Source organism: Enterobacter cloacae complex sp. HYC033_NIDB (assembly GCF_056673335.1).
Genome location: NZ_CP115123.1, coordinates 1 through 57,671, shown reverse-complemented (window position 1 = coordinate 57,671; position 57,671 = coordinate 1). Strand labels below are relative to the sequence as shown.

The 57,671-nt window shown below is 54.3% G+C and carries 48 protein-coding genes and 5 pseudogenes (1 of these 53 running past the window's edge); 31 read left to right on the top strand and 22 right to left on the bottom strand.

What is annotated here, in order from left to right; genetic code table 11:
• The 5 genes from O1721_RS00265 to zupT all read right to left on the bottom strand — a co-directional run.
• On the bottom strand, nucleotides 1-69 hold the 5' end (the start) of the coding sequence (locus O1721_RS00265) for a fimbrial protein (RefSeq protein WP_479953481.1). 993 nt of this gene lie to the left of the window's left edge; only the first 69 of its 1,062 coding nucleotides appear in the window; the start codon lies at nucleotides 67-69; the stop codon falls past the left edge of the window.
• On the bottom strand, nucleotides 53-814 hold the full coding sequence (locus O1721_RS00260; RefSeq protein ID WP_032649573.1) for a fimbrial biogenesis chaperone: 762 nt from the start codon (nucleotides 812-814) through the stop codon (nucleotides 53-55). Before O1721_RS00260 ends, O1721_RS00265 begins: the two co-directional genes overlap by 17 nt.
• Nucleotides 815-823: 9 nt before the next feature.
• Entirely contained in the window at nucleotides 824-3,268 is a 2,445-nt protein-coding gene (locus tag O1721_RS00255; RefSeq protein ID WP_032668624.1) for a fimbria/pilus outer membrane usher protein, read from the bottom strand.
• A 76-nt stretch (nucleotides 3,269-3,344) separates the two neighbouring features.
• Nucleotides 3,345-3,905, bottom strand: a complete 561-nt coding sequence (locus tag O1721_RS00250) for a fimbrial protein (RefSeq protein ID WP_015571893.1) — start codon at nucleotides 3,903-3,905, stop codon at nucleotides 3,345-3,347.
• Between the two features lie 266 nt (nucleotides 3,906-4,171).
• A complete protein-coding gene (gene zupT, locus O1721_RS00245; RefSeq protein WP_015571892.1) occupies nucleotides 4,172-4,945 on the bottom strand; it encodes a zinc transporter ZupT in 774 nt (257 codons plus the stop codon).
• Nucleotides 4,946-5,075: 130 nt separating this feature from the next.
• On the opposite strand from zupT, the gene ygiD reads away from it, so the two are divergent.
• Nucleotides 5,076-5,864, top strand: a complete 789-nt coding sequence (gene ygiD / locus O1721_RS00240; RefSeq protein ID WP_032649568.1) for a 4,5-DOPA-extradiol-dioxygenase — start codon at nucleotides 5,076-5,078, stop codon at nucleotides 5,862-5,864.
• 82 nt (nucleotides 5,865-5,946) lie between these two features.
• Here ygiD and O1721_RS00235 read toward each other — a convergent pair whose 3' ends face one another.
• From O1721_RS00235 to tolC, 3 genes are all read right to left on the bottom strand, one after another.
• Complete coding sequence (locus tag O1721_RS00235) at nucleotides 5,947-7,107, bottom strand: glutathionylspermidine synthase family protein (protein WP_017384039.1); 1,161 nt, start codon at nucleotides 7,105-7,107, stop codon at nucleotides 5,947-5,949.
• A gap of 2 nt (nucleotides 7,108-7,109) precedes the next feature.
• Complete coding sequence (locus O1721_RS00230; protein ID WP_032649565.1) at nucleotides 7,110-7,775, bottom strand: DUF1190 family protein; 666 nt, start codon at nucleotides 7,773-7,775, stop codon at nucleotides 7,110-7,112.
• A 194-nt stretch (nucleotides 7,776-7,969) separates the two neighbouring features.
• Nucleotides 7,970-9,448 (bottom strand): outer membrane channel protein TolC, encoded by a 1,479-nt coding sequence (gene tolC, locus O1721_RS00225; protein WP_023295455.1) that lies wholly within the window; start codon nucleotides 9,446-9,448, stop codon nucleotides 7,970-7,972.
• 203 nt (nucleotides 9,449-9,651) lie between these two features.
• Here tolC and nudF point away from each other — a divergent pair, with 203 nt between their 5' ends.
• The 5 genes from nudF to parE are packed head-to-tail and all read left to right on the top strand — an operon-like array spanning nucleotide 9,652 to nucleotide 14,060.
• Entirely contained in the window at nucleotides 9,652-10,284 is a 633-nt protein-coding gene (gene nudF / locus O1721_RS00220; protein WP_045324815.1) for an ADP-ribose diphosphatase, read from the top strand.
• Nucleotides 10,281-10,703, top strand: a complete 423-nt coding sequence (locus O1721_RS00215) for a DUF1249 family protein (RefSeq protein ID WP_003862516.1) — start codon at nucleotides 10,281-10,283, stop codon at nucleotides 10,701-10,703. The genes nudF and O1721_RS00215 overlap by 4 nt, the downstream gene beginning before the upstream one ends.
• Before the next feature lie 27 nt (nucleotides 10,704-10,730).
• Nucleotides 10,731-11,558 (top strand): 3',5'-cyclic-AMP phosphodiesterase, encoded by an 828-nt coding sequence (gene cpdA / locus O1721_RS00210; RefSeq protein ID WP_017384043.1) that lies wholly within the window; start codon nucleotides 10,731-10,733, stop codon nucleotides 11,556-11,558.
• Nucleotides 11,558-12,139 (top strand): esterase YqiA, encoded by a 582-nt coding sequence (gene yqiA / locus O1721_RS00205; protein WP_015571888.1) that lies wholly within the window; start codon nucleotides 11,558-11,560, stop codon nucleotides 12,137-12,139. The genes cpdA and yqiA overlap by 1 nt, the downstream gene beginning before the upstream one ends.
• A gap of 28 nt (nucleotides 12,140-12,167) precedes the next feature.
• Nucleotides 12,168-14,060 (top strand): DNA topoisomerase IV subunit B, encoded by a 1,893-nt coding sequence (gene parE, locus O1721_RS00200; protein ID WP_017384044.1) that lies wholly within the window; start codon nucleotides 12,168-12,170, stop codon nucleotides 14,058-14,060.
• Nucleotides 14,061-14,145: 85 nt separating this feature from the next.
• On the opposite strand, the gene O1721_RS00195 is transcribed toward parE, so the two are convergent.
• Nucleotides 14,146-16,275, bottom strand: a complete 2,130-nt coding sequence (locus tag O1721_RS00195; protein ID WP_032649563.1) for a TonB-dependent siderophore receptor — start codon at nucleotides 16,273-16,275, stop codon at nucleotides 14,146-14,148.
• A 384-nt stretch (nucleotides 16,276-16,659) separates the two neighbouring features.
• Here O1721_RS00195 and O1721_RS00190 point away from each other — a divergent pair, with 384 nt between their 5' ends.
• The 5 genes from O1721_RS00190 to O1721_RS00170 are packed head-to-tail and all read left to right on the top strand — an operon-like array spanning nucleotide 16,660 to nucleotide 21,321.
• Nucleotides 16,660-17,472, top strand: a complete 813-nt coding sequence (locus O1721_RS00190) for an ABC transporter ATP-binding protein (protein ID WP_017384046.1) — start codon at nucleotides 16,660-16,662, stop codon at nucleotides 17,470-17,472.
• Nucleotides 17,469-18,452, top strand: a complete 984-nt coding sequence (locus tag O1721_RS00185) for a FecCD family ABC transporter permease (RefSeq protein ID WP_032649559.1) — start codon at nucleotides 17,469-17,471, stop codon at nucleotides 18,450-18,452. The genes O1721_RS00190 and O1721_RS00185 overlap by 4 nt, the downstream gene beginning before the upstream one ends.
• On the top strand, nucleotides 18,449-19,489 hold the full coding sequence (locus O1721_RS00180) for a FecCD family ABC transporter permease (protein WP_017692658.1): 1,041 nt from the start codon (nucleotides 18,449-18,451) through the stop codon (nucleotides 19,487-19,489). Before O1721_RS00185 ends, O1721_RS00180 begins: the two co-directional genes overlap by 4 nt.
• Nucleotides 19,490-19,498: 9 nt before the next feature.
• Nucleotides 19,499-20,449: an iron-siderophore ABC transporter substrate-binding protein gene (locus tag O1721_RS00175; RefSeq protein ID WP_032649558.1), complete on the top strand. Its 951-nt coding sequence runs from the start codon at nucleotides 19,499-19,501 to the stop codon at nucleotides 20,447-20,449.
• Nucleotides 20,446-21,321, top strand: coding sequence for a MurR/RpiR family transcriptional regulator (locus O1721_RS00170; protein ID WP_032649556.1), 876 nt, complete (start codon nucleotides 20,446-20,448; stop codon nucleotides 21,319-21,321). The genes O1721_RS00175 and O1721_RS00170 overlap by 4 nt, the downstream gene beginning before the upstream one ends.
• A gap of 41 nt (nucleotides 21,322-21,362) precedes the next feature.
• Here O1721_RS00170 and O1721_RS00165 read toward each other — a convergent pair whose 3' ends face one another.
• Nucleotides 21,363-22,202, bottom strand: coding sequence for an AraC family transcriptional regulator (locus tag O1721_RS00165; RefSeq protein ID WP_032649553.1), 840 nt, complete (start codon nucleotides 22,200-22,202; stop codon nucleotides 21,363-21,365).
• 166 nt (nucleotides 22,203-22,368) lie between these two features.
• On the opposite strand from O1721_RS00165, the gene O1721_RS00160 reads away from it, so the two are divergent.
• From O1721_RS00160 to O1721_RS00150, 3 genes are read left to right on the top strand one after another with little or no spacing between them, the layout of a single operon-like run.
• Nucleotides 22,369-24,183: a DUF2264 domain-containing protein gene (locus O1721_RS00160; protein ID WP_032649551.1), complete on the top strand. Its 1,815-nt coding sequence runs from the start codon at nucleotides 22,369-22,371 to the stop codon at nucleotides 24,181-24,183.
• A 31-nt stretch (nucleotides 24,184-24,214) separates the two neighbouring features.
• On the top strand, nucleotides 24,215-25,480 hold the full coding sequence (locus O1721_RS00155; protein WP_015571880.1) for an oligosaccharide MFS transporter: 1,266 nt from the start codon (nucleotides 24,215-24,217) through the stop codon (nucleotides 25,478-25,480).
• Nucleotides 25,481-25,508: 28 nt separating this feature from the next.
• Nucleotides 25,509-26,696 carry a glycoside hydrolase family 88 protein gene (locus O1721_RS00150; protein ID WP_032649549.1) on the top strand — a complete coding sequence of 396 codons (1,188 nt, stop codon included), beginning with the start codon at nucleotides 25,509-25,511 and terminating at the stop codon, nucleotides 26,694-26,696.
• A gap of 32 nt (nucleotides 26,697-26,728) precedes the next feature.
• On the opposite strand, the gene lysM is transcribed toward O1721_RS00150, so the two are convergent.
• The 5 genes from lysM to qseB all read right to left on the bottom strand — a co-directional run bounded on the left by lysM (nucleotide 26,729) and on the right by qseB (nucleotide 30,357).
• Nucleotides 26,729-27,169 carry a peptidoglycan-binding protein LysM gene (lysM, locus tag O1721_RS00145; protein WP_014885249.1) on the bottom strand — a complete coding sequence of 147 codons (441 nt, stop codon included), beginning with the start codon at nucleotides 27,167-27,169 and terminating at the stop codon, nucleotides 26,729-26,731.
• 151 nt (nucleotides 27,170-27,320) lie between these two features.
• Nucleotides 27,321-27,635: a putative quinol monooxygenase gene (locus tag O1721_RS00140; RefSeq protein WP_003862506.1), complete on the bottom strand. Its 315-nt coding sequence runs from the start codon at nucleotides 27,633-27,635 to the stop codon at nucleotides 27,321-27,323.
• A gap of 30 nt (nucleotides 27,636-27,665) precedes the next feature.
• A complete protein-coding gene (locus O1721_RS00135; protein WP_015571876.1) occupies nucleotides 27,666-28,247 on the bottom strand; it encodes an NAD(P)H-dependent oxidoreductase in 582 nt (193 codons plus the stop codon).
• 104 nt (nucleotides 28,248-28,351) lie between these two features.
• On the bottom strand, nucleotides 28,352-29,701 hold the full coding sequence (qseC, locus tag O1721_RS00130) for a quorum sensing histidine kinase QseC (protein WP_017692661.1): 1,350 nt from the start codon (nucleotides 29,699-29,701) through the stop codon (nucleotides 28,352-28,354).
• On the bottom strand, nucleotides 29,698-30,357 hold the full coding sequence (qseB, locus tag O1721_RS00125; protein ID WP_023295445.1) for a quorum sensing response regulator transcription factor QseB: 660 nt from the start codon (nucleotides 30,355-30,357) through the stop codon (nucleotides 29,698-29,700). The genes qseC and qseB overlap by 4 nt, the downstream gene beginning before the upstream one ends.
• 139 nt (nucleotides 30,358-30,496) lie before the next feature.
• Here qseB and O1721_RS00120 point away from each other — a divergent pair, with 139 nt between their 5' ends.
• The 5 genes and pseudogenes from O1721_RS00120 to O1721_RS00100 form a co-directional block, all read left to right on the top strand.
• Nucleotides 30,497-30,898 (top strand): YgiW/YdeI family stress tolerance OB fold protein, encoded by a 402-nt coding sequence (locus tag O1721_RS00120; RefSeq protein WP_032649546.1) that lies wholly within the window; start codon nucleotides 30,497-30,499, stop codon nucleotides 30,896-30,898.
• Nucleotides 30,899-31,016: 118 nt separating this feature from the next.
• Nucleotides 31,017-33,275: a DNA topoisomerase IV subunit A gene (gene parC / locus O1721_RS00115; protein WP_032649544.1), complete on the top strand. Its 2,259-nt coding sequence runs from the start codon at nucleotides 31,017-31,019 to the stop codon at nucleotides 33,273-33,275.
• A gap of 163 nt (nucleotides 33,276-33,438) precedes the next feature.
• Nucleotides 33,439-34,176, top strand: a complete 738-nt coding sequence (plsC, locus tag O1721_RS00110; RefSeq protein WP_003862497.1) for a 1-acylglycerol-3-phosphate O-acyltransferase — start codon at nucleotides 33,439-33,441, stop codon at nucleotides 34,174-34,176.
• Nucleotides 34,177-34,237: 61 nt separating this feature from the next.
• On the top strand, nucleotides 34,238-35,650 hold the full coding sequence (gene ftsP / locus O1721_RS00105) for a cell division protein FtsP (protein ID WP_017384056.1): 1,413 nt from the start codon (nucleotides 34,238-34,240) through the stop codon (nucleotides 35,648-35,650).
• 130 nt (nucleotides 35,651-35,780) lie between these two features.
• A pseudogene (locus tag O1721_RS00100) lies at nucleotides 35,781-36,956 on the top strand (YgiQ family radical SAM protein); the annotation flags it as partial.
• A 135-nt stretch (nucleotides 36,957-37,091) separates the two neighbouring features.
• Here the strand turns inward: O1721_RS00100 and O1721_RS00095 are convergent.
• On the bottom strand, nucleotides 37,092-37,727 hold the full coding sequence (locus tag O1721_RS00095) for a hypothetical protein (RefSeq protein WP_023279901.1): 636 nt from the start codon (nucleotides 37,725-37,727) through the stop codon (nucleotides 37,092-37,094).
• Between the two features lie 613 nt (nucleotides 37,728-38,340).
• Here O1721_RS00095 and O1721_RS00090 point away from each other — a divergent pair.
• The 5 genes and pseudogenes from O1721_RS00090 to O1721_RS00070 form a co-directional block, all read left to right on the top strand.
• The gene (locus O1721_RS00090; protein ID WP_007897923.1) at nucleotides 38,341-39,588 is read left to right on the top strand and encodes a tyrosine-type recombinase/integrase; all 1,248 of its coding nucleotides are present in this window, start codon (nucleotides 38,341-38,343) and stop codon (nucleotides 39,586-39,588) included.
• Complete coding sequence (locus tag O1721_RS00085) at nucleotides 39,575-41,341, top strand: hypothetical protein (RefSeq protein ID WP_032607906.1); 1,767 nt, start codon at nucleotides 39,575-39,577, stop codon at nucleotides 41,339-41,341. The genes O1721_RS00090 and O1721_RS00085 overlap by 14 nt, the downstream gene beginning before the upstream one ends.
• Entirely contained in the window at nucleotides 41,329-43,446 is a 2,118-nt protein-coding gene (locus tag O1721_RS00080) for a hypothetical protein (RefSeq protein WP_017384059.1), read from the top strand. The genes O1721_RS00085 and O1721_RS00080 overlap by 13 nt, the downstream gene beginning before the upstream one ends.
• A 3-nt stretch (nucleotides 43,447-43,449) precedes the next feature.
• Nucleotides 43,450-43,881: a hypothetical protein gene (locus tag O1721_RS00075; RefSeq protein WP_063413681.1), complete on the top strand. Its 432-nt coding sequence runs from the start codon at nucleotides 43,450-43,452 to the stop codon at nucleotides 43,879-43,881.
• Nucleotides 43,882-43,971: 90 nt separating this feature from the next.
• Nucleotides 43,972-44,660 (top strand): annotated as a pseudogene (locus tag O1721_RS00070) (IS3 family transposase); the annotation flags it as partial.
• Between the two features lie 382 nt (nucleotides 44,661-45,042).
• Here O1721_RS00070 and O1721_RS00065 read toward each other — a convergent pair.
• From O1721_RS00065 to O1721_RS00055, 3 genes are all read right to left on the bottom strand, one after another.
• Nucleotides 45,043-46,271, bottom strand: a protein-coding gene (locus O1721_RS00065) for an IS3-like element ISEc27 family transposase (protein WP_148116659.1) whose coding sequence is annotated in 2 segments (ribosomal slippage) — nucleotides 45,043-45,956 and nucleotides 45,956-46,271 — 1,230 coding nt in all. Because the reading frame shifts where the segments join, the coding sequence is not laid out codon by codon here.
• Nucleotides 46,272-46,542: 271 nt separating this feature from the next.
• Nucleotides 46,543-46,851, bottom strand: a complete 309-nt coding sequence (locus tag O1721_RS00060; protein ID WP_032415288.1) for an ArsR/SmtB family transcription factor — start codon at nucleotides 46,849-46,851, stop codon at nucleotides 46,543-46,545.
• 95 nt (nucleotides 46,852-46,946) lie between these two features.
• Complete coding sequence (locus tag O1721_RS00055) at nucleotides 46,947-48,071, bottom strand: alkene reductase (RefSeq protein WP_023279877.1); 1,125 nt, start codon at nucleotides 48,069-48,071, stop codon at nucleotides 46,947-46,949.
• Nucleotides 48,072-48,331: 260 nt separating this feature from the next.
• On the opposite strand from O1721_RS00055, the gene O1721_RS00050 reads away from it, so the two are divergent.
• From O1721_RS00050 to O1721_RS00030, 5 genes are all read left to right on the top strand, one after another.
• Nucleotides 48,332-49,264 (top strand): LysR family transcriptional regulator, encoded by a 933-nt coding sequence (locus tag O1721_RS00050; protein WP_158002126.1) that lies wholly within the window; start codon nucleotides 48,332-48,334, stop codon nucleotides 49,262-49,264.
• Nucleotides 49,265-49,346: 82 nt separating this feature from the next.
• A complete protein-coding gene (locus O1721_RS00045) occupies nucleotides 49,347-50,222 on the top strand; it encodes an MBL fold metallo-hydrolase (protein WP_017384065.1) in 876 nt (291 codons plus the stop codon).
• A gap of 106 nt (nucleotides 50,223-50,328) precedes the next feature.
• The gene (locus O1721_RS00040; protein WP_023279882.1) at nucleotides 50,329-51,180 is read left to right on the top strand and encodes a DMT family transporter; all 852 of its coding nucleotides are present in this window, start codon (nucleotides 50,329-50,331) and stop codon (nucleotides 51,178-51,180) included.
• Nucleotides 51,181-51,255: 75 nt separating this feature from the next.
• Nucleotides 51,256-52,092 (top strand): helix-turn-helix transcriptional regulator, encoded by an 837-nt coding sequence (locus O1721_RS00035; RefSeq protein WP_023279881.1) that lies wholly within the window; start codon nucleotides 51,256-51,258, stop codon nucleotides 52,090-52,092.
• Between the two features lie 294 nt (nucleotides 52,093-52,386).
• Complete coding sequence (locus tag O1721_RS00030) at nucleotides 52,387-53,046, top strand: SDR family oxidoreductase (protein ID WP_007897903.1); 660 nt, start codon at nucleotides 52,387-52,389, stop codon at nucleotides 53,044-53,046.
• A gap of 41 nt (nucleotides 53,047-53,087) precedes the next feature.
• Here O1721_RS00030 and O1721_RS00025 read toward each other — a convergent pair.
• Both O1721_RS00025 and O1721_RS00020 read right to left on the bottom strand, forming a co-directional pair.
• Nucleotides 53,088-53,684, bottom strand: a pseudogene (locus O1721_RS00025) (LysR substrate-binding domain-containing protein); the annotation flags it as partial.
• Between the two features lie 447 nt (nucleotides 53,685-54,131).
• Nucleotides 54,132-54,458 (bottom strand): four-helix bundle copper-binding protein, encoded by a 327-nt coding sequence (locus O1721_RS00020; protein ID WP_022649401.1) that lies wholly within the window; start codon nucleotides 54,456-54,458, stop codon nucleotides 54,132-54,134.
• A gap of 431 nt (nucleotides 54,459-54,889) precedes the next feature.
• On the opposite strand from O1721_RS00020, the gene O1721_RS00015 reads away from it, so the two are divergent.
• Together O1721_RS00015 and O1721_RS00010 are read left to right on the top strand one after the other, a co-directional pair.
• Nucleotides 54,890-56,023, top strand: coding sequence for a glutathione-independent formaldehyde dehydrogenase (locus O1721_RS00015; protein WP_022651297.1), 1,134 nt, complete (start codon nucleotides 54,890-54,892; stop codon nucleotides 56,021-56,023).
• Nucleotides 56,024-56,592: 569 nt separating this feature from the next.
• Nucleotides 56,593-56,892: pseudogene (locus tag O1721_RS00010) on the top strand (IS66 family transposase); the annotation flags it as partial.
• Nucleotides 56,893-56,963: 71 nt separating this feature from the next.
• Here O1721_RS00010 and O1721_RS00005 read toward each other — a convergent pair.
• A pseudogene (locus O1721_RS00005) lies at nucleotides 56,964-57,671 on the bottom strand (excinuclease ABC subunit A); the annotation flags it as partial.

The window sequence follows — 57,671 nt, the reverse complement described above, 5'->3', positions numbered from 1 at the left end:
CGCCAGCGCATCTTTCAAAGGCAGCGCTGAAAGCAGCAGTGTAAACAGGAAACTAGCGAGCTTTTGCATCTTTATCGATTTTCCGTTCGGTAGGTTTACATAGCGCCGTTCCGGTGCACTGCACGTCGACTTTTTTTAGGGCGCCGTAATCGTCGATATAGCCGATGCTGTAATAACTACCGTGGTAATCACCGGTAGAGGCGGTTGCCGTGGCGAAAGGCGCAATCATCAGACTGTCAAAACCCGGCAGCATGGTTTTGGCATTTTTGCTCAGCCACGCCAGCGTGATGTAGTACGGCGTAGGGTTGTGGACCGTGAGTCCTTTCGCGCTGGCGGTAATTTCCATGCGCATTTCAGCCAGTTCGCCGGATTTTTTGCTAATCGCTTCCGGACGCCAGAACAGCTTGATTCGGCTCTGCATGGCAACCTGCATCACGCTGCGCTCCTCGCTGGCGCTGATGCTTTTTGGCGGTACTTCACGCAGGTTGAAATAAAACAGCGATTCCCTGTCTTTTGGCAACTGGCGGGTGGCGGCTTGTTTAACAATTCTTACCTGCGACGAGGCGCCCGCTTCGATACGTTGAATGGGGGGAAGCGCCATAAAGTGCGCATCTTCTTTATGCCCCTTTTCATCTTCAATCCAGGAGAGCGCCAGATAAGGCAGCGCCTTGCTCTGGTTGTCCACTTTCAGGCTGCTGGCCTTGTCGCTTTCTGGAAAAACAATGCGCGTGCGGTCCAGATTAATGGCCGCATGGGTGGTAAATGCTGTGCTGATTAGCATCAGGCACAGGCTTTTAATCGGCGTTAATTTCATGATGATTTCTTACTGACACGGCAGTATCAACTGCATACTGATTTCTAAGTGAGAAGGTAACGAGAAGCGACACTGTTGGTTGTCGCCCCATGTCACGCGAAACTGCTGTTCTGGCTCAACGGCGCCGAGCCAGACGTGGCCTTCATCGGCCACCATCCCAACCTGCAAATCGTTTGCTTCCAGGCGAACAATCGCCCCGAGCGGTGGCGTTCCTGATGACATCCGCAGAACACCTGCCACGTCCCGACCTGCACGCGTGGCAATCTGACGAAAACCAATGGCCCCCTCAGTCCAGGTTGAGGTCACGACGCGGTTGTCCACGTCCACGCCATCCGGAAGGTTGTTCATATTGATCTGCACGCTGGAGGGGGAATAGCTGGAGAATGACGGTAAAACGCCGATGCCAAAACGGTTGGTCTCATCTCGCGACATGTTCAGCGGGATATTGCCTACCCCGTCGGTGCTGACCATTACGCGGGGTTCATTACCGTAGCTGCGCCGGTGCAGCGCGGCGCCTTTCACCGTTGAGGTGAAGGAACCGCTCCAGCTTGCGCTGAGGGAGTTATATTCGTCAGCTTTATAGCTGCCGGAGAGATTAAGATCGCCGTACGCAGAATAATGCTGATAATTCCCGCTGAACTGCGCCCCGGAGTCTGGCTTCCCGCTCTCCGCGCCCGCGGAAACGCCCCAGGTGTTATTGCGATCCGACGTGTCGTACCACGACACGTTATGGCTCAGCGTGTCGCGGTTACGCAGGTCATAGTTAAGTCGATGATCGGGATCGAGCGGTACGCTGAGCGAGAGATAGAACTGAGTATCGTCACTTTCGTCTTTCTCATCGTAATGCGTTTTACTCCAGGACAGGGTTACGCCAAGGTTCTTCCAGCGGCCCATATCAAAGTTGTAGCCCGCCGTGATACTGCCGGTCGTGGAGGGTGAATCATTCCACCATGTCTGACGCAGCATATTGACGTACAGGTTCAGGGATAACGCCGAAATGTACTGGCTTGCCGTCACGCTCAGGGTTTGTTTTTCCGACTGGCGGTCACCGTCGTCATAATCAAGGTAGCGGGCGTAGCTCAAAAACTGTGGATCTGAGTAGCGGTAGCTGGCGAGCGTAAGCTGACTGCCGGTGGTATCGAAACGCTTGCTGTAGTTAATGCGATAGCTGTAACCCGTCTGGCTGCGCTGGTGTGGCAGCTGGCTGGTGGCCTGCGTGACGTCAAAAGAGAGCGCCCCCAGCCAGGCCATATTCTGGCCGATCCCGGCAGCGAGGGAAAGATAGCGGTCGCCATCGGCCAGCGTACCGCCATACAGGGAGGTGTGCGACAGCATGCCCCAGGAAAATTCGCCGCTCATGAAGGCGTTATCTTCAACGTCATGGGAGGCGCCCTGGCGCGCTTTACCCGCCGCGAGCTTGTAGCGCACCTGACCCTTGCGCGTTAAAAATGGTACGGATTCGGCCGAGACCTGGAAGGTGCTGACGCGTCCATCCTCTTCCGTGACTTTGACGTCCAGCGTGCCCTGAACCGACTGGTTAAGATCCTGAATAACAAAAGGGCCTGGCGGCACTTTACTCTGGTAAATCACGCGATCGGCAAGGCTTACGGTTACCGTGGCGTTGGTTTGCGCTATCCCGGTAATCTGCGGGGCATAGCCGCGCAGCGACCATGGCAGCATACGTTCATCGCTGATTAGCGATGCGCCGGTGTAGGTAAAGGCGTCAAAAATTGCGGACTGGAAATCCGTTTCACCCAACGTCAGTTTCGCACCGATCGAGGGCAGAGGGCGGAACATATACACGCGTGAAAAACGTCCATTATGCTCCGAGCCTGCGTCAGTATGGCTTTGCGTGTACTGGTAATCGCTGCGTAGCCGCCACGCGCCCATGTTCGCACCGGCGGTGCCATAGGTATTGGCGTTGTCATTGTTGCTGCCGCTATTGGGCTGATAATGGCTGGCAAAAAGATTGTAATCCAGCAGTACGCCCGGCACGCCGATGTCCCAGGTGGATGGCGGCATCCAGTCAACCGCACGGTATTGCAGCCACGCCTGGGGGATGGTCACTTTCAGGGTCTGGCTGCCTTGCTCAAAAGTAAATCGGATGTCGGGTCTGGCGGAGAAATCAACGCATCCCTCTTTCTCAGGCAAAGCGTGGCGAACGTCATCCTGCAACGCAAAGGTATCGACCAGCTCGGGGGGAATACAGACCTGAACGGCATTATTTATTTCTCGCCAGCGAAGCTGCCAGCCATTTGCCAGCGGAATATCATTGACGGCAACCGTAACGAAATAGCTTCCCGGCGTAACCGATATTTGATCTTTAAACAGTGATAAATCGACGCTGCCGCGCTGATCTTTATCGATGGCGTTTATATTAAACTCGGTGGCAGAGGCAACTTTCGTCATTAACAGGGACGCAATGATGATTATCCATTGTAATTTGTATGTCATCATCCTGTTACTCGAGTAAATAGAGAGTGCCGACCGGTATGAATTACCAGTCGGCTGGTGCCGTGACGTAACAGAATTATTTGTACATCAGGACGTAGTTAGCCGTGGCTTCAACCTGGCCTGCCGTCGCAGTTTTACCTGTAGGGACTTCCATAACCGCTTTGAAATGCAGCGTCTGGGTGGTTGAACCCGCCAGCAACTCAACCTCGTTGGCCTCTCCCAGCGTGATAGCAGACTCCGCGTTATCCAGCAGACGCACCCCCACGTTCTGCGCACCGCTTGCATAGGTGTTGCTCATCAGGCTGGTATCCGCCGCGTCTGTCGCTGCGCTGGTAAAGGTCACATCCACTTTGGTAATTGGCGTGTCGGTCTCGTCTGCCGGATCGTCAAGCTGGCAGTTTTCCAGATTGATATCGACCGGTACCGGGGTAGATTTTTTGTTGGCGTTGATAACAGCCGTGGTCACTTCACCCAGATCGACTTCTTTATCAACGCTGTCTGGTGCGATACTGCACGGTGCGTCAATAACAATACCTTTGAATGTGATTTTTCCTGAGCCTTGATCATCTGCAAAAGCAGCACCCGATACAATGACTGCCATAGCCGTCGCTAACAGTAGTTTTTTACCCATATACATGAAAATATCCTTTTTCAGAGTGATTCATAATGTGAATATTAATTTCAGAATACTCGCGAAGTATACGAATTGGGGTGGGGAGACGCGATTAACATGACTTAAATATATTTTTAGATGGTTTTAATTAATATTTGCAGGCTATCTTAAGAGGCGTGGTTTTTCGGGATTTTAACAGGTCTATATTTTTCAGGTTATTATAGGTGAAATATATAGGATTGTTTTTTTGAATAATATATAGCCTCCGTATAAAACGGAGGCATAAATTCTTAGCCAATACCGGCCGTTTGCAGCAGTACCAGACTCATCCCCATCACTGACATTCCACACAGTACGCCGTAGCTGGGGTTATTGTTGGGATCGATCTCTTTCGCCAGCGGCATCAGCTCATCGACAGAGAGCGCGACCATAATCCCGGCCACGGCAGCCATAATCGCAGCCATCACAATCGGGGAGACGAGGCTACCGAGGATCAGCCACGCCAGCACGCCGCCGAGAATTTCAGCCATCCCGGAGATACCCGCCCAAAAGACCGCCGTACGTTTTGAACCCGTGGCGGCATAAACGGGCCCGGCAACGGCAAGTCCTTCAGGAATATTGTGCAAAGCCACGGCCAGCGCCACACCAAAACCCATTTCCAGGTTGCTGCTGGCCGTGACATAGGTGGCGATACCTTCCGGAAAGTTATGCAGGCTGATACCCAGCGTCAGCAGAATGGCCGTGCGTTTGATATTGCCCGGGATGGGGGTAACGCTTTTTTGCATTAAATCCTGCGGGTGCGCGTGAGGAAGAATACGGTCAAGCGCAAAATAACCCAGCAGTCCAATGATAAACATGCCATAGCCCAGAACAGGCGACATACCTTCGGTGTGAAGCGCGGCGGGCAGCATCTCCATCAGCGAGATAAGCAGCATGATCCCGGCGGCGAAACCCAGCGAGAAGGCCAGAAGGCGATTAGAGGGTTTTTGCCCGAGTACCCCGAGGAACGCACCGATAAAGGTTGCGGCGCCCGCGAGTAAGGTCAAAATCAACGGTACTGACATGCATTCTCCTTAAGCGATATCTGACATTCAAATTTCCTGATGATGATCTTCACGGTTATCTGCGTTCATCTTCACCTGAATGCGCGTAATGTAGGCCCATCACATTGCCACCTCCTCTAAGGATATCACCATGTCTTCTTCTCGTATGCCAGCACTGTTTTTAGGCCATGGCAGCCCAATGAACGTCCTGGAAGATAACGTCTATACCCGCGCCTGGCGTCAACTGGGTGAGACGTTACCGCGTCCGAAGGCAATTGTGGTGGTCTCTGCGCACTGGTTTACCCGGGGTACCGGCGTGACGGCCATGGAAACGCCAAAAACGATTCATGATTTTGGCGGCTTTCCGCAGGCGCTGTATGACACGCATTATCCTGCTCCGGGCTCCCCCGAGCTGGCGCAGCGGCTGGTTGATCTGCTTGCCCCTGTTCCGGTTGCGCTGGACAAAGAAGCCTGGGGCTTTGACCACGGCTCATGGGGGGTGTTGATCAAAATGTATCCGGATGCCGATATTCCGATGGTGCAACTGAGTATCGACAGCACCAAACCGGCTGCATGGCACATGGAGATGGGGCGTAAGCTGGCTTCGCTTCGTGATGAGGGCATCATGCTGATTGCCAGTGGCAACGTGGTACACAATCTGCGTACGGTACGCTGGCACGGTGAAAATACGCCGTACCCTTGGGCAACAGCCTTTAATGACTATGTAAAAGACAACCTGACCTGGCAAGGGCCGGCCGAACGACACCCTTTGGTGAACTATCTGGATCACGACGGCGGTTCGCTCTCTAACCCGACGCCGGAACACTTCTTGCCATTGCTGTATGTATTAGGCGCATGGGATGGTCAGGAGGTTATTACAATCCCGGTCGACGGTATTGAGATGGGGAGCTTGAGTATGCTGTCGGTGCAGGTGGGGTAAAAACATGTCGGGTGGCGGCTTCGCCTTACCCGACCTACATATTGAGCGTAGGCCCGGTAAGCGTAGCGCCACCGGGCAAGTCTTACTCGACGAAAATATGCGGGTAGAAACGCGACAGATCCTGCGTAATCAGCGCGCGATCTTCGCGAATGCCAATCCCGGCAGGCTGATCGTTAATAAGCCAACTGCCGATCAACGTATAGCTGTCGCCAAACTTCGGCAGTTGATAAAACGCCTGGACGATCATCCCTTCTTCACCGTACGGCCCTTCAACCGCTTCCAGCGTTTTACCGTTTTCGATAATCGAGACGTTTGCCCCTTCACGGGAGAAGATTGGCTTAACGACGTATTTCTCCATCGGTGGGAAATCATCTTCAGCAAAGTAAGCAGGCAGCAGGTTCGGGTGATTCGGGAACATCTCCCACAGCATCGGCAGCAGGGCTTTATTGGAGATAATGCTCTTCCAGGCCGGTTCCAGCCAGCGCACGCCGGCGTCTTCCAGTTTGGTAGAGAACATTTCCCGCAGCATGTATTCCCACGGATAGAGCTTGAACAGGTTGCTGATGACCTGATCCTGCATGTCCGTAAACTGACCTTTTTCACCTAAACCGATATCTTCGATATAGAGGAATTCCGTCGCCACTTCCGCTTCGGCTGCGCAGTCCTGCAAATACTGAACCGTACCGCGATCTTCTTCGGTATCGCGGCAGCAGGCGAGGTGCAACAGGTTGAAACCGTGCTGTTCACGCAGTTCGACGAAACGCTCAATCAACTTTTCCTGAAGGCTGTTGAACTGGTCGCTGCCTTCGGGCAAGTTTCCGGCATTTGCCTGATCTTCCAGCCAGATCCACTGGAAGAACGCGGCTTCGTACAGAGAGGTTGGTGTATCCGCGTTGTTTTCTAAAAGCTTCGGTTCACCCACGCCATCCCATGCCAGATCGAGGCGAGAGTAGAGCGAAGGCTGGTTCGTTTTCCAGGACTGACGAACAAAACTCCAGGTGTGCTTCGGAATGCGGAATTTGGTCATCAGCTCATCGCTGTCGATGACTTTTTCTACTACCTTCAGGCACATCTGGTGCAGCTCTGCGGTTACCTCTTCAAGCTTTTCGACCTGAGCGAGCGTGAGCTTATAGTAAGCATCTTCACACCAGTACGGCTCGCCGTACATGGTGTGAAAGTTGAAACCGTATTCGGTGGCTTTTTCGCGCCAGTCCGGGCGCTCAACAATACTGACTCGTTCCATGATCAGCCGCCCATTGAGCGGGTTGAGGAGCCGTTCGCACTACGCTGCATGGTGGTTTGTTTGGCAACAGACTCACCAAAGCCGCCACGGGTAATGGTGCTGGTGGTGGCTGGTTTCGGCGCCATTGCGGTTTTCGGTACGGTCATCGTACGGCCTGGCGTTGCAGCACCGTAACCCTTGCCGGTGGCATCGGTGTATTTACCGTAGGCCGGGCTGTTCGGGTTTTTGGAGCTAAACAGCGGCTGCTGCTGGTAGCCCGCACCGCCGCTCATCAAACGGCCCATCATATAACCCGCCATCAGCGGCATCCAGAAGCTGCCGCTGGACTGTGCCTGCGCCTGGTTTTCCGGTGCCATACCCGCCTGAGCAGGTGCCTGCTGGCACTGGCCTTCACCGAATTCGGCTACACAGTCTTCGCGAGAGGCATATTTCGGCGCGGTACGTTCCGCTTCTTTGAGGGCGTTGTTATAGGCCGTCGTACACTCAGCGGCTTTACCGGTTGCGCTCGCGCAGTCGTCGGCGTTTTGATACAGCGAAACCGTTTCGTCGTTTTGCTCACAGCCTGCCAGCATAAAGACGGCGGTGACCGCCAGCGCGACAGGTGTCAGGTGGCGTGCGTTCCAGCTTTTGCGGAACGACGCGTGATTCATCGTTTTTGTCCGTTTCATATTTGTCTTCCAGGACCCAGTGGTAATAACGCTCAGGATAGAGGATGAGTGGTTGAAAATGAAGCGAAGAGGGGCGAAATGCGGGGGATCTTTACGTTGGCTTACGTTCAGGTGTGATTTTGCGCCGGGTGGCGCTGTGCTTACCCGGCCTACGGTTAAGTAGGCCCGATAAGCTCAGCGCCATCGGGCAAGGCTTAATGACGGAACGGATTCGTACCGCTGCTGGCAGGTGCGGTGCTACGCGCTGCCGCTGGCTGCGCAAGCGGGGCGCTGCTGTTAGGGGTTAAATTATCAACGGCGGCATCCTGCTGTGGATTTTCCGGCGCGACGCTGTCAGGCGACGTAGGGACCGGTTTGCCCAGCGTGCTGTTCAGCATTTGCAGATCCTGCTCGTTCAGCGTACCCAGCGCCTGCTTTATGTTCAGCTGGTTAATCAGATACTGATAACGTGCGCTGGAGAGCTGCTGTTTCGCGTTATACAGCGTGGTCGTTGCGTCTAACACGTCCACGATGGTACGCGTACCTACGGAGTAACCCGCTTCGTTCGCATCCAGTGAGCTCTGGGCAGAGACGACGGCCTGTTTATAGGCGTTGATGCTGCTGATAGAGGCATTTACGTTGTTGTAGGAAGAACGCACGGTCTGCACCACGTTGCGGTGTGCGCTTTCCAGCTGCTCGCTGGCACCCACAAAGTTGTACTGCGCCTGTTTAACCTGAGAGTTAACCATCCCGCCCTGGTACAGCGGCAGAGAGAAGCTCAGACCCACTTTGTTCTGGCCAACGTTGCTGTCGTCATAGGCCTGAGAGGTCGTTTTAGACCCGCTGTAGCTGGTGTCCGATACGCCGGTAGAGGCGCTCAGGCTCAGAGTTGGCAGGTGACCATCCTGTGCAAGACGGATCTGTTCGCGCGCCAGATCCTGGCTCAGGCGTGCCTGCAACAAGGTCAGGTTGCGGTTTTCCGCTTCTTTCAGCAGGGCGTTAACCGCCTGCGGTTTGTCCGTTTTGAAACTGTCCACGTTCAGAGAGGCCAGCTCAGGATAGTAGTTACCGGTGACCTGACGCAGTGCTTCCAGGGCGTTGTCGAGGTTGTTACGTGCGGTCACTTCGTTAGCCAGTACGGTATCGTACTGTGAACGGGCGTTCTGCACGTCAGTAATGGCGACCAGGCCCACGTTAAAACGCTGGGTGGTTTGATCTAACTGACGGTAAACCGCCTGTTTCTGCGCTTCGGTGTAGGAGAGGGCGTCAATCGCGCTCAGAACCTGGAAATAGGCGGTCGCGGTATTCAGGATCAGCGTCTGCTGATCGGTCTGATAGGTGACATCCTGAATGCCGGCGCTCTTTTCCTGCAAGCTCAGTTCCCGCCATTTGGACATGTCGAACAGGGTTTGTGTAAGCTGTAAAGAGGCGCTGGTGGCATTCGAATCGATGCCATTGTTATCGCGAAAACCGTTAGTGTAGGTATAATCTGCACCTAAGCCTAACTGCGGCAGCAGTGGACTACGTGCTTCGTTAATCTTTTCAAACGCAGCATCACGATCGGCCGCTGATTTACGTAAATCAGGGTTGCCCAGACGTGCCTGCTGGTAGACCTGTAACAGGTTTTCTGCCTGGCTCATTGCACTGAAGCCCGTCAGGCTCAGGCCGATAAGGATGGGGAGCAATTTCTTCATTTGCATTCCTTGTTGTGAAGCAGTATTAGCGCTGATCTAATTAAAAATAATTGCCGATTCTAACAGAATCATCCACACCAAAAGGTTGGCGTAACGTGCCATCTGGCGGTAATTTGCTCCAATCTACCATATAGCCATACAAACGGCAGCCAAACAGCCTTGAAATTCACAATTTCATCACCATTGCTACCAGGACTCGACCGATGCAAAAACCAGAAAACGTGCCTGTCACCTTCGCCAAAAACGATGTAGAAATTATTGCACGAGAAACGCTTTATAGCGGTTTTTTTTCAATGGAACTTTACCGTTTCAGGCATCGTCTGTTTAACGGTGAGATGAGCGGTGAAATCAAACGCGAAATTTTTGAGCGCGGGCATGCGGCTGTGTTGCTACCCTATGACCCTGTGCGTGATGAAGTGGTGCTGGTCGAACAGGTGCGTATTGCGGCTTATGATACCAGCGATACGCCATGGTTGCTGGAGATGGTGGCAGGGATGATCGAAGAAGGTGAGTCGGTCGAAGACGTCGCTCGCCGTGAGGCGGTGGAAGAGGCGGGCCTGGCGATCGGCCGGACGAAACCGGTGTTGAGCTACCTGGCAAGCCCGGGTGGGACAACGGAACGTTCATCTATTATGGTGGGCGAAGTGGACGCCAAGACAGCGGAAGGGATCCACGGTCTGGCAGATGAAAACGAAGATATTCGGGTTCATGTGGTGAGTCGGGAGCAGGCTTACCAGTGGGTAGAAGAGGGGAAAATCGACAACGCAGCGTCTGTCATCGCCCTGCAATGGCTACAGCTGCATTATCAGACATTACGACACGAGTGGAAAAAATGAAGCGTTATACACCTGACTTCCCAGAAATGATGCGCCTGTGCGAAACCAATTTCGCCCAGCTGCGCCGCCTGCTGCCGCGAAACGACGCGCCCGGCGAAACGGTGAGCTATCAGGTGAGCAACGCGCAGTATCGGTTAACGATAACAGAATCAACGCGCTACACTACGCTGGTGGAGATTGAGCAAACGGCGCCGAGCATCAGCTACTGGAGCCTGCCGTCGATGACGGTACGTCTTTATCATGACGCGATGGTCGCTGAAGTGTGTTCAAGCCAGCAGATCTTTCGCTTTAAAGCGCGGTATGATTACCCGAATAAAAAGTTGCATCAACGCGACGAAAAGCATCAAATTAACCAGTTTTTAGCCGACTGGCTAAGATATTGTTTAGCACATGGAGCAATGGCGATTCCGGTTTGTTAGCGTCATAAACCTACCTAAGGACACCATTTGGAAAGCCTGTTGAACCTGACTGTTGCTGGTGGGGCGCCAGTCAGGATATTACAAATCACCGACACCCACCTTTTTGCCGAAAAGCATGAGACGCTTCTGGGCGTGAACACCTGGGAGAGTTATCAGGCGGTTCTTGACGCGATCCATGCTGAAAAGCGGCCATGCGATCTGATCGTCGCGACGGGCGATCTGGCGCAGGATCAATCCTCCGCAGCCTATCAGCATTTTGCTGAAGGGATTGCGAGCTTTAGCGTGCCTTGCGTCTGGCTACCGGGCAATCACGATTTTCAACCCGCTATGTACAGTTCGCTTCAGGATGCGGGGATTTCACCGGCAAAATGTGTCTTTGCGGGGGACCAGTGGCAAATTCTGCTCCTCGACAGTCAGGTGTTTGGCGTTCCCCACGGTGAGTTGAGCGACTATCAGCTTGACTGGCTGGAGACAAAACTGGCCGCCGAACCGAATCGCAATACGCTGCTGTTGCTGCATCATCACCCGCTGCCGGCGGGCTGTAGCTGGCTCGATCAGCACAGCTTACGCAACTCTGCGGCGCTGGACGGCGTACTGGCGAAATTTCCGCGCGTAAAAAATTTGCTGTGCGGGCACATTCACCAGGAACAGGATCTCGACTGGAATGGTCGCCGCCTGCTCGCGACGCCCTCTACCTGCGTGCAGTTTAAGCCGCACTGCGCCAACTTTACGCTGGATACCATCGCACCGGGCTGGCGCTGGCTGGAGCTGCATGCCGATGGCTCGCTGACCACCGAAGTTTGCCGTCTGACCGGGGCTCAATTCCGCCCGGATACCGCTTCGGAAGGCTATTGATGTCGACGCTTCTCTATCTGCATGGGTTTAACAGCTCACCACGATCGGCGAAAGCGACGCAGCTTCGCCAGTGGCTGAGCGCGAATCATCCCCACGTGGAGATGATTATTCCGCAGTTGCCCCCTTATCCGGCGGATGCGGCAGAGATGCTGGAATCGATCGTGCTTGAACACGGCGGCGAATCGTTTGGCGTTGTCGGGTCGTCGCTCGGCGGCTACTACGCCACCTGGCTGTCGCAGTGCTTTATGTTACCCGCTGTCGTCGTCAACCCGGCGGTCCGGCCATTTGAGCTGTTAAGGGACTTTCTTGGCGAAAACGAGAACCCCTACACCGGCCAACAATATGTGCTAGAGTCACGCCATATTTACGATCTCAAAGTTATGCAGGTCGACCCGCTTGAAGCGCCCGATCTTATCTGGCTGCTGCAACAGACGGGAGATGAAGTGCTGGATTACCGCCAGGCAGTGGCGTATTACGCATCCTGCCGCCAGACTGTAGAAGAGGGCGGTAACCATGCTTTCACGGGCTTTGAAGATCATTTCACCCAGATTGTCGATTTTCTTGGACTGCACAGCCACTGACAATCAATGCGAATTGCTAGCTTAAATCATGACGCAAACCTATAACGCTGATGCCATTGAGGTACTCACCGGGCTTGAGCCGGTTCGCCGCCGCCCGGGGATGTACACCGATACGACGCGCCCAAACCACCTGGGCCAGGAAGTAATTGATAACAGTGTGGACGAAGCGCTGGCAGGCCATGCCAGACGCGTGGACGTTATCCTGCACGCCGATCAGTCGCTGGAAGTTATCGACGACGGCCGCGGCATGCCGGTAGATATCCACCCGGAAGAGGGTGTTCCAGCCGTTGAGCTGATCCTCTGTCGTCTGCACGCGGGCGGTAAGTTCTCCAACAAAAACTACCAGTTCTCCGGCGGCTTGCACGGCGTGGGGATCTCCGTGGTTAACGCCCTGTCAAAGCGCGTGGAAGTGAACGTTCGTCGCGATGGCCAGGTGTATAACATCGCGTTTGAAAACGGCGAAAAAGTGCAGGATTTGCAGGTCGTCGGGACGTGCGGTAAACGCAACACCGGCACCAGCGTCCATTTCTGGCCTGACGAAAGCTTCTTTGACAGCCCACGCTTTTCCGTTTCTCGCCTGACGCACCTGCTGAAAGCCAAAGCGGTGCTGTGCCCGGGCGTGGAAATCACCTTTAAAGATCACGTAAACAACACCGAACAGAGCTGGCGCTACGAAAAGGGTCTGAACGACTACCTGTGCGAAGCGGTTAACGGCCTGCCGACCCTGCCGGAAAAACCGTTCGTCGGGAATTTCGAAGGTGACACCGAAGCGGTGGACTGGGCGCTGCTGTGGCTGCCGGAAGGCGGTGAGCTGCTGACGGAAAGCTACGTCAACCTGATCCCAACGCTGCTCGGCGGGACGCACGTCAACGGCCTGCGTCAGGGGCTGCTGGATGCGATGCGCGAGTTCTGCGAATACCGCAACATTCTGCCGCGCGGCGTGAAGCTTTCCGCAGAAGATATCTGGGACCGCTGCGCCTACGTGCTCTCCGTGAAGATGCAGGATCCGCAGTTTGCCGGTCAGACTAAAGAGCGCCTGTCGTCACGCCAGTGTGCGGCGTTCGTCTCCGGCGTGGTGAAAGATGCGTTTACCCTGTGGCTGAACCAGAACGTTCAGGCCGCAGAAATGCTGGCTGAAATGGCCATCTCCAGCGCCCAGCGTCGCCTGCGCGCGGCGAAGAAAGTGGTGCGTAAAAAGCTGACCAGCGGCCCCGCGCTGCCGGGCAAGCTGGCGGACTGTACCGCCCAGGATCTCAACCGCACCGAGCTGTTCCTGGTGGAAGGGGACTCGGCAGGCGGATCGGCCAAGCAGGCGCGCGATCGTGAATATCAGGCGATCATGCCGCTCAAGGGTAAGATCCTCAACACCTGGGAGGTCTCGTCTGATGAAGTGCTGGCCTCGCAGGAAGTACACGACATCTCCGTGGCGATCGGCATCGATCCGGACAGCGACGATCTGAGCCAGCTGCGCTACGGCAAGATCTGTATCCTCGCGGATGCGGACTCCGATGGTCTGCACATCGCCACGCTGCTCTGTGCGCTGTTCGTGAAGCACTTCCGCACGCTGGTGAAAAACGGTCACGTCCACGTGGCGCTGCCGCCGCTGTACCGTATCGACCTTGGCAAAGAAGTCTACTATGCGCTGACGGAAGAAGAGAAAGCGGGCGTGCTGGAGCAGCTCAAACGCAAGAAGGGCAAACCGAACGTTCAGCGCTTTAAAGGGCTGGGCGAGATGAACCCGATGCAGTTGCGTGAAACCACCCTGGATCCGAACACCCGCCGTCTGGTGCAGCTGACCATCAGCGATGAAGACGAACAGCAAACCAACGCCGTGATGGATATGCTGCTGGCCAAGAAACGTTCTGAAGACCGACGTAACTGGCTCCAGGAGAAAGGCGATATGGCGGATATTGAGGCCTGATGTCCCCTCACCCTAACCCTCTCCCACAGGGAAGGGGTTAGGATCGTAGGCCCGGTAAGCGTTAGCGCCACCGGGCTTTTTTACGTCAAAACTCCATCTTCACCGTAAACTGCACTTCACGCGGGTCGCCAATCTGGTTGCCCAGGTTGTTGGTCGTAATCGACGACGTGTAGTAGGTCTTATCGAACAGATTCTTCACGTTCACCTGTAGCGTCACCGGATATTGCAGCTTCATTTTGTACGCCGCAAATGCATCCGCCACGAAATAGCCCGGCAGATAATAATCCGCACCGTTAGTCGCTGAACGACGGCTTACGCCGTGCCCGCCGCCGCCAATTGTCAGCGTATTCCCGGCAAACGCATTGTGAATATCGTACGTCAGGAACAGGGAGCCGGTATGGCGCGGTACGTTCGGCAGCGGTTTGCCCGCGTAGTCCGGGTCTTCCAGCACCTTCGCATCGGTATAGCCGTAGCTGGCGATAATGTTGGTGTTCTCGGTCAGCGATCCGGCGAGATCCACTTCGACACCCTGCGAGCGCACGCGGCCCGCGGTTTTGGCGACGGTTTCATCACCGACGCTTTCGGTGTACAGCACGTTGCGCTTGTGGATATCAAACAGCGCGATGTTGGCGGTAATGCCGTCGAACAGGTCGAATTTAGCGCCTATTTCATACGCGTTCGACGTTTCCGGCGGCAGGTCGCCGATGTAGCTCGCAATGGACGACTGCGGCATAAACGTCTGGGAATAGTTGGCAAACAGGGAGACTGCCGGCGTGAGCTTGTATACCAGGCCCAGCTTCGGCGTCCACTGGTCGTCGCGGCTGTCGGTGTTGACGTTAAACGGACGGCCTTTGCCCGCGTACTGGGTGTAATACTGGTAGCGCAGTCCGGCAACGGCGATCCATTTATCGGTCAGGTACAGCGCGTCCTGCGCGTAGGCGGAGTAGCTCTCCTGCTTGATGGTTTGATCGCTGTCGGCTGCCGAGACGGTGGTGCACTTGCCGAGGCTGCCGTAGCTCGGGTTGTAAATATTGAAATCCTTAACGTTCTTACAACGGATCATGTCCGTGCGCAGCAGATCGTAATTCTCATACGACACGCCGGTCAGGATCTCATTGTAAAAGCCCGCGATGTCCACGTTCCCCTGCAAATCTGCCCGCGTTGTGTGCATACGCTGGGTCGAACCCTGGGTCGCATCCACGCGGCGGGTCAGGTTGCCGGTTTTTGAATCGTAGGCCATCACGCGAGCCTGGTTATCGCTGTACTTATCCTGGCTGTAGCTGTAGTCGAACTTCGCGGTCCACTGGCTGTTGAGCCGATACTCCGCGTTAAGCTGAGCGAGGTCGGACTGACCGTCGGTCACGTTAAATGGCTCATCAAAGCGGGTTTTGCGATCGACGTCGACGGCCTTTTTGGTGTTGAGATCGAAGATCGTTCCGCGATCGAACGGCGTTTTATAGTCGCGATGCGAATAGAGCACGGTCACGGTGGCATCATCGCCGAACCAGGTCAAAGACGGGGCGATAAAGGTGCTGCGTTCGGTGCCGAAATTACGCCAGTAATCCTCGTCCTGATACTCCCCCGTCAGGCGATAGGCCAGACGCGTACCTTCAATTGGACCGGTGACGTCAAACTGTCCGCTACCGCCGCCAAAGCTGGTTGATGTGGCAGAAATCGAGCCGCCGAAGGTTTTCTCCGGGCGTTTGGTCACCACGTTAATCAGGCCGCCGGGGTCGAGAATACCGTAAAGGGTCGAGGCCGGGCCTTTTAGCACCTCCACGCGCTCGGTTGCGGCATTGAAGCTGCGCGGCAGCACGGTGCGCAGGCCGTTGGTCATGATCGAGCCATCGCGGTTTGCGCCGAAGCCACGGCGCACGAAGGCATCCTGCGTGCCGCCCAGGGTGTTGGTCTGCACCACGTTGCTGACGTTATACAGCGCCTCGTCTAGCGTGGTCGCGTTTTGGTCTTCCAGCACTTTATCGCTGACGGTATTGACCACCTGCGGGATGTCCAGCATCGGCATGTTGGTCAGCGTGGCGGTGGAGGTGTTCAGGGGCTGATAGCCGCTGGTGGCGTCGGTGGAAGCGTAAGGATCGGCAGTGACGGTAAGCGTCTCACCGTCTTTTGCTGCTGCGTGCACCAGAGGCGCCATGAACAGGAGTGAAAAGAGCGCGCGCCCTTTTACCCCGGCGAATGAAGGTGTGAACTTAGCCATTACATCTGTTTTCCCAAAATATCCTGCGATGAAATGCTCGCGGAAGAATGTGTGAGTCATTGCCCTTACGGTCTGTCCGTTAGCCTCTACGGCATCGGACTTGTAATTGAGAATCATTCAAGCATGAGGGCATGTAGTAGTAAATGGAATAAATAAAAATTTCGCTACAGAGGTTTCTCTCTGGCTAACACGCTTCGATTTATTGTTTAAGGTTTTGAAAATAATTAATAAAAATGAATTTTAATTTGTGCGGTGATGCTCAATTATCCCTGGGTTTTACAGGGTGTATCTTCGCTTGACTACTACATGGAGCGGCGGCAAACTCACAAAAGAGAATGAGTTTTATTTTTATTTGTTGGTTTTTTTTCTTACGTTGGCGTTCACGTGGCTCACTACATCAAAAAGCCGGGACTGGTTCTTGAGAACCTCTCCGCGGGTTACCAGAAAAAAATCATCGTTGATGATATCTCCCTTGCGATCCCCCAGCAGAAAATGACTGTTCTGGTGGGCGCAAACGGCTGCGGAAAATCGACGCTGTTAAGTACCCTCGCACGGCTGCTTCAGCCGCTCGGCGGCAGCGCGGTGCTGGACGGCAAAGCCATCCACTCGCAGCCAACCAAAGCGGTCGCCCGCCAGCTCGGGATCCTGCCGCAGTCTCCGCTGCTTCCAGAAGGGTTAACCGTATTTGAGCTGGTCTCGCGCGGACGTTTCCCCTGGCAGAACGTGATGCGCCAGTGGAGCGAGGAAGACGAGCGGGCCGTGGAGGAGGCGTTACGCCTGACCGGAACGGCAGAGTTTGCCCATCATCTGGTTGAAAGCCTGTCCGGCGGCCAGCGCCAGCGCTGCTGGATCGCCATGGTGCTGGCGCAGCAAACGCCCTATATCCTGCTGGATGAACCCACGACGTACCTCGATCTTCGCTACCAGGTGGAGATCCTCGAACTGCTGCACACGCTGACGCGCCGGCACGGGCGCACCGTGGTGGTGGTTCTGCACGATCTCAACTTCGCCGTGAATTACGGTGATTCGCTGGTCTTTTTACGTCAGGGAAAGGTTGAGGGGGTACTGCATGAGGGCGACGCCTGCACGCCGGAGCTAATCAAAGCGGTGTTTGACGTCGACGTGCATATGTCGGTTAACCCGCTGACCGGCAAGCCGTTCTTTATGCCGTTCCGTCAGGCTGACGACAAACCATGATGCGCACGTCTGTGGCCTTTATTCTCTTTACGCTGCTGCTTCTGGCAGGCGCGATTGCGCACCTGAGCATCGGGGCGCGCGTTATCGCCCCCCGGACGGTAGTAGACGCATTTTTCCACTTCGACCCGCGCAATTTTGAGCATAGCGTGATCGTCAGGCTGCGCTTGATGCGGCTGTGCGCCGCCCTGGTGACGGGCGCGGCGCTCGGCGTCGCGGGCGTGCTGCTGCAGTCAGTGATCCGCAACCCGCTCGGCGAGCCGCATATCCTGGGGCTGAATGCAGGGGCGGCGCTGGCGGTGGTGCTGACGAGTGCCCTCGGGCTGTCGCTGCCGTTTGGCCGCCCTCTGATAGCCGCAGCTGGCGCCGCCGCGCTCTTTTTGCTGGTGCTAACGTTCTCCTCATCCGGGCGTACCGGTCTCACGCCGATGAAGGTCACGCTGTGCGGCGTGGCAATGTCGGCATTTGCCTCATCGATAACCGCCACGGTGTTGATTCTGGATGAACAGACGCTGCTGGCCATGCGGACCTGGCTTGCGGGGGATGTGGCGGGAGTCATCGGCGAGACGATCGCTAGCGCCGCGGGGGCCGCTGCCGTGGGTTTTGCGCTGGCACTCTGGCTGTCGCCGTCGCTGAACATGCTGGCGCTGGGCGAGAGAATGGCGCAGGGGCTTGGCGTGTCGCTGCTGAAAACGCGCCTGCTCGCGCTGCTGGCCATCGCCCTGCTGTGCGGCGCGGCGGTTTCAGTTGCCGGACCGATCGGGTTTATCGGACTCGTGGTGCCGCAGCTGATTCGCCGTCTGGTATCGGTGGACCTGCGCGTGATGGTGCCGCTTTCAGCTCTCTGCGGGGCGCTGGTTCTGCTGATGGCGGATATCGCCGCCCGTACGCTATTTACGCCGTATGAGCTGGCAACAGGCGTGATGACTGCGCTGGTCGGCGCGCCGGTCTTTATCCTTATGGCGTCAAGGATGTTCAAATGAACCGGGCTGGATTGAGGGCAGTACGATTTTTCTCCTTCTCGGCGCTGGTTCGCCCGAGGGCGCTGCTGTATCTGGCCGTATTATCGCTTGCCGCTCTCCTGCTGCTAAGTTTTGGCCTGACGCACGGTTCGCTGCCCATTCCTGCTTCCGCCATCGGACGTGCGCTGTTTTATCCTGAACGTCTGACGGCGGATGCGCATTACATTGTGATGGATATCCGCCTGCCGCGCCTGCTGATGGCGGTGCTGTGCGGCGCGATGCTCGGCATGGCGGGGGCGGCCATGCAGTCCATTACCCGCAACGGCCTTGCTGACCCCGGTCTTATCGGCGTGAAAGAGGGCTGTAGCGCGGCGGTGCTGCTGCTGATTTTTCAGTTTCCGGGATTGGGGCCGTACTGGCGTCCACTTATCGGCATGGCCGGTGGGCTGCTGACCGCGCTGCTGGTAGTGGCGCTGGCGCGTGATATCTCGCGCCCGCGATTCATCCTGATCGGCATCGGCGTGTCATGGGCGTTTGCCGCCGCGATGGGGGTCTTTATGACGACCGCCGACGTGCGCGACGTCCAGACGGCGATGCTGTGGCTGGCGGGGAGCCTGCATGCAGCAAGCTGGACGCTGGTCAGCATCGCTGCTGCCTGGACAGTGCCAGCGTTTGCGCTGCTGCTCTTTACCGCACGCGCCGCAGACGTAGCCTTGCTCGGCAACCACACTGCGACGGGGCTGGGCGTGCGGACTTCACGCCTCGCTCTGCTGCGCGTGTTTGCCCCCGTGGTGCTCACCGCGGCCTGCGTCTCCTGCGTGGGGAGTATCGGCTTTGTCGGGCTGATTGCTCCGCACATGGCGCGCCTGCTGCTGCGCGGAGGGCAAACGGCACTGCTGACGGGAAGTGCCGTACTGGGCGCGCTGCTGGTGCTGCTGGCGGATAACGTCGGGCGGCTGGCATTTCTCCCGTTGCAGCTGCCGGCGGGAATTGTCATTTCACTGATTGGCGGACCGTTTTTCCTGCTGCTGCTCTGGCAGCGTCGGGATCGATTTTAGGGGATAAAAATGCGCGTATTTTTTGCAATGCTGGTGCTGGTGGGTTTTGCTGTAGGAGCCGCAGAGCCAATGCAGACGTTTACTGACGACCTGAACCGCAACGTGGTGGTGCCGGTTAACCCGAAGCGGATTGTGTCCCTGCACGATCTGGATATCACCATTCCGCTGATCGAGCTTGGCGTACCGCCGGTTGCCAGCCATGGCCGCACCCGACCGGACGGCAGCCATTTTCTGCGTTCCAGCGGTATGCTGACGGGCATCGATTTTGATAATTCCGACATCACATTCATCGGCACCGCGGATATCGATATTGAAGCCATCGCCGCGGCGAAGCCGGATCTTATCATCACCGAGCCGACCCGCAACACGCCGGTCGAACAGCTGGAAAAAATTGCCCCGACGGTGAGTATCGATCACCTCGACGGCGGCGCGCCGGAGATCTACCGCAAGCTGGCGCAGCTTACCGGGACAGAGGCGCGGCTGAAGATTCTGGAGCGTCGCTATCAGGAGCAGATCGATGCGCTAAAGGCGACCATCGATACGAGCAAACTGACCGTCTCGGTGATTCAGGCCAATCAGGGCAAAATCAATGCCATGCACAGCTACCACTCGCTTGGGCGCGTGCTGCGCGACGCAGGGTTCAGGTTCCCGCCGCTGACTGAGAGCATCCCGGAGGGCGGGCGCATCGACGTCAGCGCCGAGCGCCTGCCGGAGCTGGATGCTGATTTTGTCTTTGCCACCTGGCGCGGGGACACCGGCGGGAAACCACAGGACGAGCTGGCGGCGATGGATGCGGTGATGCCGGGCTGGTGTCAGTTTCTCAACGCCTGCCGAACCGGGCATTACGTGCTCATCTCCCGCGAGGAAGCGATCTCAAATTCATTTGCCTCGCTGGGGCTGATGGCCGCGCAGGTGCAGTCGCAGATAGCGGGCCGTCCGCTGCCGGAGGCCTCACGATGATCCGAAAAATTGATGTCTACGGCGACCGCCTCCGCTCGCGGGCGCACCAGCTGACGCCGCGCCTGCTGCAGGTGGCGAGCTATATCAATGAAAATCGTGAAGCGGTTATGGAGCAGACGGCAATGGAGATTGCCGCTGTGCTACGCACCTCGGACGCCACCGTGGTGCGTGCCATTCAGGCGCTTGGGTTTGGCGGGCTGCGGGATCTCAAGCAGACCCTGGAGCAGTGGTTTGGCCCGGTGGTCACCTCCAGCGAGAAGATGTCCACCACGGTAAACACGCTTACCAGCGACGTCGACGCGAGCATCGATTTTGTGCTGGAAGGCCATCAACACACCTGCGCGGTGTTGTCCGAACCGGGCAACCGCTACGCGATGGCGCAGGCGGTGTCGCTGCTGGCGCAGGCGAGACAGGTCGCTATTTTTGGCATTGGTGCATCCGGCATTCTGGCTGAGTACACCTCGCGACTGTTTAGCCGTATAGGCCTGCCTGCGATCCCGCTCAACCGCACCGGTATTGGCCTCGCCGAACAGCTGATTGCCCTACAGCGCGGTGACGTGCTGGTAATGATGGCGCAAAAATCCGCGCACCGGGAGGGGCAGACCACGCTGCGCGAAGCGAAGCGCCTGGGTATTCCCACCATTTTGCTGACCAACGCCACGGACTCGCGCTTTAGCAAAGAGGCAAGCGTAGTGATCCACGTCCCGCGCGGCGGCGAGAAGGGCAAAATCCCGCTGCACGGCACGGTGCTGCTGTGCCTGGAGATGATTATTCTGTCCGTCGCCTCCACTGAGCCGCAGCGCACCATCAAGTCGATGAAGCGCATCAACGAGTTACACCGCGGATTAAAGCCGGGGAAAAAGAGCGGTTGATCTTCCCCCTCTCCCCGTGGGAGAGGGCTGGGGTGAGGGCGTCAAACCGCACGATGGTTCTTCCTGTACTGCAACGGCGTCTCGCCAATCCCCTTTTTAAATGCGCTGATAAACCACGTCACGTCGGAAAATCCCGCCTGTGCGGCAATGTCACGCACGCTCGAATCCGTGTGGAGTAAACACTCGCACGCCTTACGCAACCTTAGCGTGTTCAGGTAGTCGTGAATTTTTTCGCCCGTTTCCGCATGGAATCTTCGCGATACGTAACTGCGTGATTTACCCAGCTCTTCGGCCAGCGCGTCCAGACGAAATTTCTCCTGATAATGCTCGTCGAGCCAGAACATTACCTGGCTGGCGATCCCCTGGCTGTTGCCCGGCTCACCGTCGCGATCGTCGGGGAGCATCGCGAACAGGCCGATCAGCAGGCTGGCGATGCTCTCGCCGTTCATCGGCGGTTTATAGCAGCTTAACAGATGGTGGATATGGTGGTGACAGTGGGCTAAATCGGCGACCCACGCTTCGCCGCCACGGCGTGACAGCCGCTCCAGGCGCTGCCGGGTCTGGGGAAAATCCCGCAGGATCTTCAGCACCGCGTGCTGGTCGAGATGAATAATGGTGCGGCGGTAAATTGCCTCCGCCTGTTCGTCCACCATGACCTTGTGCAGCGTAAAAGGCGGGAAGAAAAACAGTCGTCCGGGGCGCATGGTGTAGTGACGATTATCGACAATCGCCACGCCAAAGCCCTCTTCCACATAGAGGATCTCCAGACACTGATGCCAGTGATGGTAGCGCACCGTATTGGCAAACAGGCGGCTGAACGAGGCCACGGTATCGTTCAGGGCGATCAGTTCCAGAAGGTCGGATGTCGGCGTGTCGCGCATAGTGCAATAAAACTCAACTTTTTCCCGTCTGATCGTCTTTATAAACCACCTTTTTAAATTTTCTCAACTGGAGGTTTATTCATCGTTCATGCCTGTGACATGGCTAACATTTCTGCCCCTTGCGGATTCACTATGCTTTGCCGCAGTTGATTACGAGGGCGAACCGATGTGGGCGGCAAACAAAGAAAAATCAAATCCGTTGTCTTCACGCCAGGAGGTAGTGGCGTCGTTGAATGCACTTTTACAGGCGCTGGACACGCAATTTCCGGCGAACCGTTCACGATTCCCGCTGGGCGACACCTGCGCCCATTACACAGCGGATATTGCGCAGATGGAGGGACTTTCTCGCGCGCTGTGGGGGCTGTTTCCGCTGATGGCATCTGGCGAAAGCACGCCGTTCAGCGAGAAGTACCTTACTGCCATTAAGCTTGGTACCGACCCGCAAAGCAGCGGCTACTGGGGTGAAACCGGCCCGTACGATCAACGTCTGGTGGAGATGGCGGCCTACGGTCTGGGGCTCGCTCTGCTGGGGGATAAACTCACCGCGCACTTTACCGGGCGCGAGGTGATGAACCTGCACGCGTGGCTCAACCAAATCACCGACGCGCAGATGCCGGACAGCAACTGGAACTATTTTGCCATTATGGTCCAGCTCGGCTTTAAGCGCGCCGGCCTGCCGTACGATCGGGCCGCCATTGACCACCGCTTTGCGCTGATGGACGCCTACTACCTCGGCGACGGCTGGTATTCCGACGGTCCCGGCCGCCCGAAAGATTACTACATCTCCATGGCTTTCCATTTCTACGGCCTGATTTACGCCACGCTGAGTGACGACGAGGCGAGGGCGAAGGTGCTGCGCGAGCGCTCGCGTCTGTTCGCGGAAGACTTTATCTACTGGTCCGCCGCCGATGGCGCCTCGGTGCCGTTTGGCCGCAGCCTGACCTACCGCTTTGCCATGGTTGCCTTCTGGAGCGCGGTGGCCTTTTCTCAACTGGACGTCTTCACCCCGGGCATCGTAAAGGGCATTGTGCTGCGGCATCTGCGCTGGTGGCAGCAGCAGTCGATTGTCGATCGCGACGGTATTCTCACCCTCGGCTTTGCGTATCCGAACCTGGCGATGTGCGAGGATTACAACTCCCCCGGTTCACCGTACTGGGCGCTGAAAACCTATCTGATCCTGGCGCTGCCGGAAGCACACCCGTTCTGGCAGGCGGAAGAACAACCGCTGCCCGCGCTTGCTGAAAAACATGTGATTCCGCATGCGCAGCAGATCCTGATGCATTCGAAAGATTCGCAGCACGTCGTCATGCTCACCGCCGGTCAGCTGGAGCTGAACAACTACGTCAACACCGAAGCGAAATACACCAAATTTGCCTACTCCAGCCGCTTCGGATTCACCCTTGAGCGCGGGCGTTTTGGCCTGAAGCATGCCGCCTGCGATTCCATGCTGCTGCTGGCGGACGGAGATGACTATTTCCGCGGACGTCGCGAGTGCGAAGAGGTTCGGGTGGATGAAAATTACATTTTCTCGCGCTGGTCGCCGTGGCGCGACGTGCAGATTGCGACCTGGCAGATCCCGTTCGGGGAGTGGCACCTGCGCCTGCACCGTATCAACAGCGCGCGCACTCTGCAAACCGTCGAGGGCGGCTTTGCGGTGATGAAAACCGCCCACCAGGTGCGCGAACGCGGTTGTTATCTGATGGCTGAAAACGGCAGCAGCGTCATTGTCGATCTCTCGCCGATCATTCAGCGCCAGCCAGACAGCATCGTCACGCCGCCGAACAGCAGCATTATGTTTGCGGAGTGCGCCTCCATTCCGCTGTTAAAAGCTGACCTCCCGCAAGGGGAAAGCTGGCTCTGTTGCGCCGTTCTGGCTGGCGGAAAACAGCCTGCTGCGGCGACGCCGCATCTGAATATAACCCATAACCAGGTCGTGATTAGCGAACCCGGAAGCGAACGTAAGCTGTCGTTCACATTATAAAAATCTGGCCCTACACCCCGGCGAGGATGATATGAAAAGCACATCGACAACCAACAGAACTGAATATTACAAAATCAGCAGCTTTATCTTTCTCTATTTCTTTACCTGGTCTGCCAGTATTGGTCTACTGGCGATCTGGCTCGGTCAGAAAGCCAACCTGAGCGGATCGGTGATTGGAACCGTCTTTGCGGTGAACGGGATATTCTCCGTTATTCTCAAGCCGATCTACGGCTATATTCTCGATAAGATCGGCATGAGCAAATATCTGCTCTATTTTGTGGTGATCATGTCGGCCCTGATGGCGCCATTCTTTATTTATGTTTACCAGCCGCTGTTAATGTCTAATACCCTGCTGGGGATTATTATCGGCGCGCTCTATTTAAGCTTTGCCTGGTACGCGGGCGTGGCGGCGTGTGAATCTTATTCCGACCGCTTTAGCCGTTTGAATGGCATGGAGTTCGGGCAGATCCGTATGTGGGGATCGCTCGGCTGGGCGGTGGCGTCATCTTTCTCCGGCCTGCTGTTCAACCTCTCACCGGCGTATAACTTTATTCTCGGCAGCGTGGCGTCGGTGGTGATGCTGATTGTCCTGCTGAGCCTGAAAGTGAACACTAACTCCGCTCACGCAGGCGAGGTGCTGACGAAAGAGAAAATTGCCCCGTCCGACGTTTACGCCCTGCTGCGTAACCGCAAATTCTGGGCCTTCTGCCTGTACGTGGCGGGCGTGGCATGGATGATGTTTATCGCCGAGCAGCAATTCTCGCGCTATTTCGTCACCTTCTTCGATGATATTCATGAGGGCAACGCCGTATTCGGCTATCTCGGGACCGTACAGTCGGGCATGGAATTTGTCATGTATATGGTGGTCCCGCTGTTTGTGAACTTTATTGGCGCCAAACGCGGGCTGTTAATTGTCGGGCTGGTGGTTGGGGCGCGTCTGATTATTTCCGGCATGTGTGATTCACACCTGTTAATTTCAGTGCTTAAGCCGCTGTACGGTCTGGAAATTTGTCTCCTGCTGGTGTCGGTATTTAAATATATCGCCGAGCATTTCGACAAGCGCGTCAATGCCACCATGTATTTACTCGGCTATCAGGCGATGCTCTACGTTGGCAACGTGGTGGTCTCTTCCCCTGCCGGCTATATGTATGACCGTATTGGCTTTGAGCACACCTATATCATCATGGGCGCAACGGCGCTGACCTTTACCCTTATTTCTGCTTTTACGTTATCCGCCTGTCAGAGCAAATGGCGCGGGGCTCGTGCGCTGAACGTAGCAGAAACGTCAACTCGATAAATTACGCCGTCAAAGAAGGAACCGAAATATGTTAAGTCGTATCAAAAAAGAACGTCTGCCTGTTATCGCTGCGCCCGTTGACTCCCGCGCATTCAGCGATGAACTGAATTCGGCGCGCAGCCACGTTCTTGACCTGATTAGCCGTCATTTAACGGAGTTCGGCGACAAATTCCCGGCGGAAACCTGCCAGAACGGTTTTTATCCGCTGACTGACAACGTGGAGTGGACCACCAGCTTCTGGACCGGGCAGCTGTGGCTGGCATGGGAGATGAGCGGCGAGGAAAAATTCCGCGCGATGGCGGAAAAACACGTGCGCTCGTTTGGCCTGCGCATCGCCGGGCGCAACGACACCAACACCCACGATTTAGGCTTCCTCTACACGCTCTCCTGCGTAGCCGCGTGGCGGCTGACCGGAAACCGCGAGGCGCGCGGCTTCTCGCTGCTGGCGGCGGAAGCCCTGCTGGAACGCTTCCACGAGAAGGCGAAAATCATCCAGGCGTGGGGCGATCTCTCCGATCCGGAGCAGGCCGGGCGGATGATCATCGACTGCAACATGAACCTGCCGCTGCTCTACTGGGCAACGGAGCAGACGGGCGATCCGCGCTTTGCCGACGCTGCAAAAGCGCACGTCATGCAGGCCGCGACGTACCTCATTCGTGACGATGCCTCCACCTTCCACACCTACTATATGGATGTGGCAACCGGCGCACCGCGCTACGGCAACACCCAGCAGGGCTACGCCGACGACTCCTGCTGGTCGCGCGGGCAGGCGTGGGGCATTTACGGTTTCCTGCTGAGCTATATCTATACCGGCGACGGAACGATGATCGCCCTGTCAAAACGGCTGGCGAACTACTTCCTCAATCGCCTGCCGGAAGACTACGTCTGCCACTGGGATCTGGCGCTGGTGGGCACCGACGCACTGCGTGACTCTTCCTCGGCGGCGATTGCGGTGTGTGGACTGCTGGAGCTGGTGAAACATCTGCCGGTCACAGATCCGGATCGCGAACGTTACCTCGAATGGGCGAAAGGGATTATGTCCTCGCTGACAAAGCACTATCTGATGGGCAAAGAAGAGAAGGGCAACGGGCTGCTTAAGCACTCGGTGTATCACCTGGCGAGCAATAAAGGCGTGGATGAGTGCGCGAGCTGGGGCGATTACTTCTACGTTGAGGCACTGGTGCGTTTTACGCAGAGCTGGAAACTGTACTGGTAAAAACAGTCGGGGGGTAACCCCCGACTTATCGATCACGCTTTCGGAATACGCAGCGTCTGACCGGGATAGATCTTATCCGGGCTGGAGAGCATTGGACGGTTAGCCTCAAAAATCTTATTGTACTGGTTGGCATCGCCGTACACGGTTTTAGAGATTGCGCTCAGGGTATCGCCGGATTTCACCGTATAGTAGGTGGCTTCATCTTTGGCATCTGTCGCGGTGATATTGTTCTCCACTTCGCTGACGCCCGCGATGTTGCCGACGGCGACCTGGATTTTTTCTTTCTGCTCCTGCGTCAGCCCGTCGCCCGTCACGCTGGCCTTGCCGTCAGTGACGTTAACCTGAACCTTATCGGAACCGGGAATGTTGAGTTTCTTGAGGTGCTCGGTGATTTTGTCGCCCTGACCTTTATGATCGGTCAGGTTATCCCACAGCTTTTCGCCTGCTTCTTTTACGAAGTTAAAAAGTCCCATTCCATCCTCCTGTTAAACATGAAGTCAGAATAAGCATAGCAGTTGAATGTTAAGGTGATGAAAAAAGCCCGGCGGCGTTAACGCTTACCGGGCCTGGGAGGGAAGTTGAAGGCCGGGTAAACGCAGTGCCACCCGGCAAATTTCACGGAACTTAAACCCCTTGCTCCAGAATACGGATGTGGGTTTCCAGAACGTCCCCTTTCACCGCGTCGCTCCACGCTTTCATATGCGCGGTCTGCAAATGCGCTTCAAGGTGCGCGACGGTTTCCCACTGCTCAACCATGATGATTGAGTCTGGCGCGGTCGCCTGGAAGCTTGCGCTGGTGGCGGCGTCCACCATCGGCGCGTAGCCGTGGCAGCCTTCTTCTTTCAGTACGGTCGGGATGATCTTCGCGAACTCATCCAGTACCGCCTGGCGGTGATGTTGGCCAGGACGCGTACGGATTTCAGCAATAACGGTAAGCATAATTAACTCCTTCTAATTCCAGGCTACCAGTTAAGCAAAAATTTCCGCGAGATGCTTGCGATATTCTGCGATATAGCGCGGGACGTCCGGCATTTTAATCACGTCGTTGACGATAAAGGTCGGCAGCGGCTCCATCCCCAGGAACTGATTCGCCTTGTGGAACGGCAGATACGCGCCGTCTACGCCCACGCCTTCGAAGAACTGATCTTGCTCAGTGAAGGCTTCAAGCGGGGCATTCCAGGTCAGGGAGAGCATGTATTTCTTGCCCTGAATCAGGCCGCCGGAACCGTATTTTTTAGACGCGTCTGAGCGGGTGCGACCGTCGCTGGCATACAGCGAACCGTGACCTTCGGTAAACACATCGTCCATGTATTTTTTCACGGTCCACGGTGCGCCCATCCACCAGCCCGGCATCTGCCAGATAACCACGTCGGCCCACAGGAAGTTCTGCACTTCGGCCTTCACGTCGTAATCGCTGTCCGCGCGCACGACCTTAACATCATGTCCGGCGTCGCGCAGGAAACCATCCGCGACCTCGGTCAGGGTGTCATTCAGCTGGCCTTTAGAGTGCGCAAATTCTTTCGCGCCGTTGATAATCAGAATGTTGCTCATTATTTGTCCTCGATGATGAGAGTATGCCGGGTATTCTACGCGCGAGGACGGAGCGGAAAAATAAGCAAAATGTGCAAAGTCTTTTGCGCAGAGCGCAATAATGGCTACCAGCTGACGGTCACCTCAAAGCCCCCTTCCGGCGCATTGCCCAGCGAGACGCGCATCCCGTGCAACGCCGCGATACGCTTGACGATAGACAACCCCAGACCGCTGCCGGTGGCGTCCTGGCCCGGTGGACGATAAAAGCGCTCGCCGAGACGCGCCAGCGCATCGGAAGAAATGCCCGGGCCGTTGTCGCGCACGGTAAAGCTTTGGGTATGCAGCGTCACGTCCACCACGCTGCCGCGCGGGCTGTAACGAACGGCGTTGTCCAGCAGGTTACGCGCCAGAAGGCTCAGCAGTAGCGGCTGTCCGTGACGCATCACCTCGGGCGCGTTGACGTTGAGCCGAATATCAATGCCCGCCTGCTGCGCCGGATGCCAGATATCCAGCACCGCGGATTGCAGCAAATCGGCCATCATCACGGGTTCGACGTCATCAAGATTATCCAGTGAATCCAGGCGCGACAGGGTGAGAAGCTGGTCCACCAGCCGGGAGGCGCGGTCGATGCCCGCATGCAGCTGCCCCAGCGCTTTAGACTGCGCCCCGGGATCGTCAAGGGAAAGCTGCGCCACGTCGGTTTGCACCTTCAGCGCGGCCAGCGGGCTGCGCAACTCATGGGCGGCATCCGAGGTGAAGCGGCGCTCGCGGGCCATCATCTCCTGCGTACGGGCGAAAAGATGGTTAAGCGCATCAAGCAGCGGGCGAACCTCCGTCGGCACGCCGTGGGTGGGCAGCGTATCGGTCGCATCCGGCGAGCGCGAGCGCAGGGTCTGCGCCAGTTTTTTCAGCGGTTTCAGTTCCCGGCTCAGCAGAACAATCAGCAACAGTAGCATTACGGGCAGCGCCACCAGCCACGGCGTCAGCTGCGAGCTGACCACGTCCAGCGCCATATCCTGTCGGTACTCCCACTCCTGGCCAACCACCACGCGGTATTTCCCGTCCGGAGAAGTCAGCCACAGGAAACGCCATTCGTCGTTGTCATCCTGCAAGCGACCGTCATCAAACCCGTCCCGGCGGTAGAGGTAAGGTATGTCGCGCCCGTTTTCGCCGTCGTTAAGCACCATGCTGCCGTCGGCGGTGAAGATTGCGAAGGCCAGCGCATCGTCGTCCAGATGGCCGTGTTTGGCTTTTTTCGGTACCTCGCGCATGCGTTCCGGGGCGCGGAGTTCGTCCACGTCCATCGTCAGCAGCCGTTTGGCAAACAGCATCTGCTGGGTATCGAACAGCTTATCGAGCTTGTCGGTCGTCTGGTGCCAGGCCACCACGCTTGCGGCAAACCAGGCCGCCAGGGACAGCAACAAAAAGAGGAGCGTCAGGCGCAGCTTCAGGCTCAGGCGTTGGGTCAGTTTCATGCGTCACCCAGGGTATAACCGATGCCGTGCACGGTGCGGATAAATTCGCTGCCGAGCTTGCGGCGTAAATGATGAACGTGGACTTCGACGGCGTTGCTGGAGACGTCATCATCCCAGTTGTAGAGTTTCTCCTCGATGGTCTTGCGCGGCAGCACGCGGCCCGCGTTGCGCATCAGCAGCTCCAGCAGGGCGAACTCTTTGGGTTTGAGCACCAGCGTTTCGCCCTCCAGCGTGGCGACAAGGCTTGCCGGATCGAGCGTGACCTTGCCGTGACGCAGCTCGCTGCGCGCCTGCCCGTGGCTGCGGCGCACCAGCGCTTCAAGGCGGGCCGCCACTTCAATCAGCGCGAACGGCTTACACAGGTAATCATCCGCCCCCAGGCGTAACCCTTCGACGCGCTGATTCAGCGCATCCCGCGCGGTCAGGATCAGCACCGGTTCGCTCTTACCGCTTTCGCGCCAGGCGCGCAGGATCTCAAGCCCGTCGATTTCTGGCAGCGTCAGGTCCAGCACCACGGCATCATACGGCGCGGTGTACAGGGCCGCCTGCCCGGTTTTACCGTCGGTAAACCAGTCCACGTTAAAGCCCATTTTGCTTAAGCCCGCTTTGATGCCGTCGCCGATGAGCTTGTCGTCTTCTACCAGTAAAATGCGCATATTTCCTCCTTGATGCCGTCAGTAAACCTTCTGCAAGCGCCTGCTGTACAGTAAAAATAAATAAATTTTCCCCTTAAGAAGTTGTTAAGGTTTACCCTGTTTAATGGATTGTGAAACGACATTAAAGGGAGAGATAAAGATGAAAAAATTCGCTGCAATTGCTGCCATCATGATGATGACCACGGCCCCTGTCTTTGCTGCACAGGGTGGCTTCTCTGGCCCATCTGCGACACAGAACCAGACGCAAACCCAGCAGGGTGGCTTTGTCGATAACAACGCCAACCTCACCACCGCGGCTAAAGTGAAAGACCTGAAGGACGATGCCTGGGTGAAGCTGCGCGGGAACATTACCGAGCGCCTGTCCGATGACCGTTACACCTTCCGCGATGAGAGCGGCACGGTGGTGGTGGAGATCGACCACAAGCGCTGGAACGGCGTGACCGTCAGCCCGCAGGATAAAGTCGAACTCCAGGGTAAAATCGATAAAGACTGGAACGAGTTTGAAATCGACGTGAAGCAGGTTATCAAGCTGAACAAATAACCCGGAAAGGGCCGCTTATGCGGCCCTTTTTCTTTGTGACTCAACTCGCCAGATGAGGTAGTATCTGCGGCAATATTGCCTGAAACCCATCGGTTTCTGAGTTGAGGAATCACACGTAATGAGCGATATGGCAGAGCGCCTCGCGCTACATGAATTCACGGAAAACGCCTACCTGAACTACTCCATGTACGTCATCATGGACAGGGCGTTGCCGTTTATCGGGGATGGCCTGAAGCCCGTTCAGCGCCGCATCGTCTATGCGATGTCCGAACTGGGGCTGAATGCTACCGCCAAGTTTAAGAAATCCGCCCGTACCGTCGGCGACGTGCTGGGTAAATACCATCCGCACGGCGACAGCGCCTGCTATGAAGCGATGGTGCTGATGGCCCAGCCGTTCTCTTATCGCTATCCGCTGGTGGATGGCCAGGGGAACTGGGGGGCGCCGGACGATCCGAAATCCTTCGCGGCAATGCGTTATACCGAATCCCGCCTGTCTAAATATGCCGAAGTGCTGTTGGGCGAGCTGGGGCAGGGGACGGTCGACTGGGTGCCAAACTTCGACGGTACGATGCAGGAGCCGAAGATGCTGCCTGCGCGTCTGCCGAACATCCTGCTGAACGGCACGACCGGAATCGCCGTGGGCATGGCGACGGACATTCCGCCGCACAACCTGCGTGAAGTGGCAAAAGCCGCCATCACCCTGATTGAGCAGCCGAAAACCTCGCTGGACGATCTGCTGGATATTGTGCAGGGGCCGGACTATCCGACCGAAGCCGAGATCATCACCTCGCGCGCGGAAATCCGCAAAATCTACCAGAACGGCCGTGGCTCCGTGCGCATGCGCGCGGTGTGGACCAAAGAAGACGGGGCCGTGGTGATCACCGCGCTGCCGCACCAGGTGTCCGGTGCGAAGGTGCTGGAGCAGATCGCCTCCCAGATGCGCAATAAAAAGCTGCCGATGGTGGACGACCTGCGCGACGAATCGGACCACGAAAACCCGACCCGTCTGGTGATCGTGCCGCGCTCTAACCGCGTGGACATGGAGCAGGTGATGAACCACCTGTTCGCCACTACCGATCTGGAAAAAAGCTACCGCATCAACCTGAACATGATTGGTCTGGACGGTCGTCCGGCGGTGAAAAACCTGCTGGAGATCCTCACCGAATGGCTGGCCTTCCGCCGCGATACGGTGCGCCGTCGTCTGAACCATCGTCTGGAAAAAGTGCTTAAGCGCCTGCATATCCTCGAAGGTTTGCTGGTGGCGTTCCTCAACATTGACGAAGTGATCGAGATCATTCGTACCGAGGACGAACCTAAGCCTGCCCTGATGTCGCGCTTTGGCATCAGCGAAACCCAGGCCGAAGCGATCCTCGAACTGAAATTGCGCCATCTCGCCAGACTGGAAGAGATGAAGATCCGCGGTGAGCAGAACGAGCTGGAAAAAGAGCGCGATCAGCTTCAGGCGATTCTGGCGTCCGAGCGCAAGATGAACACCCTGCTGAAGAAAGAGTTGCAGGCCGATGCCGACGCCTTTGGCGACGACCGTCGTTCTCCGCTGCACGAGCGCGAAGAGGCGAAGGCGATGAACGAGCACGACATGCTGCCGTCCGAGCTGGTGACCATCGTGCTTTCCCAGAGTGGCTGGGTACGTAGCGCCAAAGGCCACGATATCGACGCGCCGGGTCTGAGCTACAAATCCGGTGACAGCTTCAAGGCGGCGGTGAAGGGCAAGAGTAACCAGCCGGTGGCGTTCATCGACTCTACGGGCCGCAGCTACGCCATCGACCCGATCACGCTGCCGTCTGCGCGCGGCCAGGGCGAACCGCTAACCGGCAAGCTGACGCTGCCGCCGGGCGCCACGGTGGACCATATGCTGATGGAGGCCGACGATCAAAAACTGCTGATGGCGTCTGATGCGGGCTACGGCTTTATCTGTACCTTCAACGATCTGGTGTCGCGTAACCGTGCTGGTAAGGCGCTGATTAGCCTGCCGGATAACGCACACGTCATGCCGCCGCTGATCATCGAGAACGAAAGCGACATGCTGCTGGCGATCACCGCTGCCGGACGCATGCTGATGTTCCCGGTCAGCGATCTGCCGGAGCTGTCAAAAGGCAAGGGCAACAAGATCATCAGTATCCCGTCAGCGGAAGCGGCAAAAGGCGTCGATGGCCTCGCTCATCTCTTCCTGCTGCCGCCGCAGAGCACGCTGACCATTCATGTCGGCAAGCGTAAAATCAAACTGCGTCCGGAAGAGTTGCAGAAGGTGGTGGGTGAGCGTGGACGTCGCGGCTCACTGATGCGCGGCCTCCAGCGAATCGACCGCGTGGAGATCGACTCGCCGGCGCGCAGCAAAGCGGACGACAGCGAAGAGTAACCTGTTTCATCCCCCCTCTTTCCGGAGGGGGAATTACCATAAAATTTCCCGTAAAAACGTTGTTAATTCGTGCGTTGCGATTAACAATACGCGCTCGTAATAAAGTCCTTACCTGGCCACAGGTGAAGTATAATTGTCAGCTGTCAGGGCTTCAGAGGTCGCTATGCTATACATTGTTCGTCTCATTCTTACCGTTATTTATTGCATTCTGGTCTGTATTTTCGGATCGATTTATTGCCTGTTCAGCCCGCGTAACCCAAAGCATGTCGCGACGTTTGGCCACATGTTTGGTCGTCTTGCGCCGCTGTTTGGCCTGAAGGTTGAAAAGCGTCTGCCTGAAGGGGCGGAGAATTTCGGTAACGCCATCTATATCGCTAACCATCAGAACAACTACGATATGGTGACGGCCTCAAATATTGTTCTTCCGCCGACCGTAACCGTGGGTAAAAAAAGCCTGCTGTGGATCCCGTTTTTCGGTCAGCTGTACTGGCTCACCGGTAACTTACTGATTGACCGTAACAACCGCGCCAAAGCGCATGGCACCATTGCGGAAGTGGTGGATCAGTTTAAAAAGCGCCGGATTTCCATCTGGATGTTCCCGGAAGGGACGCGCAGCCGTGGTCGCGGCCTGCTGCCGTTTAAGACCGGCGCGTTTCATGCTGCAATTGCGGCAGGCGTTCCAATTATTCCCGTGTGTGTTTCCAATACATCGAATAAGATTAATCTTAACCGTCTGAATAACGGACTGGTCATTGTCGAAATGCTGCCGCCGGTAGATACCTCAAAATACGGTAAAGACCAGGTGCGCGAGCTGGCCACGCACTGCCGCGAGCTGATGGCTCAGCATATTGCGCAGCTCGATAAAGAAGTTGCAGAGCGAGAAGCCGCCGGTAAGATTTGACCCGGTGTCGTGTAAGGGAAAACGAATTCCCGCGTTGTTAGTCGTTTCAGATGGAGCTTATATGTCACTCAGTCGGCGTCAGTTTATTCAGGCTTCGGGTATCGCCCTTTGTGCGGGTGCGATGCCGCGGACAGCCAGCGCCGCCGGGCAGCAACAGCCGCTGCCTATTCCGCCGTTGATTGAATCTCGTCGCGGGCAGCCGCTATTCCTCACGCTTCAGCGTAGCCACTGGTCCTTTACCCAGGGAACGCGCGCGCAGGTATGGGGCATTAACGGACGCTACCTCGGGCCGACCATTCGCGTGTGGAATGGCGATGACGTTAAGCTCATCTACAGTAACCGTACGACGGAAAATGTCGCGATGACCGTCAGTGGTTTGCAGGTTCCGGGGCCGCTGATTGGCGGCGCGGCACGCATGATGTCGCCGAATGCCGACTGGGCGCCCGTCCTCCCGATTCGTCAGAGCGCGGCGACATTGTGGTATCACGCCAATACCCCGAACCGCACCGCCCAGCAGGTCTACAACGGCCTGGCCGGAATGTGGCTGATTGAAGATGAGGTCAGCAAAACGCTGCCGATCCCGAATCACTACGGCGTCGATGATTTCCCGATCATTATTCAGGACAAGCGGCTGGATAACTTCGGCACGCCGGAGTACAGCGAGCCGGGCAGCGGTGGTTTTGTCGGCGATACGCTGCTGGTTAACGGCGCGCAAAGCCCGTATGTTGAAGTGTCTCGTGGCTGGGTGCGCCTGCGTCTGCTGAATGCCTCTAACTCGCGCCGCTACCAGTTGCAGATGAGCGACGGCCGCGCGCTGCACGTGATTTCAGGCGATCAGGGGTTATTACCTGCGCCGGTGTCGGTAAAACAGCTGGCGCTGGCACCGGGCGAACGTCGTGAGATCCTCGTGGATATGACCAACGGGGATGAAGTGTCCGTGACCTGCGGCGAAGCGGCAAGCATTGTTGACCGTATTCGCGGCTTCTTTGAACCGTCGAGCGTTCTGGTCTCCACGCTGGTGCTCACGCTGCGCCCGACCGGCCTGTTGCCGCTGGTGACCGACAGTCTGCCGATGCGCCTGCTGCCGCAGGAGATTGTGACCGGCCCGGCAGTACGCAGTCGCGATATCAGCCTTGGCGACGATCCGGGCATCAACGGTGCGCTGTGGGACGTAAACCGCATTGATATCACCGCCCAACAGGGAACATGGGAGCGCTGGACCGTCCGCTCGGAGATGCCGCAGTCGTTCCATATTGAAGGGGTGTCATTCCTGATCCGCAACGTCAACGGGGCGATGCCGTTCCCGGAAGACAGGGGCTGGAAAGATACCGTCTGGGTGGATGGCCAGGTCGAACTGCTCGTCTACTACGGCCAGCCTTCCTGGCCGCACTTCCCGTTCCTGTTCCACAGCCAGACGCTGGAGATGATGGACAGGGGATCGGTAGGGCAGATGCTGGTGAATCCGGCACCATAAAACGCTTTCTCCCTCCCCCTGTGGGAGAGGGTTGGGGTGAGGGCAACAGCCCGCACAATACCCCTTCATTTCCCCCGGTAAACCAGCGTATAATCCCGCTCCTTTTGTCTATTTTTTCTTCGGAAGCATTATGAGCGCTATTTCCCTGATCCAGCCGGATCGCGACCTCTTCTCCTGGCCCCAGTACTGGGCAGCCTGCTTTGGACCGGCGCCGTTCCTGCCGATGTCCCGGGAAGAGATGGATCAACTGGGCTGGGACAGCTGCGATATCATTCTGGTAACGGGCGATGCGTATGTCGATCACCCGAGCTTTGGCATGGCGATCTGTGGCCGTATGCTTGAAGCCCAGGGCTTCCGCGTGGGGATCATCTCCCAGCCTGACTGGAACAGCAAAGACGACTTTATGCGTCTGGGCAAGCCTAACCTGTTCTTCGGCGTGACCGCGGGCAACATGGACTCGATGATCAACCGCTATACCGCCGACCGTAAGCTGCGCCATGACGACGCTTATACGGCTGACAACGTGGCGGGTAAACGTCCCGATCGCGCGACCCTCGTCTACACCCAGCGATGCAAAGAAGCATGGAAAGACGTGCCGGTGATCCTGGGCGGCATCGAGGCGAGCCTGCGCCGCACCGCACACTACGACTACTGGTCTGATACCGTGCGCCGTTCGGTGCTGGTGGATTCGAAAGCCGACATGCTGATCTTCGGCAACGGCGAGCGTCCGCTGGTGGAGGTGGCGCATCGCCTGGCGCAGGGTGAACCGGTCAGCGAGATCCGCGACGTGCGCAACACCGCGATCATGGTGAAAGAGGCGCTGCCGGGCTGGAGCGGGGTGGATTCCCGCATTATCGATATGCCGGGCAAAATCGACCCTATCCCACATCCGTACGGTGACGATCTGCCGTGCGCGGATAACAAACCGGTTGAGCCGAAGAAAGCGGAAGCAAAGGCCGTGGTGGTGCAGCCGCCGCGTCCGAAGCCGTGGGAAAAAACCTATGTGCTGCTGCCGTCTTACGAAAAAGTAAAAAGCGATAAAGTACTCTACGCCCACGCATCGCGCATCTTACACCATGAAACCAACCCCGGCTGCGCGCGAGCGCTGATGCAAAAGCACGGCGAGCGCTATATCTGGGTTAACCCGCCAGCGATCCCGCTCTCTACCGAAGAGATGGACAGCGTCTTTGCTCTGCCGTACAAGCGTGTGCCGCATCCGTCATATGGCAACAGCCGTATTCCGGCTTACGAGATGATCCGTTTCTCAATCAACATCATGCGCGGCTGCTTCGGCGGGTGCTCATTTACTCTTGTTTTTATGTATTTAGAGTTAAACTCTACTTTTCTATTTTTAGAATTCAAGCTATTCATCGTAATTGAGAGATATCCTTTTAATGTTCAGCAAGCCTGTTAAAAGCACTTTATCTGAACCGCGTTTTGCCTAAATCCTGCTCAATATATACTCTCCCTGAGTTCTGAAATCCTCAAATTCCCCAATCTTAAAGCATTGATACATAGATGATGTCAGATAATGCGCAATCATCTCACCGCCAATATGGATCCGTTCCGGGTGTGAGTATGTCGCCTGTATAGCCCTTTGTTCATTCATCATTACAGGAATTGTCTGCAACAAATCCCCATCCAGGATTTGGCACTCAGGTTTTACTCCTGTTCCGTATTGTAATTGCTCTGATTCGAAATCATGGACTGAGCGATAGGCGAACGAAACGATATTTCCTGTTTCCTCGCAAATTGCGAACTGATAAACACTGGTTGTCACCGTTGAAGAAGAGGGAATTGCATGGTCATGCTTGTATTGTTTCCACAGCCTCCTTAGACAGGCCGATGTATGATAATTGAGATTTTGTATACCTGATACGACCATTCTGGTTGATGCTTCAAGCAACCAGGTGTTAGAAAATCCACCTGCCCCCGTACCTGCTATGATGGTTCTTAGCTGGGGGATGTAACCTGCTTTGGAAACAAAAGATAACGGCTCCCCATTATCGGTGACGGCAAGGGTATCTGTTACAATCAGTGCTTGTGCTTCGTCTGTATAAAATATCAGTGATGACATATTTTCCTCATCCAGAAAAGACATTACATGAATCACAGAACAGGTCACTACAACCACGTGAAAGGGAGTCAGACCATTTTCCAGAGGTAAATATATTCTTGTGTTTGGACGCGTTGCGGTTCTCTGTAAAAAATATATAGCACAAACAAAAGTCCCCGCAGGGATAAATATAGTTATATGCGCTTTTTCTGCTGGCTTTTACAATTGAAAGTGACAGGTAAACGAAATGTGTTACAGGTTTCTTTTGCTTTTCGTTGGGTTCTGTATATGCGAATTTACCCTGTGTGTTATTTTTGCAATGGACTCAGGCTGTATTCAATCAATTAAGGTTTACTTCTGGCATTAAGATGTATCCGTTGCCTGTTTTTTAAGGGCACGGTTTGTGCCGGGAAATGAAAATCACATCTTAAGTTCTTCACTCAAAGGATTTGTGATGTTTATCACGTATGGTCCGGGTAACGTGTTGAGGTCAATGTATTGCATCGTGATGGTGTCGTTACATCTTTTACTTTCCTCCTGATTTGCATATTCACTCCCGGCAACCTGGTTGTTTGTTTTTTCTTCTTCCGGATTTATAGTGTAGGCATGAGGTGGCGTTTCAGGGCGACAGACTGTGAGGATAATCACTAACATTCATGCGCGTTATGGGCGTGTCAGCAAACTGGATGCAACAGAGCCGAAACTGAAATTTGAACCCGGATTTCTGTATGCTGAAATACCTTATATTAGCGGCATCCAGAATCGAAAACTGAGCCGATATGTACACTTTTATCTTATGGATAAAGCTATCCTGCAGGCCAGGGATTTAAAGCCTTTAGCCCGGGCATTTTTACGCTGGATAAGGTGGCTGGAGGATAACGGACTTGACCCTTTCACCCCGGGAACGTTGAAATACCAAAGCCCTACATATGGCTTCAGGGAGTATCTTCTGGGGGCCGTAAGGCAGGGGCGCATCGCCTCATCCACCGCGGCGGTGTACATCAGCGTTATCCGACGGTTTTACGTATTTCTGGGCAAGTGTGGTGAGCTGGCTGCCAGCTCATTTTTTACGTTGGTCGAAAAAGTCGTTGACGGGCGACGCAAGGTGATAAGTTCGGATCTTGCCATCAGGATAACCAGCACAACAAAAAGGACAATCAACCCACTGAATGATGCAGAGGTTCATATCCTGGATGAGGCACTGAAATCTGAGTCCGGGTTGTTCAGTTTAATGATTGTGCTGATGAAAAATTGTGGGTTACGGCTGGATGAAATGCTGACCCTGCCGTCGTCACTCTTTACTGAAGAGTACCTTGCCAGTGTCCCTGTATCTGAGTTGACCATCAGGGGGCTTCATATTGGTCCGAGATGCGGAGTTCATACGAAGTTTGGGATGACGCGAGAACTCTTCATCACCAGACGATTGTACGAGCAGGTTCTGGATTATCTGGCGGATGAGGAGTATGAAAAGAAGATCCAAAAATGGCGTGCACGACAGGGTGGGGAAGGGCGGCACGAGCCTTTATTTTTAATGGCAAACGGGAAACGGATGTCTGAAAAAGCCTTTTACTCCCGCTGGTACAGTTTTCGCCATCGCCTGGCCCGGTCTGCTCCGGGAAATGTGTTCAGACATAAACCCCATGATTTGCGGGCAACGTTTGCGACCCATTTTTTACGCTCGGCACTGAGTTGCTATCCCGATCAGGCCGCAAATGCGCTGGGTACAGTAAAATACTGGATGGGCCATAAAAGCGAAAATACGACGATGAAATACATCGTCTTTCTTCAGCAAAACCAGATTTCTGATGCAGTCGCCGGGGTCATGGACGCATTGATTGACGGTGCTGCAGGTCGCGATGGAGCCATATATGAGCCGGAGTGAAACGCAGATAACGTGGATGGCCGAAAATGTGCTGTCATGGGAGACGGTCAGCGGACACATCACTCAGCGGGATCTGAACCGATATTATTTACTTGACGTTTATCTTCAGGCTCATTTTTCAGATTATGTGTTGCTCCCCGGATGGTTTAGTGAACATTCGCATCTTGCCCGCCCTGAAAAACGCGATTTTATTGCCTCTCTGAAACGATTTCTTCTGTCTTACCGTCCCGCCGGAAGGTTAACCATTTTCCGTTATCTCAATATGTTTTTTATATGGCAGTCAGTCAATCAGTATGACTATGGCACGGCTGAAGGCGTTGAAATGTATATTAAACATCTCATGAACGATATTCGTCGGCGAAAAATTTCAGTCAGGATGGCAAGACACTACTTGTCCGTGGTCAACCGGTTTTTGCTTACGGGCGGGCAGATTCAGAGGCGGTATGAATATGAATTCTTACCGAAAGGAACGTATCAGCAGCAGGGAAGGGATAGCTATACCAGGAATGAACTTTCCGAGATCCTGAGGCAGTTGTCATCCATGAATGAGTTCCTTGCGGGATGTATCCGGGAGCATATCGCTAAATCGGAAAAAGGGGTGCGGCATTTCTCACCGTCTTTGCTGGCACCTGTTTATGAAGCGTATTTCCGGTATCCGGGAGAGAACGGGGTCAGCAGGGCAGAGATCATCATCAGGGACGTTCTGGAAAATTACTTTCTTACTTCTTTTTTTCTGTTCTGTTACCACACATGGGGAAACACCTCTCAGGTTCTGGGTCTGACGCGGGATGATATACATCTGGATGAAAAGGGTATCAGCACTGATTATGTTTATAAGGGGAGAGCGAATAAGTATATACGTCTGACGATAGGTAAATCGGAGTATGTGACCAAACGTGCGGGCTATTACTGGTTTCTGTCTTTTATCAGGCTCAGGGACGACATCGTTAACTATCTGGTTTCCGCAGATAACTTCCCTCCGGTACAGGCGCTGTTTCTGAGTGAGCCGCAGGTGAAATTCCGTAAGCTTTATTCTCTTAATCCCAGTCATCTGACTAAATTTTCTAACTCTGAGGGGGCGTGGGCCACGATGCGGCAGCTTAATCCCTCGCTTCCATCAATTACCGTTTCTGGCTTGCGCAAAACGTCTGAGCAGTATACGGACAGAACATTAAAGAATGGTCTGATTACGGCGGAAAAAGCACAGCATAACTGGGGCACTTACAGGCGGAATTATGCTGCAGGTAACCCACAGGGGGCGAAGGAAAACTTCAGTGCTGCACTTGATACGCTTATGAATCAGGGGATTGCGACACGTGCGTTATCCGAGCGGGTAAAAGTTGCTGATGAGCTGGGGATCGATCTGCGTGGAAGCGATGAGGGTGTGGATCTTTTATTGAATGGCCTGGGATGTCGATCGCAGGAGCCGCCTACAGATATTGAATTGCGCTTTATAAAAAAGCAAAAACGATTTGGCCGGACACCAAAGGCTTGTGCGGATTTTTCTCATTGTGTCGAATGTTCAAAAAGTTGCGTTGTGGAAACGCTGGAGTCTGTATGGCTCCTGCTGTCATTCAGGCATGCTATCGAGTATGGAAAACCGTTGTACATCGGTTCGGTCAATGCTGTGGAGCGTTATGAAACGTTACTCCTGAAGATTGATTTACGGCTTGGGCTGGTAGATGAGGCGATCCTGAAAAAAGCGCGCGTTAAACTTCAGCGAGAAGGTGTGGCTCCGGTATGGCAGATTTGAAGAAAAAAGAGGTAAGCCGTAGTCGAATGGCGGAGTTTCCTGCCGGAACGCCGCTTCGTTCAGGGGATGAGTTTCCGACTGAGGATATCATCTGTGAGGCACTAGAAAACAAAAGCTTTGAACGTCTGAATAACTGCCTGGTTATCGCCAGCTCAGATGAACATGATATGCGTTTTATCAATGAGGAGACGCTGAATATTTATTTCAGGGATGATGTCTGGACCAATCGCTATGTCAGAACCCATATTGGTGAAACGTTAAGAACCGTTAATTTTTCAGGCATACGGGATCCTGAACTGCGTCTTGAAGCCAAAATCATCTCAGCCAGCCTGCTCTGGATTGTCGGCAGGACCGCGAAGACGCAGTCCCTGATCCGGAAATGTGCAAACATTGTGGCGGGAGCCCGTATTATTGAGTCTATGGGGTATCGCAGTCTGTTTCAGCTTCGTTTTCCGCTTGTCCGGAATGCTTTCATTGTAAAGATGAAGGAGGAGGATGAGCACGGCAGGAAGCGTTCTGAAAGAACATTACGTAATTACTTTATGGACCTGGCGGATATCTCGCTGACAGGTCATACCCGTCTTCGAAAATACGGTTACTTTCCTGATATTAGCTTCGACAGTTACAACAGTGTGGATGATTCAAACCAGACATATTGTATGCCTTTCAGTCTTATGATGTCTGTCTGGGAAGGGCTGATTACTGAACTGGATGCTGAAATCAGTGATTTCGATTTTGACGGGTTTTCCCGGCTGTGCGCTATCATAAACGGTTTTTATGATTCGCCTTACTATACGTCGATGCTGGAAGCCCGTAAAAGAGGGACAGCAAAAAGCATACCGGATTACCGGGCCGCGTATTACTACAATATTGTTGCCGGGGAAATTCGGGCGCTTTTCGCGACACTTGGCCCCGGGATGCAGGGCTGGTTCTCGGTACATAAAAATAAGCGCTGGAGATCTGATTTTATTGGCGTTGATCACATAAAGCTGAACACCTGGCATTTTGAGCTGACGTTAAAAGTCATGAATGTGATACAGGCCATGTCGGGGATGAGACACAGCGAAGTGCTTGGCGTGATGCACGGTTCACTGATTTATGATGGTGATATCCTGGGACTTCGTTCGGTGTTGCATAAGTTCGCCCCGGAAGGTGGAAGTCACGAAGACTGGGTTGTTTGTCGCTATGTGGAAAAGCCTTTTCAGCATTTACGCAGAATTAATCAAATCATGACAGGCCTGGACGGGAAGACGCTGGACAATGTTCCATTGTCTTTAAATATCAGGTCGTGGTTCTCGGAGCAAAAACTCTCTTTTATGGGGACGCAGCGCCAGACTGAGTGGGCAAAGAAATTTGTGAAAAGACACCATCTGTTCATCCGACGTGACCATATTGATGAGTTCAGGCTTTTAAATCCAAACATACGTGATGATGAACGCGTTGCGATGGAGATTCGGGAGGGGGCTTTCTGGCCATTGCGAACCCATCAGTTTCGCCGTTCACTTGCTGTACACCTCAGGCGTCTTGATCTGATTTCTACTAATGATCTTATCCGGCAGTTTAAGCACTTAATCAGAGGCATGACGGAGTGGTATATGTCCGGTGCACTCAACGCTTCGCATTTTAGCCGGGCGATCCCTCAGGCATTCGCTGCCGAGATTGAGAGGGTTGATACCGAACTCTCAGCTTCCAGGGCTGTTTCTTATCAGCATGAAGGCCTGCTTTATGGCGAAGGCGGGAAGTTACTGATGTCCCAGAGAGGTGGGCACTTACATCAGATGACGTTTCCTACACTGAAAAAAGCGATGAGCATGGCTAAACGAGGCGGGCAAAAACTGGTATCTCTTGGAAACGGTTTTTATTGCATGAATGGCCATGACTGCGAGTTTAAGGCGGTTGTTCAGTCAGCGTCCTGCAATCCGGGATGTGAGAACATGCTGGCCGGAGCTGATTCTGTTCCCGTGTGGAAACGCAGGATGGCTCATTATGACAACCTTCTGGAGATTGCCGTGCGAAATAATGCTCCTCAGGCTGACAGGGATTTTCTGATGCTTGAGAGAGATTTTTATGCAGATGCTGTCCGTTTTTTTGAAAAGGATGAATAGAGCATGACGAACGAACAGTCGGGGGTTAAAAAAACACAGGCAAGAGCAGAGCAGGCCCTGAGGGAACTGATGTTATCAGGGGAGCGTATCAGCCAGTATGCTGTGGAAAAACGAGCGGGGCTGGCAAACGGCACCCTGAATTATAACTGTCCTGAGTACAGGCAGGTCAGGGAGGCTATCCGCAGTCTGAAAAAAACGTGCCAGGGCACCGCGCCGGTTGATGAGCAGGGCATTGAGCAGCAGATCAAGCTGAAAGAAAAGTATCGCCGTCAGAGAAATGAGCTGAGGGAAGAAATCAAAAAGATGATGGCTGAAAATGTAGAGCTGTTACATAACCTTATACTTTTACAGCAGTATGTCAGGGAGCTTGAACGCAACACCGGGAGGGAGAAAGGGGACGTCATTCCGTTCTCGGGTGGTGTCAGTACAGACTGAGGCTATACTGAACGGAAGGACGCGAGGTGAATCGCCACAGGTTTAACAGACACCTCAGAGTCATTTAAGATGACTTAAAGAGAGGTGCCCATGAGCGGTAAGCGTTATCCTGAAGAGTTTAAAATTGAAGCAGTCAAACAGGTTGTTGATCGCGGTTATTCTGTTGCCAGCGTTGCAACGCGTCTCGATATCACCACCCACAGCCTTTACGCCTGGATAAAGAACTACGGTCCGGATTCTTCCACTAATAAAGAACAGTCAGATGCTCAGGCCGAGATCCGCCGTCTTCAGAAAGAGCTGAAGCGGGTTACCGACGAACGGGACATATTAAAAAAAGCCGCGGCGTACTTCGCAAAGCTGTCCGACTGAGGTACGCCTTTATTCGTGACAACACCTATTGCTGGCCTGTTCGCCTGCTCTGTCGGGTGCTGGATGAACATCCCAGTGGTTTTTACGCCTGGCTTCAGCAGCCGCATTCACAACGCCATCAGGCAGACCTGAGACTGACAGGACAGATTAAACAGTTCTGGCTGGAATCGGGATGCGTCTATGGTTATCGCAAAATCCATCTGGATCTGCGGGACAGCGGGCAACAGTGCGGAGTGAACAGAGTCTGGCGACTGATGAAACGTGTCGGGATAAAGGCTCAGGTCGGATACCGGAGCCCGAGGGCATGTAAAGGCGAGGCCAGTATCGTGTCGCCCAACAAGCTCCAGCGACAGTTCAATCCGGATGCTCCGGATGAGCGTTGGGTAATCACAGCGTGGTTTCCTCAAACCCTCGCTGTGAATTAACTGAAATACTTCATTGAAGCTGTAACCAAACAGTTAACTGAAAGAATGAGCCCGCAGAGCATTGCACAGCGATGACACCATTTGTTGAGCTTCACCGTTTTCGCATACAACCGTCCGGAATTTGGAAAAGCACTGTCTTTTTGTACTGACCGATCATGATTAAGTGACACCTCTTCGAAAAAGAGAGCGCGATGAGCGATTAATATATGGCTCGAAAGACAATTATGTTGGGCTTTTATGACCGCTGTCAGAGGTATTATCTTACCCGGACGGCAACAGGGTCGGAATGTCATCAGCGGCACTGTAACAAGCTATCCGCCATCTTAAATATCTGCAGGTCCTTGCACCGAGTATGCTGGATTGGCCCCTATATTTCCATACACTTTTTATCACTTAACCCATTACTGGTTCGCCGCCGCAGATATTCCCGTGGCGAACGATACCCCAGTGCACTATGCGGATGCCATTCGTTGTAATGTTCGAAGGCCTCCGCAAGGTTCTTTACCGCTGTTAACCCGTCGGGTTTCGGCATGATGCTGATGTAATCGCGCTTCATCGTTTTCACGAAGCTCTCTGCCATCCCGTTGCTTTCCGGGCTACGTACCGCCGTATGTTTAGGCTCCAGTCCTACCATTCTGGCGAACTGACGCGTCTGATAAGAACGGTAGGCTGAACCGTTGTCTGTCAGCCACTCAACTGGGGATGTCGGCAGGCTGTTACCGAAACGACGCTCCACGGCACCCAGCATGACGTCCTGCACGGTTTCACTGTCATATCCACCGTTACTGGCCGCCCAGTAAAGTGCCTCGCGATCGCAACAGTCCAGAGCGAACGTGACCCGCAGTTTTTCACCGTTATCACAGCTGAACTCGAAGCCGTCAGAGCACCACCGCTGGTTACTTTCTCCAACGGCCACTTTCCCTGTATGCGCCCGCTTCGATGGCGGTATTTCCGGTTTACGCTCAAGCAGCAGCGCATTCTGACGCATGATGCGGTATACGCGTTTGGCATTGATCACCGCCATGTCGTCAGTTTCTGATTGTCTGCGCAGCAGTGCCCATACCCGACGATAACCATAGGTGGGCAGATCGCCGATAACGGTATGGATACGGGCCAGCGCGTCAGTATCATCAGGCTTGCGCTTGCACCGACGATCCTGCCAGTCCTTCGACCGACGGGCCATGGCATGCAGTTGCGCACGTGAGACCCGGAGGCAACGACTGACAAGGCTTATTCGCCATCCTCCGGCAACAAGGGCACGTGCGCTATCCACTTTTTTTGTCGGCCATATTCAACGGCTTCTTTTAGCAGCTCGTTTTCCATGGTTTTCTTGCCCAACAGGCGTTGCAGCTCTTTAATTTGCTTCATCGCAGATGCCAGCTCCGACGCGGGCACAACCTGTTCTCCTGCGGCAACGGCTGTAAGGCTGCCTTCCTGATACTGCTTACGCCACAGGAACAGCTGACTGGCAGCAACGCCATGCTGACGGGCGACCAGCGACACGGTCATTCCGGGCTCAAAACTCTGCTGAACAATGGCGATTTTTTCCTGAACACTTCGCCGTCTGCGCTTCTCTGGACCTAAAACATCAATCATTCGGACTCCAACGACTAGTCTAAAAACTAGTATTAAGACTATCACTAACTTAAGTGATACCAACTGTCTGGAGATTCAGGGGGCCAGTCTATATGCACACCAACCGACAGAGTGATTTGACCCAAACTGGTGGATATTTTGCAAAACTATTAGCCTCTTATGACCGGTCTGCAGCCTGATATTGAGGAATTAGTGCGCTTTCATGGAATGCCTGCCGGGATCGCAAGTACGAACCCCCGGTACTGTTACACTGAATGTGCTCAGTCCTGTATCAGATTGTATTTTTCAGCAACTCAAGAACAACCCTTATTTTATCATTGTCACGTTTGTAGTACGTCCAGGGACCGATGCGCTGAGAAGTAACAAGTTGTGCCCGTTGAAGAGCTGAGAGGTAAAGAGAAACGGTAGACTGTGAGAGCCCGACCTTTTCCTGAATGATACTGACACACACACCGAACTCGTCCGCATCAGCATAAGGCTGATGGAAGTGTATTTTCGGTTCCTTGAGCATATGCAGAATTTTTCTTCTAACAGGGTTTCCCAGCGCCTTAATCACGTCATTCAAATCAATATCAGGCATAAACTCTGTCACTTGTCGCATTGAGGAATTGCAATGTTACGATACTTCTCTACGTTAAGCATCAGCTTTTGAAAAGCTGATGCTCATAAGAATGGTTAGCCAAAGGCGGGATAATCTGTGTAGCCTTTTGCCGTTCCACCATACATGGTTGTTGGATCGACCGGATTCAGTGGCCATTCATGATAAAGGCGCTGCGGTAAATCCGGATTAGCTATGAACGGGCGGCCAAATCCGATAATGTCTCCCCAGCCAGCACCGATAATCCGTTCGGCTTTTTCTTGCGTATATCGCCCGGCATACATAATTACACCGCTGAATAACTTACGGACTTCAGCTCTGAATGCTTCAGGCAATTCGGGAGCATCATCCCAGTCGGCTTCAGCAAGAGAAATATAGGCTATTCCGATTTCTTCAAGAATTTTAACGGCTTCGGTATAGGTTTCATGGGGATCATCTTCCACCAGGCCAAGATAGACCCTTACTTCATCCGTGGTCTGAAAGAGCGGAGCAAAACGGACTCCCACACGGTCTTTACCGACCACATCAGCGACAGCCTGCGTCACTTCGCGCAGAAACCGCAGCCGGTTATGTAATGAGCCACCATATTCATCCTCTCTTTTGTTGCTATGGGATGACATGAACTGGTTAACCAGGTATCCATTTGCACAGTGAATTTCCACACCGTCAAAACCGGCATCAAGGGCGTTCTGAGCTGCCCCGGCGTACATCCTGACAATCTCACTAATTTCCTCTTTTTCCAGTGCGCGGGGGCAGGAAGCGGTAGCCAGCGCACCCTCTCCCGGCCCGGTTTCGATGAATACCTTAACGTTTTCCCCTGCCGGTATCGCCGACGGAGCGACAGGCGAGGCGTTACATGGCTGCAGGGAGTTATGGGATACTCTTCCGACATGCCAGAGCTGGGCAAAAATGATGCCTTCTTTTTCATGCACTGCCCGCGTCACTTTCTTCCAGCCTTCCACTTGCCGTGAGCTGTAGATCCCCGGGGTCCACGCATAACCCTGCCCACGAGGTTCGATTTGTGTTCCTTCGGTCACCATAAACCCGGCACTGCTGCGCTGTGCGTAATATTCAGCCATCAGTTCGTTCGGAATATCACCCGGTTGTGAGCTCCGTGAGCGGGTTAAAGGCGGAAGTACAACACGATTCTTCAGGGTGTAGGGACCTAGTCTGGTGGGAGAGAACAGGTTTTTCGTCTTCATTACATATCCTGATATAGCGAATTTTCAATATCACTGAAACGCCATGTCTCAGCATTTACGACCTGGCATGTCGTCGTTCGGCCGATGTAGCCGCAGAACCACGACACTTTATTCCACATATTGAGATTTACCAATATCTAGATTTATAAAAATTATGATCGGATGAGCGGAACGGGGGGGTTGCCTGATGGCTCACAGAATCGGCATCATGAACCTAAATGGTTCTGATAATGTTATCGGAGATCCTGAACGGGAACGGTATGCGTCACGATTTTAATGACTATGTTGCATTCATGGCAGTAGCACAGGAGTGCAGTTTTTCACGGGCTGCTGTCCGCCTCGGGATCTCGGCATCCACGCTTTCACACACGATACGTCGTCTCGAGGAGCGCGTTGGCATGCCGTTACTTATGCGTACAACCAGGCGGGTGGCTGTCACCGAAGCCGGTAAACAATTATTACTGACGCTTGAACCCGGTCTTGCGCGCATTGAAGCGGGCGTGACAGCTCTTCAGAGACTGCGCCATACACCGGCTGGGCTGGTCAGACTTACGGTATCAGATCACATGATTCATGAATGTCTCTGGCCACGATTGTCACCGTTACTAAAAAAATATTCGGATATCAAGGTGGAAATGTCGCAGCAGAACGGTTTTGTCGACATTGTTGAGGGCAATTTTGATGCCGGAGTCCGAATTGGTGATGACATATTAAAGGATATGGTGGCCGTCCGAATCGCACCGGACATACGGTTTGTCGTCATTGGATCGTCCACCTATCTTGCAGAAAGAGGTCTGCCGCTACATCCCTCTCAGCTGGAAAAACATGACTGCATCAATATACGTCTGTCACCCACAGGCCCGCTGTATGGCTGGGAATTTGTCAGGCAGGGGGAGATTGTGAAAAAAGTGGACGGGCAGCTTACTTTTTCAAGCATTTATCCAATGCTTCAGGCAGTAAAAGATGGCTACGGCCTGGCCTACCTGCCGGAGTCTTCTGCCCTGGCGGGGATTGAGGCGGGACACTATTGTCGGGTGCTTGAGGACTGGTCAGAGGCTTTTCCCGCCGACATGATAATTCCAATAATGTCCATTACAGGCTCCGGTAAAGATAATACCGACACCTTACATGAGAAAGGCAAAAGCAATATAACCTGCTGTGCTCCGGATTTTAAGAATGAGCGGTTTACGTAGCAGGATGAGCAGTTCGAACCAGAAATTTCGTTACTATTGCTAAAGTAAAACCTGATGACCTCTAATCGTAACGGAGACCAATATGACTTCACAACTGAACTGGCAGGCCCCGGCTATCAATCGCAAAAAAGTAGGTGACATGACTGTGACCATGCTGAGTGATGGCTATCTGGACGTATCTTTTGAGCTGCTGTCTGGTATTGACGGCTCACGTGCCGAGGATTTACTGCAGAAGCGCGGTGTGCCAGCAGTACCCCGTATTAATATCAACGTCTACGTTATCCAGACGCCTGAGCGAACCATCCTGATTGACAGTGGTGCCGGAGGTATCAATGGCTGGGGCGGTCGGCTTCAGGTAGCCCTGGCCGCGGCAGGCATTGACCCGCTTCAGATTGATACCCTTCTCCTGACTCACGCGCATCCTGACCATATCGGCGGGCTTGCAGGCCCCCTGCAGACTCCCGTTTTCCGCAATGTTCAGCAGTTGTTTGTGCATGAGAAAGAACTCGCTTTCTGGCGTGATGAAACCATTTCCGCTGGCGCGCCTGACGCATTCAAGCCGTTCTTTGAAGTAGCAAGGAACGCCTTCAGCGCTTATGACGACAAACTGGTGCCATTCCGCGAGGAAGCGATTTTACCAGGTATTCAGACTGTACCGCTGTTCGGCCATACACCAGGACATACCGGTTATCTGCTGGGTGATGAAAAAGAGTCGCTGCTCATCTGGGGTGATATTGTTCACTTCCCGCACATTCAGGTTGCTCAGCCTGACGTTACTATCGCGTTCGACAGCGATCCTGCGGCGGCGGCGGCCATCCGTAGCAAAGTGCTTGACCGCGCAGCGAGCGATAACCTGGCTGTCAGTGGTATGCACTTCAACCTGCCTACTACCGGTAAGGTTATCCGTGAAGGTAACAGCTTCGCACTGAATTACGACCTGTGGTCACCCGCAGTCTGATCACCTTCCTTCCCGGTGCACACAATAGTGACCGGGAAGATCCCCTTTCATATCGCCCGACAAGAACCCACCTGCAATACTATGAATATCACTGCCTCACAAAAAAATGGCTCATTACTCTTGCGCCCTGGCTTTTTGTATTCCTCTGGAGTCAGGGTTTGTCGCAGCCAAATTTACCGTGCAGTACAGCGCGCCGTTTCATCTTTTATTCCTGCGTGGCGCATTTTCCTGTCTGGTCCTTCTGCTGCTTACACTGGGGTTCAGGGCCCGTTTTCCGTCCGGCAGAGGAATGGTTCGCAACCTGATTGTCGGACTTTTCCTGCAGAGCTTCTTTCTGGGCGGATGCTTTTATGCCATCCATCGTGGCATGCCGTCAGGCATTGTGGCGCTCATCACCGGCCTGCAGCCGGTACTGACTGCAATACTGGTTTCACTCATGCACCGTCAGTCCCTGCATCCCCGGAAATGGCTGGGTATTGCGATTGGCTTTGCGGGCGTTTTCCTGGTGCTCTCGCCAGGCCAGCATAGTTTTGCACTGGATCCTGTGGCTTTTGGGTCGGTCATGCTGGGGTTATTTGGCGTAACGATCGGAGCGCTTTATCAGCGCCGTGCTCAGGGAGATGGACATATCTTTGCGAACACGTTTTTACAGTACGTCACTTTGACAATATCGATGGGTGCAATTAGCCTGATGTTCGAATCTGCTCCGACGCAGTGGAGCTTATCATTTGCGCTGGGTCTGGGCTGGCTGGTTATTGGCGTATCGGTTCTGGCGATTATGTTGCTGATTTTTATGATACGAAGCGGTGAAGCAACCAAAGTCGCTACTTACTTTTACCTGGTTCCCATTCTCACGGCAGCTGAAGCGTGGTTGCTGTTTGGAGAGGCCATTACATTGCCCATGCTTGTGGGTATGGCAATAACTATAATCGGCCTGATTTTTGTCATCCGGGAATAGACAACCGCACGCGTCGCTGTATGCTTTTGTATATGGCGACGTATAATAGCGGTCAAAGTCAAATTCCGGATGAATATGCAAACAGTCAGCTTTTCCGATTCTCCCGTTGATGATCTCCTCGCTGAGCTTCTTACCCTGGCACGCTCCCGTTTTCCACTTCCCTGCGATTGCCTTCGCGCAGAACAGACGCATCAGGTAAAGAAGTTCGAGGTGGAAGGTGCGACCCTTTCCTTCCCGCTGGAAGGAGAATTCCGGTATCGTGAAAATGAGAAATGGCACCGGGTGATCCCGGGCGAGATTATGGTCGTCCCGAATGCCCGTAGCATCGATATAGAATATGCCCCTTCAGAACAAAGTGGTGAGTTTGTTGCCCTGAGCGTGGTGCTCGCGGAGGAACAGCTTGAAGCAGCCAGGCTGTTACTTGCCGCACCACCACCACAGGACACCGGCAGCATCGCAGCCATTTCCGTATCAGCTCTTCTTTCACCCCTTAACCGCTGGACAGCCGCAATGCGGGAAGGGAAGCGTCCGCTTTCCCTGCACGCCATGGTTGAAGTGGTGCTCTGGCTTTATGGCATGGGATACCATGCTTTGCTGCGAGCCCGGCAGCCAAGTCTGGCCATGAAAATCCGTCAGATGGTAGCGGACAAACCGGCTCATCCCTGGAGTGCTGCTGAAATTGAAGATCTGACGGGACTCAGTGGCCCCACGCTTCGGCGCCACCTGGCCAGTGAGTCAACCAGCTTACGCTCAGTTATCGCCGATGCACGTATCGCGGAGGCTCTCCGCCTGCTGATGACATCGACGCTGCCGGTAAAAACGGTCGCGGGGCGGGTGGGTTACAATTCACTATCGAGCTTCAGCAAGCAGTTTTCTGAACGCTATGGAATCGAACCTTCAGGGTTCCGCTGACTTCAGTTCGTTCAAGGTACACATTGCGTCCCTCGCACTTCAGTAACTTGCGTGGATCTTTCGAATATAACGGAAGATATTGGCCGGCATTGCGTGTAACCGGTTCAGGAGTTCTCATCGTGACGGGAGAGCTAAATCGGTACGGCTGTTGTTCTCAGCTATAAGAACAACTGAGTATCTGACCAGCTGTCTGGTGCTGGCAGCAGCATGCAGTGCAATCGGTCAGGCTCAAAGGAACTGACCTGATGTCAGGTTATAATTTCGGACACATCATAACCCCAGAAGGAGACAACTGTGGTTCATGTTTTCATTATCGGTGGTGCAGGCAAAATCGGCCAGCGTCTGTGCAGGATCCTTTCAGGTAGGGGGCATGCTGTTCGTGCCCTCTACCGTAAGCCAGAGCAGCAGGCATTGCTAGGCGAGCTGGGTGCTGAGCCCGTCAGTGGGAGCCTGACAGAGCTGGATGCAGCTGCGCTGGCGATGCACTTTGCAGGTAGTGATACAGTGGTGTTTACTGCCGGTGCCGGCGGTAAGGGGGGACAGGAGATGACCAATGCGGTCGACGGCGAAGGGCTGAAAAAGTCGGTAGCTGCCGCCCTCAGTGCCGGTGTGTCTCGCTTTCTGCTCGTTTCTGCATTCCCGGAGTCCGCACGGGGAGAAACCACTTCTGAATCATTCGAAAATTATATGCGTGTTAAAAAAATGGCCGATGTGGAACTAGCACAAAGCGAGCTTGACTGGGTGATCCTGCGCCCCGGCGCGCTGCAGGATAAGACTGGTACGGGTTATGTACGTGCCGGCCTGGCCATCCCGTATGGTAACGTGCCCCGTGATGACGTGGCGGCTACGCTGGCTGAACTCATTGAGCAACCTGCCGTCAGCCGCGTCATCATTGAGCTGACGTCTGGCGATGCTCCTGTCCGTGAAGCCATACAGAAGCTGGCGGGCCGATAAAAGGCAGCGCACGTACCAGCAGGCTGCAGGCCCCCAGGCGTTTACAATAAACTTTCCAGCCAGTCGGTAAACGCCCGTACTTTTCGGGAGAGATGGCGGTGCGGATACAGAAGTTACAGTTTGCGATTCGGGGACGTATTATCTGGCAGAACCTCTACCAACAGCCCGCGATCGAGATAAGGCTGCAAAAAAATATTCATGCCCTGTAGTATTCCCAGCCCCGCCAGGCCTGCTGCAATGTAGGCTTCTGAGTTATCCACGACAAGCCTGCCTGGAAGTTCAATTTCGGTGGAGCCCTCTGACGTCCCGAATGTCCAGGGCATAACTTGTCTGTTGCTGCTGTTAATCCAGTTGACGGCCTGATGCTGCTGCAACTCGTCCATTGTTTCCGGGGTGCCGTGTTGATCAAGATACGCAGGACTGGCGCAGGTCGTCATTTTAACGGTTCCCACCTCCTTTGCGATATAGTCGCCATCGTCCAGCTCCCCCACCCTCAGTATGCAGTCCAGGCCATCATGCAGCATATTCCGTCGGCGGTCTGAGCTGCTCAGGATAATTTCAATTCCGGGATGCTGGCGATAAAAATCAGGCAGGTTGGGTATAACAAGTAAAGCCGCAAACGCGACAGGCATATCTATGAGCGAATAGCGGGCGTCAAAATGATAGCGACAGGAAAGTTCTGCCATATTAAACATAACAACCCTTGGGCGCACCGCCGCAGGCGCCCTCAGCACGTTTCTGCGGCCTCCCGCCTGTTTCCGGCACCTTTCAAACGCCCCTGATGATTTCTGCGCGTCTGCATGGCTATGCAGTGAGATCTGCTCTCCACCGATTAGTGCATGCAGATTTTGGAAACGTCCAATTCTGGCACGAAGCGGTCACCCCGGCGGGGTGCAGTCCGCTGTCAGCGAAAACGGACATTGAGCCAATCAAATAATCTGTGCCAGAATTTGTCATTGAGGCTAGTACTTTCGAGTAGATCTATTTCCCGCCCGTACTCTTAAACTCATCTATCTCATCCTTCTACGACTTATTACCGGGAATATAAAACCCCGCCGAAGCGGGTTTGGTAATTTGAGTTTTTCTCAGGCGGCCATCTTTCTGCATTGTTCGGCGCAGTGATGACAAGCGCTTGAGCAATCCTGACAATGGTCATGTTCATGCTTTCCACACTCGTCACCGCACTTCTGACAAACATCAGCGCAAAGACGGCAAAGATCCTGGGCAGACCCGCTATTTAGTGTCATGAATTGAGCTGCAAGACGGCAGATATTTGCACACTGCATATCCAGTTTTATGCACTCGCGCATCATCTCCAGATTCTCTTCGTCGAGACACGAAGCCGCACAGTTATCACATGCCGTTGCACATAGATAACAGGCTTCGATGCATTTTTTGTATTCGTCTAACATAATTTCTCCTTAGCTAAGGTTACGTATTAAGCATGGAAGAGATAACTGATTATTCAAATTTTGAATTAGTTAATTACCTTTTCAGCATTTCATATCATTGATTCAAAGTGCATCTCTAGGGTTACCTAATTCACCTATGTCTACTTCTGGCACAATGCAGAAATGAGATAGATTTACTTTATCCGCTTCTCGCTCAAAGCTGTCCGTAATCCCTTGCCTGCTTAAAAAAACCGGATTAACGTGTGATGTTTTTACGTTTTCCAGGCAGCCTTCATCGGTAAGTACCTGTCTTACAGACTTCAATGCACTTAGTTAAGAAACATCCTAATCGTCCTTTCGCCGATCGCGAGATCTGTTATGGCAGCTAAACTCGATTGATACCCCAATCCGCGGGGCAGCATTTCCTTTCCGCACGCAAGAAGGAGAAGATCATGAAAGCAGTAATTTACAACGGTCCTTATGATGTAAAAGTAAAAGACGTACCGGATGCGAAAATTGTCCGCCCCACGGATGTACTCGTCCGCATCACCACCACCAACATTTGTGGGTCGGACTTGCACATGTATGAGGGCCGGACCAGCTTTGAACAGGGACGGATTCTGGGTCACGAAAACCTGGGTGAAGTGGTCGAAATTGGCTCAGGCGTTGAACGTATTAAGGTGGGCGACTATGTTTGTCTGCCGTTTAACGTGGGATGTGGTTTTTGCGAAAACTGTGAAAAAGGTCTGACCGGCTTTTGTCTCACTACCAATCCGGGTACGGCAGGCGCAGCTTATGGTTTTGCTGAAATGGGTCCCTGGGAGGGAGGTCAGGCGGAACTTCTTCGGGTGCCATTTGCCGACTTTAACTGCCTTGTTCTTCCCCCTGATGCGGCAGAAAAAGAAGATGATTATGTGATGCTCTCTGACATTTTTCCTACCGGCTGGCATGCAACAGAACTTGCCGGATTGAAGCCTGGTGAAAGCGTGGCCATTTATGGCGCGGGGCCGGTCGGTTTGATGGCAGCTCATTCGGCGATCATTAAAGGTGCTTCACAGGTGTTTGTGGTTGATACGCACACAGACCGGTTGGCTCTGGCTGAAAAAATGGGGGCGACGGGCATCAATGCTACTGGCGATGAAGCTGTACAAAAAATTCTCGACCTGACGGATGGACGCGGTACGGATTGTGGCTGCGAATGTGTTGGCTATCAGTGCTGTAACAAACATGGCCATGAAGATAACTCTGTTACCATGAACAGTCTTGTTGCGTCGACGAAAGCAACCGGGGGAATTGGTGTGGTTGGCGTCTTTATTCCTCAGGATCCGGGGGCTGAATCGGAGCTTGCCAGAGAGGGTAAGATGCCATTTGATTTTGGGAGTTTCTGGTTTAAAGGACAGGCAATCCGTACCGGCCAGGCGAACGTTAAGGCCTATAACCGTCAGCTGTCTCGCCTCATCCATCACGATAAAGCCAGTCCGGGCAAAATAATTTCTCATCGTCTTTCGCTTGAAGAGGCTCCTGCCGGATATAAGCACTTCGATGAGCGGGATGAAGGATGGACGAAGGTTATCCTTAAGCCTTAAATAGAGTTATCCGGTATGAGAAAGCAAAAACCGGGAAAGAATGTATGACTTTTGACAGGGTGCAATAAAATATCCTGTCAGGGCGTTATTATTCATACTTTCAGCTGCCAGGCGCTTCCATATCCAGACTTGTTCCCTGATTTTGCCGACGAGATAGCAAAATTAATACATTCAGGAGGAGGCATCTGCGGTTGATCTGTTCCGTATTTATTAACGCCCTGTGCTGTAAGTATTGTCTGCCTCTACCACATAGCAGACATGTGCGCAGGAACGGTCCGCTATGAGCGAAAAGCGGACTTCCGGTCCTTGCGCAAACTCCCGTTCCGAGAAGTTGCAGTTCACAAATCACCTGTTAAAGAAGGTATGGTAGCCCACAGCATTAATTTTGCTTCCATCTTCAGTCAGACTGGCCGGTACCGGCTTCCGATAAGTTTCGTCGGCTGAGGCCCGCTAAAGTAGAGAGGTCAAAAAATAACCTTGACGTACAATAATTTTCGATATCCAAACTGACCCCTAATTAGGTGGACACCTGATGACTGACTTAAAATTTCTATCACGCCAGCGTTACACATCCGCAGTCGCATCTTGCGGGGTTCAGCGGGGTGTTGCAGGCGGACGTGCACGTGCGGACGCCCTCTGACACCACGACCGAAGCGCTGTGCCGTATCGGCGAGCTGTATGGCATCGAGGCGGGCATCCGGGGCAAAAGCGCGGCGGAACGGCTGGCCATTCGGCAGGAAAAAGCGGTACCGCTGCTGACCGCGCTGGAGGGCTGGCTGCGTGAAAAGCAGAAAACGCTGTCACGGCACTCGGAGCTGTCGAAGGCGTTCGCGTACGCGCTGAACCAGTGGGATGCGCTGAAATTATACCTGCGGGAGATTACTGATACAGAACACGCCGGGAATGTGCCGCCATTGACGCAATGACGACACAGCCCTTTTTAACCGTTCCGTGAGAGTTCCCTGGCAATATACTGTGCGGTACGGCTTTCTTTGACCTGCGATACCTGTTCGGGAGTTCCTGCGGCAACCAGGCGTCCTCCCTCATGTCCCGCTCCAGGACCGATGTCGATAACCTGGTCTGCCTGAGTAACCGCCCGCATATCGTGTTCAATCATTATCACCGTATTTTCTGCATCAACAAGCCGCTGCAGCTGCACAAGGAGGCGGTCGGCGTCTGAAGCATGCAGGCCGGTTGTCGGTTCATCTAGGATATACAACGTGTGGCCACGTTGGCTACGTTGTAGTTCGGTTGCCAGCTTGATCCTTTGCGCCTCCCCTCCGGATAACTCGGTTGCTGGTTGTCCCAGACGCAGGTAGCCCAGACCAATTTCACTCAGCAGACGGAGGGGACGAGCCACTGGTTCTTCAGTCGCAAAGAACTGACTGGCTTCATCCACCGTCATATGCAGGACCTCCGCGATATTTTTGTCCTGCCAGCAGATCCTGAGAGTATCCCGGTTATACCGCGCGCCATGGCAGGTCGGGCACGGTGCATACACGCTCGGCATAAACAACAGCTCCACGCTGACGAATCCTTCACCTTCACAGGTTGCACAGCGGCCTTTTGCCACATTGAAAGAGAATTGACCCGCATCGTAATGATGGAGTTTGGCGTCAGTCGTTCCGGCAAAGAGCTTACGAACAGG

Coding starts and splice junctions, on each gene's coding strand:
- O1721_RS00120 (WP_032649546.1), top strand. CDS start 30,497: ATGAAAAAATTCGCTGCAATTGCTGCCATCATGATGATGACCACGGCC.
- O1721_RS00230 (WP_032649565.1), bottom strand. CDS start 7,775: ATGAAACGGACAAAAACGATGAATCACGCGTCGTTCCGCAAAAGCTGG.
- tolC (WP_023295455.1), bottom strand. CDS start 9,448: ATGAAGAAATTGCTCCCCATCCTTATCGGCCTGAGCCTGACGGGCTTC.
- O1721_RS00180 (WP_017692658.1), top strand. CDS start 18,449: ATGAACCGGGCTGGATTGAGGGCAGTACGATTTTTCTCCTTCTCGGCG.
- O1721_RS00040 (WP_023279882.1), top strand. CDS start 50,329: ATGGCTCATTACTCTTGCGCCCTGGCTTTTTGTATTCCTCTGGAGTCA.
- parE (WP_017384044.1), top strand. CDS start 12,168: ATGACGCAAACCTATAACGCTGATGCCATTGAGGTACTCACCGGGCTT.
- O1721_RS00260 (WP_032649573.1), bottom strand. CDS start 814: ATGAAATTAACGCCGATTAAAAGCCTGTGCCTGATGCTAATCAGCACA.
- O1721_RS00195 (WP_032649563.1), bottom strand. CDS start 16,275: ATGGCTAAGTTCACACCTTCATTCGCCGGGGTAAAAGGGCGCGCGCTC.
- O1721_RS00060 (WP_032415288.1), bottom strand. CDS start 46,851: ATGCCTGATATTGATTTGAATGACGTGATTAAGGCGCTGGGAAACCCT.
- plsC (WP_003862497.1), top strand. CDS start 33,439: ATGCTATACATTGTTCGTCTCATTCTTACCGTTATTTATTGCATTCTG.
- O1721_RS00085 (WP_032607906.1), top strand. CDS start 39,575: ATGAGCCGGAGTGAAACGCAGATAACGTGGATGGCCGAAAATGTGCTG.
- O1721_RS00020 (WP_022649401.1), bottom strand. CDS start 54,458: ATGTTAGACGAATACAAAAAATGCATCGAAGCCTGTTATCTATGTGCA.
- O1721_RS00255 (WP_032668624.1), bottom strand. CDS start 3,268: ATGACATACAAATTACAATGGATAATCATCATTGCGTCCCTGTTAATG.
- yqiA (WP_015571888.1), top strand. CDS start 11,558: ATGTCGACGCTTCTCTATCTGCATGGGTTTAACAGCTCACCACGATCG.
- ftsP (WP_017384056.1), top strand. CDS start 34,238: ATGTCACTCAGTCGGCGTCAGTTTATTCAGGCTTCGGGTATCGCCCTT.
- O1721_RS00250 (WP_015571893.1), bottom strand. CDS start 3,905: ATGTATATGGGTAAAAAACTACTGTTAGCGACGGCTATGGCAGTCATT.
- O1721_RS00170 (WP_032649556.1), top strand. CDS start 20,446: ATGATCCGAAAAATTGATGTCTACGGCGACCGCCTCCGCTCGCGGGCG.
- O1721_RS00235 (WP_017384039.1), bottom strand. CDS start 7,107: ATGGAACGAGTCAGTATTGTTGAGCGCCCGGACTGGCGCGAAAAAGCC.
- O1721_RS00135 (WP_015571876.1), bottom strand. CDS start 28,247: ATGAGCAACATTCTGATTATCAACGGCGCGAAAGAATTTGCGCACTCT.
- zupT (WP_015571892.1), bottom strand. CDS start 4,945: ATGTCAGTACCGTTGATTTTGACCTTACTCGCGGGCGCCGCAACCTTT.
- O1721_RS00185 (WP_032649559.1), top strand. CDS start 17,469: ATGATGCGCACGTCTGTGGCCTTTATTCTCTTTACGCTGCTGCTTCTG.
- qseB (WP_023295445.1), bottom strand. CDS start 30,357: ATGCGCATTTTACTGGTAGAAGACGACAAGCTCATCGGCGACGGCATC.
- O1721_RS00080 (WP_017384059.1), top strand. CDS start 41,329: ATGGCAGATTTGAAGAAAAAAGAGGTAAGCCGTAGTCGAATGGCGGAG.
- O1721_RS00015 (WP_022651297.1), top strand. CDS start 54,890: ATGAAAGCAGTAATTTACAACGGTCCTTATGATGTAAAAGTAAAAGAC.
- O1721_RS00055 (WP_023279877.1), bottom strand. CDS start 48,071: ATGAAGACGAAAAACCTGTTCTCTCCCACCAGACTAGGTCCCTACACC.
- O1721_RS00050 (WP_158002126.1), top strand. CDS start 48,332: ATGCGTCACGATTTTAATGACTATGTTGCATTCATGGCAGTAGCACAG.
- lysM (WP_014885249.1), bottom strand. CDS start 27,169: ATGGGACTTTTTAACTTCGTAAAAGAAGCAGGCGAAAAGCTGTGGGAT.
- qseC (WP_017692661.1), bottom strand. CDS start 29,701: ATGAAACTGACCCAACGCCTGAGCCTGAAGCTGCGCCTGACGCTCCTC.
- O1721_RS00165 (WP_032649553.1), bottom strand. CDS start 22,202: ATGCGCGACACGCCGACATCCGACCTTCTGGAACTGATCGCCCTGAAC.
- O1721_RS00155 (WP_015571880.1), top strand. CDS start 24,215: ATGAAAAGCACATCGACAACCAACAGAACTGAATATTACAAAATCAGC.
- nudF (WP_045324815.1), top strand. CDS start 9,652: ATGCAAAAACCAGAAAACGTGCCTGTCACCTTCGCCAAAAACGATGTA.
- O1721_RS00075 (WP_063413681.1), top strand. CDS start 43,450: ATGACGAACGAACAGTCGGGGGTTAAAAAAACACAGGCAAGAGCAGAG.
- O1721_RS00150 (WP_032649549.1), top strand. CDS start 25,509: ATGTTAAGTCGTATCAAAAAAGAACGTCTGCCTGTTATCGCTGCGCCC.
- O1721_RS00035 (WP_023279881.1), top strand. CDS start 51,256: ATGCAAACAGTCAGCTTTTCCGATTCTCCCGTTGATGATCTCCTCGCT.
- O1721_RS00045 (WP_017384065.1), top strand. CDS start 49,347: ATGACTTCACAACTGAACTGGCAGGCCCCGGCTATCAATCGCAAAAAA.
- O1721_RS00095 (WP_023279901.1), bottom strand. CDS start 37,727: ATGTCATCACTGATATTTTATACAGACGAAGCACAAGCACTGATTGTA.
- parC (WP_032649544.1), top strand. CDS start 31,017: ATGAGCGATATGGCAGAGCGCCTCGCGCTACATGAATTCACGGAAAAC.
- ygiD (WP_032649568.1), top strand. CDS start 5,076: ATGTCTTCTTCTCGTATGCCAGCACTGTTTTTAGGCCATGGCAGCCCA.
- O1721_RS00215 (WP_003862516.1), top strand. CDS start 10,281: ATGAAGCGTTATACACCTGACTTCCCAGAAATGATGCGCCTGTGCGAA.
- O1721_RS00175 (WP_032649558.1), top strand. CDS start 19,499: ATGCGCGTATTTTTTGCAATGCTGGTGCTGGTGGGTTTTGCTGTAGGA.
- O1721_RS00140 (WP_003862506.1), bottom strand. CDS start 27,635: ATGCTTACCGTTATTGCTGAAATCCGTACGCGTCCTGGCCAACATCAC.
- O1721_RS00160 (WP_032649551.1), top strand. CDS start 22,369: ATGTGGGCGGCAAACAAAGAAAAATCAAATCCGTTGTCTTCACGCCAG.